The following is a 56800-nucleotide window of genomic DNA, read 5'->3' as shown; positions in this document are numbered from 1 at the left end:
AATGCGGTTGTCGGTGCTGGTGACCCAGTTGCAAAACTGCGACCACAGGTTGGCGCTTTCGCGCTGCTGTAAGGTTGCTGTCATGGTTTTATGATTGCTGTATTTGGTTTTCAATGTTCGTGACGGCTTTGTGTTCCGCCATGTAAATAAATATAAACCTTTTATTTCGGTTTGTAAAGGGGTGTAACAACAGCTTAACTGATGAGAGTCATCAGGAAAGCTGATGAAACGATAAAGAGGCGAAAAGATTGCGTCGCTTCGATCGCACTTAACCCTAACGGGGAACAGGAGCTACCCGAGGTGGAGCAACTGGAGAAGGTGGAGCAACTGGAGCGATCGCAGGTGCAGGTGCAGGGCTGCGAGGAGGTGGAGCACTGCTGAACTGTTGCAGTTGCTGGGGGGTGAGCGATCGCAAAATTCTCAGTCCCAAAGTATTTCGGGAGATGCCCAGGGCGTAGTTTGGCTCTAAATACGGGCGGAACTTTGATTTGTTGTTCAAATAGCTTTCCATGAACGCTAGGCTGAGTCCGTTGAGGTAGCGGCGGGCTAAGGCGGGTTCGGGCCCGATCGCCTGTGCTGGTGGCAAAAAGACGCTTTGAGGGGATTGGTCGATCGTGGAAAAGTGAGTCCCGTTGTTCATCAGCACCAGATATTTGTTCGGCGATGTCAGCCATGTGAAGGGTTGAATTTGTTCGAGCAAAGCGGGGGCGACGGTATCGGCGGTGCCTGCGATTACCATGACTGGGATTTGGATTTTGCTGAGGTTTGTTTCTCCTAAAATGCTGCTGACGATCGGGTTGATGGCGATCGCAGCTTTGACGCGCGGATCGCCGAAATTGTACTGGTTGCGATCGAGGCTGCGGGCGCGGCACTGCAACAGCAGCGAGAGGTTCCAAGTTTCATTTTCCAGCTTGCAGTCTTTGTCTAGCTGTGCAAAGTTAATCTCGGCTCCCGCTAGTGTTAAAGCCGTATAGCCTCCGAAAGATTGGCCGATGACGCCGACTCGCTGCAAGTCTAGCTGTCCTCGGTAGGCCGGATTGGTTGTCGAAAGTTGGGTTAAATAATCGAGCAGGTCTTTGATGTCTAGGGGGCGGTTGACAAATTCTGCTGGTTCTGCTACTTCGTTGGCTCTGCCTGTTACTAGGTCTTGGATTTGTTGGGCGTTGCTGCCGGGGTGTTCGGGGACGGCGACGGCAAAGCCGTAGGAGGCTAGGTGTTTGGCTAAATACTCGTAGGAAATGCGATCGGAACCTAAACCGTGAGAAATTACTACGACTGGAGCCGGTTGCGGACTTTTGAGCGGCAGGTAAATGTCGATATCAAAGGTACGATCGCGATTTGGACTCGTCAGAGTTACCGATGATTTTTTCCAATTATAGGGGCCCTTTTCCTGGATCTGTAGCATTTCGGCGGGCGGTATCCCAGACTCCTCGGCTGCTTGTGTTTCCGACAACTTGGCGACTCCGGCGATCGTCCGATTGGAACGGTTGATCAGCGATGTCAGCTCGTTGGCGATACCCAAGCCGCGCGCAATGTCAATCCTGATGCCGTAAGTGGGGAATTTCCGCAGCACGTTGAGAATTGTCATGCCTTCTGGATCTGAGGCTGCTAAAATTAGGGCGGCTCGGATGGCATAAAATCCAGGCTGCCGAGCTTTGGTTTGAATTACTCGCCCCAAACGTTCCAGGAGCACTTCTCCTTGCGGCGTGTAGAGGAATTGGGCGATCGTCACAGGGCTGATTTCTGCTTTCGCTTGCAGGCCGTTGCGAATCTCCGCTAGCTGTGATTTTTTGGCGTACTGAGCGAAGCCGTCCAAGTTTGAGTCTATTTTGCCTTCTTTGGCGAAGAGTGTCAGGGATTCGATCGGCACTGATACTTCTAGCGGCCCGTAAGTTACATAGATTCGTTCTGCTCCCAAGGCCGGTGCAGCGGTACAAACAGCCGTGAATGCAAACAATCCTAGGTATTTTGGGGCGATCGACCGCCGAGCGCGAATTGCCGCAGTAGAGATACTCGGAAACAGACAGTTCATAACTTTAACACCTAGAACTTCTAATAATTAGTCGGTGAAACGATGTAAATTGTTTCACTAATATTTAATACCAAAAAATCGATCTTTTACTGGGGAAATTAGGTTATCGTGGGAAGTATATCCAAAAGAGCAATTTTCTGACCTAACAAGACTAGCTGAACTTTAAAATTCAACGCCGAGGGGTGAGTGGATTTGAGAGTTGAGAGTTGAGATTTGAGATTTACTCGGCAGATGAATCTGGAAGCTGAAACTTGGGTCTAAAATTTGGGTAGCATCTAGGACTTAAGCCGACGCTTGTATCCGTCTTTGGGCGAGGGGTCAAACCTATTCTAATGCCCATTGATTATTGTTTCAGCTATCCCAGATATTTGCGATCGAGTTTGCAACTATAGCCTGAGTGAGAGAATTTATCATGTTCAATGCAACTGCCATCCTGATTGACGCTTTTGTGCAAGAGCTACAGGCCGGCTACCGCCGCACCTACGGCAAGTACAAGCCTGACTACCCTGAAATTATCGCCTGGGCGGGGACTATGGCTCTCGAAAACATCGCTAACTGCGATGCTCTTTACCACAATGTGGAACACACAATGCTCGTGGCCTTGGTGGGACAAGAGATTCTTCGCGGCAAGCATATTCGCGAAGGGGGTGTGTCGCCGGAAGATTGGCTGCACTACCTGATCTCACTGCTATGCCACGATATCGGCTACGTGAAAGGTGTTTGCCGCCAAGACCAAGAATCTGTGGGACTCTATGCTACTGGTATTGATGGAGGCATGGTTTCTGTGGCGATCGGCGCCACTTCTGCTAGTCTAACTCCTTATCATGTCGATCGAGGAAAACTCGTAATAGACGAACGCTTCGGCGGCCACACATTAATTGATGCCGAACAAATCAAGCGCAATATTGAGTTGACACGCTTCCCAGTTCCTGCTAGCGAAACCCATCAAGACAGAAACAACTATTCTGGGCTCGCCAGGGCCGCCGATTTAATCGGTCAGTTGAGTGACCCAAATTACCTCCGCAAAATCAGCGCCCTATTCTACGAATTTGAGGAAGTCGGCACTAATAAAATCTTGGGCTACAAATCCCCGGGAGATTTGCGCCAAAATTACGCCAAGTTTTATTGGAACGGAGTTTTCCCATACATTCCAGCAGCTTTGAACTACTTGGAATTGACCCAGGGTGGCAAACAGATTATTGCCAACCTATACGCTAACGTGTTTCAAGTAGAACACGCTGAACCGCTTGCTTTCACCAAGCCGAACTCTCAAGATTCGCTCAAGTCCTGCGCCAACGGCAACTCGAATGGCGAAAAAAATAGTGATAATCTTCAACCTTCCATGTCCGGTGGAGATAACAACAAGAAGTTTAGCGATTTTTCCGACCTGAATTTGTGAGAGTGTTTTCGCATAATTCATGATTTATCGACGCGAGTCATCATTAGAAACTTTTTGGATTTTCTACTTGCTGGCTCCTTTTTGTTTGAGCTACAATAAATACTGTTTACTAGATTCGTAATACAAATTAGGTACGTTGTTGGGCTTTAGCCCTCTTTATAATATTCGGAAAGAGGGCTGAAGCCCAACAACGTACCTCATCTGCTTCCTTGCTCTTGTAGGACAAGATTAAGTAAAATGTATTGAGCTATAATAAGAGTAAGAAATCGTTGTCCCTTAGGGAAATTCAGGTCATGGCAACCAACAACATTGAAGTCGTTTTTAGCTTTGATACAACTGGCAGTATGTACCCTTGCTTGACGCAAGTTCGTCGGAAAATCAAAGAGACGGTAACAAGATTGCTTGATGAAATTCCTGGCATTCGCATTGGCATTATTGCTCACGGCGACTATTGCGATGCTGGCAGCACCTACGTGACTAAACACCTCGATTTGTCTGGCGATGTCGGCAAGATTTGCAATTTTGTGGAAAATGTCGAACCTACTGGCGGCGGCGATGCTCCAGAATGTTATGAATTAGTCTTGCACGAAGCTCAATCACTTTCCTGGACTCCCACTAATTCCAAAACATTCGTACTAATTGGCGACGATATCCCCCACGCACCCGCTCAAACTCCCCAAAAACTTAACTGGCGTCAAGAAGTAGATAAGTTAGCACAGATGGGAATTGCCGTTTACGGCATCCAAGCTCTCAACCGTCCCCATGCTACTTTATTCTACAAAGAACTAGCGGAAAAATCTGGCGGTTTTCACCTCAATCTCGACCAATTTTCCTACATCACAGATTTCTTTTTAGCAGTTTGTTACCAACAATCATCTGACGAACAACTACAAGCTTACGAACAAGAAGTTGTCAGTCAAGGTCGCATGAGTCGCGGCTTAAACAAGATGTTTGATACCATGATGAAGCGGGAAGGGACTGCTGTTTATGAGTCAGTAGAATTGCGCGCTGTCAAACCGGGGAGATTTCAGATTCTCGAAGTAGACAACGAGATTTCTATTAAAGCTTTTGTTCTGGAAAATGGTTTGGCTTTTAAAACCGGGCGCGGGTTTTATGAATTTACCAAAACAGAAACTATCCAAGGTAAGAAAGAAATTGTGCTGATGGAGCGTTTGACAGGGGATTTATTTGAAGGAGAAGCGGCGCGAGAAATGTTGGGTTTGCCAATGGGTGAGACAGTTCGCATCAAGCCGAGCAATCTAGAAAAGTATGCGGTTTTTGTGCAAAGTACCTCGGCTAATCGCAAGCTGATGGGGGGAACTCGTTTCCTTTATGAAGTTGAAGATTGGGATCGTTAATCGATTTTAAATGTCCTAACTACAACCACAGAGTAGGGTGCATCTCACTTTTGAAGAGGGCGAAGCATGACCGCATATAAGTTATTAGTTATAATCCCATATTGACTACGGTCATGCTTCGCCCCTACAAACATATTTACCAAAAACAGATGCACCCCGCAGAGCAGCGCAGATAATGCTAAAATTTCTATGGTTTGTGTTTGTAGCCTTTCTCAAAAAGATGAGGTATGACTGACAGTTTAATATAACTACTAAACTAGGAGGGCTAAAGCCCAACTACGTACCCGATCTTTTTGAGAACCGCTATATTCTAGTATCTGCGGTTAGACAATATACACTTTTAAATTAATATGCAACCAGAAATTCAGCAGCGAGTTAAACAATTGAGGCAGCAGCTACAGGAAGCTAGCTATGCTTATTATGTTCTTGATGCGCCGATGATGGCTGATGAGGTGTACGATCGCCTTTACCGAGAGTTGCAAGAGTTAGAATCAGATTATCCTGAGTTGATTGCTGCGGAAAGTCCGACTCAGCGCGTGGGAGAAAAGCCGGCTACTCAATTTTTTAGCGTCAAGCACAATATTCCTCTCTACAGTTTGGAAAATGCTTTTAATTTTGAGGAATTGACCAAATGGCAGGAACGCTGGCAGCGAATTGCACCCCCCCTAACCCCCCCTTATCAAGGGGGGGGACAAGATATGATTTTACCTTCCGAGGATGGCATTTCACCGCCCCTAACCCACCCTTATCAAGGGGGAAATGCACCCCCCCTAACCCCCCCTTATCAAGGGGGGGGACAAGATGGAATTGCACATCTACCTAGCAATGACGAAAACAGGGAAATTACTCCCCCCCTTAGCAAGGGGGGGCTGGGGGGGGGTTCCTACCAGGAAATTACTCCCCCCCTTAGCAAGGGGGGGTTGGGGGGGGTTTCCTATGTTTGTGAGTTAAAAATTGATGGTTCTGCTTTAGCGTTAACCTATGAAAATGGGGTTTTAGTTCGGGGTGCAACGCGGGGAGATGGGATTGCGGGAGAGGATATTACTCAAAATGTTAAGACTATTCGCTCGATTCCTCTCAAACTTAATTTAGATAATCCGCCGCCTGTGGTGGAAGTGCGGGGAGAGGCTTTTTTGTCTTTGGCTGTGTTTGAGGATATTAATCGGGAACGGGAAAAAGCGGGGGAACAATTGTTTGCTAATCCTCGCAATGCTGCGGCGGGTACGCTGCGACAGTTGGATTCTAAGATTGTAGATAAGCGACGGTTGGATTTCTTTGCTTATACTCTACATTTAGATGAGGGTAATGAGGAAAAGACGCAAGGGGAATCTTTGGAATTGTTGCGAAGGATGGGGTTTAAGGTGAATCCCAATCGGAAAATTTGCTCTTCGTTGGATGAGGTGCGGGAGTATTACGAATATTGGGATACTGAACGGCGAAATTTACCCTATATGACTGATGGGGTTGTTGTTAAGATTAATTCGGTTTGGCTGCAACGACAATTGGGTTTTACTCAGAGGTTTCCGCGTTGGGCGATCGCACTTAAGTATCCGGCTGCCGAAGTCCCTACAATTGTAGAAGCAATAACTGTACAAGTCGGGAGAACCGGCGCGCTGACTCCTGTGGCGGAACTCAAACCGGTGCAGTTGGCTGGAACGACGGTTTCGCGGGCTTCTCTCCACAATAGCGATCGACTTTCCGATCTCAATCTTCACATCGGCGATACTGTAATTGTCAGAAAAGCTGGGGAGATTATACCAGAAGTTGTCCGAGTTTTGCCGGAACTTCGTCCCCCAAATGCTCAACTTTTTCAAATGCCTAGCTGCTGTCCCGAATGCACGCAGCCTGTGGTTCGCGAAAAGGGGGAGGCCGTGACTCGCTGCATCAACACGTCTTGTCCGGCGATTTTGAGGGGTTCCCTGATTCATTTTTGCAGCCGGGATGCTCTGGATATTAACGGTGTTGGGGAAAAGTTGGTGCAGCAGATGGTGGATAGCAATCTGGTGCAGTCGGCGGCGGATTTGTTTGATTTGACTGCTGACAGATTGATGGTTTTGGAACGCATGGGTAAAAAGTTAGCAGAAAAGTTGGTAAGTGCGATCGCCCGATCGAAAAATCAACCTTATGCGCGGGTACTTTACGGCCTGGGCATCCGCCACGTCGGCAGTGTCAACGCTCAATTGTTGACTGAAAGGTTTGCCAATGTGGAAGAGTTAGCAGCGGTATCGGCGGCAGGAATTGAGGGAGTTTACGGCATCGGCCCGGAAATTGCACAAGCTGTTTATCAGTGGTTTCGAGTTCCGGCAAATCAAAGTTTAATTGCACGGTTGCAAACTGCGGGATTGCAATTGCATTCAGAAATGAAAACTCAGAACTCGGCAGCTCAAAATTTACAATTTGCAGGTAAAACATTTGTACTTACCGGAACTTTGCCGACTCTGAAACGAGATGAAGCTAAGGATTTGATTGTCAAAGCTGGAGGAAAAGTCACAGGTTCTGTCAGTGCTAAAACCGATTATGTGGTTGTAGGTGAAGATGCTGGCTCTAAGTTGGAAAAGGCTCAATCTTTGGGAGTTAAGCTACTGTCGGAGGCTGAGTTATTGGAACTTTTGGCAACTTAAAAATTGATAATTGTTCGTAAGGTGTAGCCATCAGCAATGTTTGTAGTCAGGAATGAAGTCCTCTAAATTCATGAGGAATGAAGTCCTCACTACGAACCTGTTTTGTGTTTGATATTCGGACTTCATTCCTCTGATTTTGATAAGGACTGAAGTCCTCACTACGAACCTGTTTTGCGGCAGGCGCAAAATAGCCGATCGCAAATTACGCAATACCTCAAAAGGCATAGAAATTGCGCTCGCACTTCGTCAATATACATACTTCTCTCGCCTGGGCGCCCGAATCGGTTGTCGGCACAGGCTAGTTTTGCTAAAATTTGATATAGTTGGGATTTGCGATCGCGCGTAACTGCCAACCGAACAAAGTTCCAGCAATCAGAGGAGATACGTGATGTCGGAAACCCCAGAACAAACACAAACAAATTTGTCGGCTCCAGAAACAAGTTCCGAAAGCTCTATTTCTTGGACTGAAAACGTAAAAAGTAGCGTGGGAAACATCCTGAGCAGTTGGAAGGTGAAAGCAGGATTGGGAGTGGCTGTACTATTGGGAGTCTTAGTGTTGTCGTTTTTCTGGCAGCACATGATTGCAGTTGTAGGTATGAACAGTTGGGCGGCTCGATCGGGCGCTAGGGCGATCGAATGTATGGTAAGAGATACTAATAACGACGAGTATGTCAGTTGCAGCGCCCTCCTCGACCAGCAAATTGTCCCTCTCGAATGCAGTTCTAGTTTGTTAAACATCGGTTGTCGCGTCAATTACGGAACTGCGGCACCAAATCCGAGACAGCTTGGGCCCAGAGCTTCTGCTGATTTTAGATAATTTTTGACTAGCTTTGCCATCCTAAAAATATGATGCCGATGCCAAGCATAAATGAGGGAGGATCTCATTTTTTCAAAACGCATTTTTTATTGTAGTGCGAGCGTCCCCGCTCGCGAGTCTTGCATCGCTCGCGAGCGGGGACGCTCGCACTATTAAATGCAAAACTGAGATACTTCCAATAAATGGTGCGTCAGAATGAGATGAGGGGTGATAATTAAAAATTACCTTTCCTGACGCACCCTACCCTTGAATTGTTCTTTCTTCCTTCTTCCTTTGCTAGTTTGAGAGAATTTTTGATTAGCTTTGCCGAAAATATGATGCCGATGCCAAGCATAAATGGTGCGTCAGAATTAGATTAGGGGTGATGATTGAAAATTACCTTTCCTGACGCACCCTACCCTTGAATTCTTCCTTCTGCCAACTGTCAACTGTCAACTGTCAACTGTCAACTGCCAACTTTTCTTACCAAGGATTTCCGATGAGGGTGAAACTGCTCCAGTAGTAAGGATGAGAAAAATCTTGGGTTTGTTGTTGTATGTTATTCGGTAAATTTAAGTTGCCCGCTGTTGTCAATAATTGCCGATTTTCAATCCGAACTTGACGAGCAATCATCGCCTGTTGAGTAAGTTGCAGAGTTTCTGCCTTAGTTTTGCCTCCTCGAAGCTGGTGGTAAAATTCGCTCATTAGTCCCAAAGTGCCTCCGTCATCAACATACCACAAACTCCCTAAGGCAGATTTGGCGCCGGATTTGACCGCTAAACCTCCAAAACCTAACTCTGCTTCCCGATCGCCCAAAGCAGTTCTACAAGCACTCAACACTAACAAGTCTACCTGCGGATTGCGCCAATTTAAACTCTCCATGTCATTGAGCTGCAATTTGTAATTCCAGAGTTGAATGTAAGAATTGCTCGGTTGTCCCGAGGTGAAGTTAGCATGGGTTGCTAGGTGAACAATCCGAAATCCTTTGTTGGCGTGTTGCGAGTTGAGATTGTCTATAGTGAAACTCGAATTGAGGAAAGATTGCCCGCGCCACTGGGCAGAAATCGCTTCTAATTCGATCGGCACACTGGGCAAAGGCTTGTTATCGACAAATTCTGACCGTCCCATTGCTAGCACTGTGGCGTCTCTAACTGTCTTATATTCGCGATTAGTCAAGCTAAAACTCGGAATTAGGCTGAAACTGTATTTTTGAATCAAGAAGCCTTTACCGTCGTGCAAAGCGGCAAATGGCACACTCCGCAATCCGGGATCGACTGACAGCAACAAGGTGTCAATTCCTAAGTTTTGCAAGTCTTTTTCTAGAGGTGCGATCGCCCATTGATACAGTTGCTGGGCGGAGGGAAGATAACTGCTAGTACCGATTTTTGCGGGATTGGTGATGTGTTCGCGAAACTCCTTGACAACGGGTTCAAGAGCTTTTCTGTTAGCTTCCGGGACATTGTAGTGAATCGGCCGCCCTACGGGAGGAACTAAAATTAGTTCCAGTCGATCGACTCGCGAGATTATATAGATAATACCAGACCGCTTGTGAGTTTCCTGTTCGATATTTCTTAATGTTTGTTGGAATTGCGCCATCATCACTTTTTGGTTGGGAAGGTTGGCTTTGACGCCTAGGTATTCTCCAAATTCTTGATTCCTAATTTGTTCGATTCCCCAGACTGTTTTTTCTATGTCGTTACCTTCAAAAAGTCGATCGGGAGGCGGAACATATCCCAGCACTAAATTAGGAGTAGGGTTGACTGCTGGCGGTGTTTCGCGGCGGGGCACTACTGGCGATTGGCTGGGGGGTAACTTACTGGTGATACTTGAATCCAGTGTTAAAATTTGACCCGCAGCAGGGCCGGGAGTGTCTAACGGTGGAATTCGACGGCGACTTGGAACGTCTTCTGGATCGGAGGTTGAGGCGATAGGTGCGGGCGTGGCGGATGCTGCTGGTGTGGCGATAGGCGCGATCGGAGTTGGAATTGCTATGGGAGTTGGAATTGCTATGGGAGTTGGAATTGCTATGGGAGTTGGAATTGCTATGGGAGTTGGAATTGCTATGGGAGTTGGAATTGCGATCGGAGTCGGAACCACAATCGGAGTCGGAATTGCGATCGGAGTCGGAACCACAATCGGAGTCGGAACCACAATCGGAGTGGGAGTTGGACTGAGTGGGAGTTGGACTCGGAGTTTGAATTGCGATCGGAGTGGGAGTTGGACTCGGAGTTTGAATTGCGATCGGAGTGGGAGTTGGACTCGGAGTTTGAACCACAACCGGAGTGGGAGTTGGATTTGGAGTTGGAGTTGCGATCGGAGTGGGAGTTGGATTTGGAGTTGGAGTTGCGATCGGAGTGGGAGTTGGATTTGGAGTTGGAGTTGCGATCGGAGTGGGAGTTGGATTTGGAGTCGGAATCGGAGTTGGAGTTGGAGTTGGATCGATCCCATCATCAGTAGGAAATACAATACTAGGCACACCACTAGCTGTACGAGGAAACGACTGCGATGTAATGCTAGATGGCCCAGTTGTAATTGCAGCCGCCGTACCATTTATAGTTGCATTTCCCACGACAAACGGTTGAATCACTCCCCCTCCATCTCCTCCAGTGTGGGCAATTGAAATATTTCCTCCACCGGTGCCACCAGCAGTGGAAATACTAGCAAATCCTGTCGGCGAAAAAGTTGTTGGGAAAGAGCCTGTAGCTCGGAAAAAATTTCCCGCGACGGCTGTAACATTGCCGCCCTTGCCGTTAGTACCGCCTTGGGCATTGATGAAACCGACTTGAATATCGCCGATCGGATCTAAGAGCACATTGCCACCATTTCCGGCTGTACCGCTGGAGTTAATTTGTCCTGCTGTAATTGAAATTTTCGCATCAACAGTGATATTCCCGCCCGTACTTCCCGATGTATTCAAATTACCTGCTGTGAAAACGTTACCGCTTTTGAAGAAAATTTCTCCACCATTAGTAGTAACGTTTTTAACGCTGATATCGCCAGTGGCAGTAATATTAACGTTGATATTCTCGCTCGTACTTCCCGATGTATTCAAATTACCTGCTGTGAAAACGTTACCGCTTTTGAAGAAAATTTCTCCACCATTAGTAGTAATATTTTTAACCGTGATATCGCCGTTGGAAGTAATATTAACTTTGCCTGCGGTTACATCTCCCAATAAGTTGAATGTTTTCGTGTTTTGTGCTGTCACTTGTGCTGCATTAATTGTCGAATTGGCTGTGACATCGCCAGCATTTTTAATCAGAATATTTCCTAATTTGCTGCTGGCGCCCACCGATCCATTGAAAGTGATGCTGCCACTACCAGAGTCCAGAGTTAGGTTCCGGGCCGCATCTATACTGTCGATCGCACTTCCAAACGCAATATTCCCCCCAGCCGTGCTCAATACAGCATCATTCGTCAGCCCGATCGCACCATCAATATTGATATTGCCGTTATTCGTGGTAACATTGCCACCCAATTTAGTATTTAAGGCAGTCACATTCAAACCTGTCAGTGGCGTTGTTTTTCCGATATCTCCTTGCAGCAGCACATTACCTTTAGTAGCATTGATGTTCAAGCGCCGAGATCCATCGATCGCACCTGCGACACTAACATTACCTGTGTCACTACTGAGAATGGCATCACTGCCGAGTTGGACTTTGCCGTTAAGAGTAAGACTGCTGTTGTCTTTGCCGGTAATATTGGCGTTAAGTGCGATCGTACCAGTTCCCGTTTGAATCGTGACTGGATCGGAAAAAGTGCGATCGCTAGGAATAGTAATATTACCGGTGCCATCCGATCGCCCGATCGCGATCGAGCTAAATCCCTTTTGAATCAACTTAATTTCCGATGGAGTCAAATCTAAAGCGGGAGTAGTGTTATCAGTTCCTCCAACCACAATATTTTGTCCTGCTGTTGCCGGTTGCAGTGTGAGCGCACCAGTACCAGAAACTGGCCCAGCAAAATTAATTTCACCTGCTTTTAAAGTCAGCGGGTTACTTCCTGCCGACAAACTCGAATCGAAAGCAATAGTTGCATTTCCTAGTGTAAAAGTTACAGCAGCATTTAATGTCACTGCATCTCCGTAAGTTTGATTGCCGGTTGTCGTGACATTTCCCTTTACCTGAGTTTTCCCGCCTGCATCTGTAGTCAAACTCGCTGCATTGATCGTTTGATTAAATGCGGTTGTTCCTGTAGAGTTAGTTGTTAAATTGCCGAGATCCTTTGGACTTCCAACTGCACCGTTGAATGTAATATTACCACTACCCGCATTGACTTTCAAATCCCCGCTACCGTCAACTGTATTGTTGAAAGTAACGTCGCTACCTGCTTTGAGAATCGGATTGTTGGCGATTGTAACTGCATCTGTGTAGGTTTGAGAGCCGGTTGTCGTGACATCTCCCTTCAGTTGAGTTGTGCCGCCACCACCAGCAGTCAAACTTGCGGCATTGACTGTTTTATTAAATGCAGTTGTTCCTTTAGATAGAGTTGTTAAATTGCCGATCGCACTTTTATCCCCAACTGCATCCTTAAATGTAACATCACCAGTAGTCCCATCCACAGTCAAATCGCTGATGTTATTAGACTTAACAGTATTATTGAAAGTAATGCCTGTGCCTGAGAGAGTGAGATTCTTGGCAGTCGTGACAGCATCTCCATAGGTTTGAGGGCCGGTGGTAGTGACATCGCCATTGAGTGTAGTTGTGCCACCACCATCTGTAATCAAACTTGCGGCATTGACTGTTTTATTAAATGCAGTTATTCCTTGAGAGTTAACTTTAAGATTGCCGATCGCACTTAGATTTCCAACTGCACTACTGAACGTAACATCACCAGTACCCCCATCCACAGTAAAATCGCTGCCACTGTTACTAAGGTTAACAATATTCTTGAAAGTAATACCGTTACCTGCTGTGAGAGTTGGATTTATTTTGGTGATTGTAACTGTATTTTGATAGGTTTGACTGCCGGTGGTTGTCACATTACCATTGAGTATAGTTGTACCGCCAGTATCTGTAGTCAAACTTGCAGCATTGACTGTTTCATTGAATAGAATTGTTCCTTGAGAGTTAACTTTAAGATTGCCGATCGCACTTTTATCCCCAACTGCACCGGTGAATATAATATTTCCCGTACCTGCCGTTAAACTTAGGTCTTTGGTTCCTGTCAGTGCGCCCTTGACGGTGTTGTTGAACAGAATATTTGCACCTGCACCTGTGTTGACAGAAGCATTATCTTGGACGAGTACAGGACTTTGGAAAGTGATATCTTGCTTGATGGTGCTAACGCCTGCGTTGAGTGTTGTCTTGCCGTCAAAAACGATCGAGGCATTATCTTTTCCGGTGAGTGGTTGATTGATAACGATCGCACCGCCGGGAGATTTAACAGTCACCGGATCTTGGAAACTGTGAGGTCTGTCAAAGGTAATTGTACCAGTGCCGTCTGTTCTGCCGATCGCGATCGACTTAAATCCATCTTGCAGGGCATCTTGAAACTGCTGTCCCACATAAATAGTATTCGGATCGACAGGATTAGCTAATCCATTTATGAACTGAATATTACCGCTTGCATCAAACGGTTGCAGAGAAAAAGTACCCGTACCTTGAACAGAATTAGCAGCCCCACCAAAGTTAGCTTCTTTCCCAATTAACGAAATATTTCCCGTGCCGGAATTTATTTGAGCCACATTAACATTCTTAGAAGCTTTCAGAGTGATATCTCCCCCCGAAGCACTCGTGTTAACTGATCCTGATGTTGTAATATTGCCCTTATTGCTCGTAAGCGCGATCGCCCCTCCGGGATTCTTAGTAGTAATATTGGCCGTGGCAATATCGCCAGTTGTTTTGATACTTATAGCGCCAGTGCTGGTAATATTGGCTTCTGGATTTACCCCAAGTGCAGCCAAGGGATTAGTGTCACCGACAGGCCCGTTAAAATTGACAGTACCAGTTCCAGCAGTAATATTTAATTTATTGTTGCCGTCAACAGTGCCGCCAAAGGTAATATTCCCACCGCTGAGGTTTTTAGTGTTGAGAGTGACATCATTACCGAGGGAAACTTTGCCGACAAACGAGATACTCTTGTCTTGAGTAGTAATTGGGCCATTGACTGCGATCGCGCCTCCGCTTGGAGATTGCAAAGTTGTCGAGTAAGGGAAAGTAACACCAGCGGGGTTAATGGCGATCGTCCCCTTCCCGTCAGCCCGTCCGATTACCATTTCATTAAACCCCTTGAACCGTGCAAGTTCAGCATTCCTGAGCTGCAAAACATTAGGATCATCGAGATCGGTGCCGCCAACAGTAATACCTAAACTCGGCGTCAGAGGTTGCAACCGAATTGTACCAGCACCCTTGACTTCAGATGGGGCTAACAGTTGAATTCGATCGCCTGTCAAAGTAACATTTCCGCCGGTGCCTTTGGATTCCACCAACCCTAAAATTGCAATGCCGATGTTGTCCTTCCCGCTTCCCTTACCTGTTCCAGTAAACGTGATATCCCCACTTTTGGTCGATCCAACTTGAGCCGGAACATCAATATTTATCCCTTGATTATTATTCCCCTTCCCATCACCGCCAACACCGTTTAGAGTCACTTTCCCGGTGCCTGTGGATTCCACCAACCCTTGAATCAGAATGCCGGTGTTGTTATCCCCGCTTCCCTTGCCTGTTCCAGTAAACGTGATATCCCCAGTGTTCGTCGATCGAACTTGAGCAGGAAAAGAAATCAATATCCCTTCATTATTGTTATTCCCATTCCCATCACTGGCAACACCGTTTAGAGTCACTTTCCCAATGCCTGTGGATTCCACCAACCCTAAAATCGCAATGCCCGTGTTGTTATCCCCGCTCCCCGAACCTGTTCCAGTCAGGGTAATATCTCCATCCTTCGATAGAACCTTCGATCGAACTGGTAAGCCATTGTTAGCAATAAATATCCCTCCAGTGCTACCTATCCCATTACCACCCGTACCCGTCAGGTTGACTTTTCCCGTCCCCGTTGATTCCACCAAGTCGTTATTCACTAACCGGATGCCGTATTTAGCAGATCCGCTGCCAATACCAGTGAAAGTAATATCACCATCGACTGAAGTTATCGTAGAGCTACGCAAAACTATCCCGTCACTATTGAGACTACTACCGCTAGTCCCATTGAGGGTAATTTTTCCTGTTCCAGTTGTTGTTAACGTGCCAGTAAATATCTCAAGACCAGTGTTGTTTGCTGTGTTTCCTGCACTACCATTGAGGTCAATGTTTCCACCATTAGCATTGATTTTTCCACCAACATTAATTCCTGGTGTAGTGGCAACATTCGCGCGACCAATACCTGTAAAATTCCCACCATTTGTATTGATCGTCACATTGCCAATGGTGAGACTACCACCATTGAGATTGTCGGCATCAGCATTCAGAGTAACGTTACCTGCTTTAGTTGTAATATTAGCCTTGACATCAATGTTGTTATTAGCTAAAGCCGTCAATCCAACTCCCGGAGTAGCTATATTGACCGGAGCATTAAAAGTAATATCATTGGTAGCTTGCAAAATCACATTAGTCGCAGCACTATTAATTAGAGCAGCATCAATCGTATTTCCCCCAATGTCAGGATCGGCAAATTGATCTACCTGAGTTAGTGCAGTAAAAGTTCCCGCGCCATTTTGAATCGTAATATTTGTGGGATCGAGCAACAATAATCCAGGATTACCGTTAGCAGCCAGAGTATTAACATTGCCTCGGAAGTCTAAAAATTGTTTTCCCGACACCTCCACAAACCCGCCATTCCCCGACAACAAGCCACCTCGGGCAGTAATATTGCCATTAAACCGAGTAGTTTCATCAGCCCAAACGATCGCTCGCCCGCCATTCCCGTTGCTAATCGCATCCACATTAATCGTCGAATCTGCACTCACAAATGTCCGCAAAGCATTCGGTACAGTCCCCAAACCCTGAAAATCTCCCCCAATCAGTACATTCCCACCGCCGTTAATACCCGAAGCATCGATGTTAGCCGCGATCGCACCTACACGATCGCCCAATATGCTAACATTACCCCCAGTATTGCCCGAGACGTTGATACTGCCACTGGCGATCGCAGTTCCAGGCACAACAGGCACAGCCACATTCCCCGCCAGCACCACATCCCCATTGGCATTTACCGTCAAATTCGTTGCTTGTTCCTGGCTTTTTCCAGTCAGCAACTGCGGCAAAGATAGCACTGGCTGCGCGAAATTATTCGGCAAGGAACTTTGGCTAGCTGTCGGCTGAATTTCCAGACTCAGCAAATTTCCGGTTTGAGCGATCCGTACCAAATTTTGACCGGGTACGGCCATCACGGTAATATTGCCAGACGGCGCAGTTAACTGACCGGTATTGACTACCGTACCACCGATTAAACTTAAACTTTGACCGGGCGCCACCGTCAAATTCCCTGCATTTACAATGCTTCCTGCTTGCGGACTGGTAAATGCGAAACTGTTCGGATTCCCGATTAAGCTTGCCCAGTTGTTATTGCCGATCGCACTAAACCACTGATTGTTCCCAAAACCGATACCTGTGGCCGCCGTGGCGTTAAAAGAACCAGGTACGTTGAGCAGGGCATTCTGCCCAAAAATTATCCCCGACGGATTCATCAAAAACAGGTTAGAATTGCCACCTGTCACTTGAATTAAGCCGTTGATTAGAGAAGGATTTCCCCCGTTAATTCTTCCTAAAATATTTTGAATGTTGGGATTGGTTAAAAAGTTTGCCGTTTGACCGGAACTGAGACCAAACTGAGTAAAACTGTGAAACAGGTTAGCTTTATCTCCGCCCAATGACCCCCCGGAAATGTCGTAGCGATCGCCATTGGGTGTCACGACGGTGTTCGTGCCGTCTGCTGCGGGGGTAATGGGTTGCGCGGAAGCGGAACCAGCCGCTGCATTGAGCCAGCCAACTATGAATAACCATCCGAGCAAATGTAGTTTGTTGGCTGCCATTGTGTTTAAAGATTTGTGCTAAAAGTGCGATGTATTTATCTATCCTTAGTCTTACTCCTCAAAGTTCCTCATTTGAAATACTCACCGTGCTGAAGCAACGGTGATTCTTGACGCTTCATCGGGGAAAAGCTACCGAAGTAGTCTGACAGTCCCTCTGCGCCCGTTTAGAGTCGTGGCGATTCCCCATCCCGACTTTCTCAATATTCTTAGCGGCGTTTTCATCTCTATCTTGCTCAGTACCGCAATTCAAACAAAGCACTGAGCGAATAGACAAATCGATTTGCCCCCACTTAAAACCGCAGTCTGAACAAACCTGACTGGTAGGTTCCCATCGACTGATGACCTTGAACTCTCTGCCAAACTTCTCTGATTTAGCCTCGCACAAAGTTCGGAATTCATACCATCCTTGTTGGCTAATTGCTCTTGAGAGTTTGCGATTCTTTACCATGCCAGACACATTTAAATCTTCCAAAACAATCACTTGGTTTTCGTTGATTACTTTGGTTGAAAACTTGTGTAAGAAATCTTTGCGAGTATCGGCAATTTTATTGTGCAGCTTGGCGATTCTAATGCGAGTTACATTCCTTCTCTTGGAATCTTTGGGCTGACGGGCTAACTTGCGTTGCAATTTGCGAACTTTGCGGTCTAGTTTTTTATAGCTAGGGCTTTCGGCTTTCTCGCCGTTGCTCATCACCGCAAAGGTTTTGATTCCTAAATCGATTCCGATGCTGGGGTTTTTAGCCTCAGATGAAATGGGTTGAATTTCTATTACAAAGCTCAGCAAATAACGATTTGCACAATCCTTGATTACCGTGACGGAACTAGGTTCAGATGGTAACGCCCTCGACCAAATCGGATTGACAATTCCAATCTTGGCTAGATAAACTCCATCACCTTTGATTGAAAATCCTCCAACTCTAAAACGCGCCGATTGACTGCTGGTTCTTTTTTTGAACTTAGGATATCCGACTTTACGACCTTTTCTCTTTCCCTTGCAGGAGTTGAAAAAGTTCTTAAAAGCAATATCCAGGTCGGCAACTGATTGTTGCAGCGGGACGCACGACACGTCTCCCAGCCAAGCCCTTTCTTCAGTATTTTTAGCCCCAGTTATGACGATTTTTTGCAAATCTGCCGAACTTGGTTTTTTGTCTGACTGTTTGCAAAGTGCGAGCGCATCGTTCCAGACTACCCGGACGCAGCCAAACAACCGAGCTAGGCTCTGCTGTTGTTGGTCGGTTGGGTAAAATCTGTAACGAAATTTTGCTTTCACGGGTTGTGTTAAAATTGGTCTATTATTTGATTATATATTGGTCTACAGGCAATGACAACTATTTACTTACCGCCGAGAACGGCATTCTGTTACAGAACTTAAAATGCACTTGGTCTGCGTGACAAAGTACCGTCGGCCTGTATTTACGGGCGAAAGTCTTGATTTGATTGAAAAAACGTTTCGAGAGGTTGCTGAAAAAATGAATTTTCAGGTTCTGGAGTTTAATGGTGAAGGTAATCACATTCATGCGCTGATTGAGTATCCGCCTAAACTTTCTATCTCTCAAATAGTGAATGCTTTGAAAGGAGTTTCTAGCCGTCGCTACGGACAGGCTGGATACAAAAAACCTCACAAAGAAGCTTTATGGAGTCCTAGCTATTTTGCGGTTTCTGTAGGGGGCGCGCCTCTAGAAGTCTTAAAGGAATATATTAGAAATCAAGAAAAGCCGTCCTAGAAGGACGGGGCTTGTATCCCAATTTTTTGGTCAGTTAGGTAAGTTCGGAATCTTGCATATGGTAGCTTACCAAGGACTGCCGATCAGGGTGAAACTACTCCAGTAGTAAGGATGAGAAAAATCTTGGTTTCTTTGTTTGATATTAGCTGGTAAATTCAACTTCCCTCCTGTTGTCACTAACTGTTGGTTTTTAATTCCAACTTGACGAGCAATCATTGCTTGTTGAGCAAGTTGCAGGGTTTCTGCCTTAGTTGTGCCTCCTCGAAGTTGGTAGTAAAATTCGCTCATCAGTCCCAAAGTGCCTCCATCGTCAACATACCACAAACTCCCTAGGGCAGATGCAGCGCCGGATTTGACCGCTAAACCTCCAAAACCTAACTCTGATTCGCGATCGCCCAAAGCAGTTGTACAAGCACTCAATACTAACAAGTCTACCTGCGGATTGCGCCAATTTAAACTTCCCATATCATTGAGTCGCAATTTAGAATTCCAGAGTTGAATGTAGGAATTACTCGCTTTTCCTGGTTGGAATTCCGCATGGGTTGCTAGGTGAACAATCCGAAATTCTCCCTTGGCGTGTTCGGAGTTGAGTGTATCTAAGGTGAAAGCTGAATTGAGGAAAAATGGCCCCTGCAACTTACCAGAAATCATCTGCAATTCTAGGGGGACGCTGGGTAATGGCTTTTTGTCCACAAATTCCGATCGTCCCATTGCTAGCACTCTGGTGCTATTAACCGATTTGTAATTAGTGTTAGTGGCACTAAAACTCGGAATTAGGCTGAAATTGTATTTTTGAATCAAGAAGCCTTTACCGTCGTGCAAAGCGGCAAAAGGTACACTCCGCAATCCCGGATCTACTGACAGCAATAAAGTCTTAATTCCTAACCTTTCTAAGTCTTTTTCTAGAGGTGCGATCGCCCATTTATACAGTTGCTGGGCGGAGGGTAGATAACTGGTAGTATTGCGTTTGGCGGGAGTGGTGATTTCATCCCGCAACTCTTTGACAACCGGGAAAAGAGCTGCTCTGTTGGCTTCCGGAACGCTGTAGTGAATCGATCGCCCTACGGGAGGAATTAAAATTAGTTCCAGTCGATCGACTCGCGAGACCATGTAGATAATACCAGACCGCTTGCCGGTTTGCTGTTCGATATTTCTTAATGTTTCTTGGAATGTCGGAACCAAGAGTTGTTCGTCTGGGAGGTTGCTTTTTATCCCCAGGTATGATGCAAATTCTTGATTCCTCAGTCCTTCGACTCCCCAGACTATTTTCTGGATGTCGTTAGTTTCAAAAAGTCGATCGGGAGACGAGACATATCCCAGCGCTAAACGAGAATTAGAGTTGGCTGCTGGCGCTGATTCGTTGCTGCTTTGTGTTGGCTGTGATTCGCCCGAGGGCAAGTTACTGATGATACTAGAATCAAGTCTTAAAATGCGATCGTTAACAACACCGGAACTGTTTAGGCGTGGAATACTCCGGGGCTGCAAGTCTTCTGTTTCGGGGGTTGAGGGTGTAGCTGCCGGTGTGGGTGTAGCTGCGGGTGCGGACGATGCTGATGCTGCTGTTCCTACTGTGCTGCCACGTGCGATCGACAATGGGTTAGAATCGATCGCAGGTACTGCTGCTTCTGTTGTTGTCGGCGAAACTGTCGATCGATTTGTCGGCGCAATTCCTTCGGTTGTCGGCGAAACACTCGATCGATTTGTCGGCGCAATTCCTTCGGTTGTCGGCGAAACTGTCGATCGATTTGTCGGCGCAATTCCTTCGGTTGTCGGCGAAACTGTCGAGCGATTTGTCGGCGCAATTCCTTCGGTTGTCGGCGAAACTGTCGATCGATTTGTCGGCGCAATTCCTTCGGTTGTCGGCGAAACTGTCGATCGATTTGTCGGCGGAATGATGTCAGTTATGGGCGACGAAATTGTTGACCGATTTGTCGGCGGAATAAGACCCTCGATCTGCCCATTTGTCGGCGGAATATTTTCCGAGATTAGCCCATTTGTCGGCGGAATGATACCAGTGTTCGGCCCATTTGTCGGCGGAATGATACCAGTGTTTGGCCCATTTGTCGGCGGAATGATACCAGTGTTTGGCCCATTTGTTGGCGGAATGATACCAGTGTTCGGCCCATTTGTCGGCGGAATGATACCAGTGTTCGGCCCATTTGTCGGCGGAATGATACCAGTGTTCGGCCCATTTGTCGGCGGAATGATACCAGTGTTTGGCCCATTTGTCGGCGGAATGATACCAGTGTTCGGCCCATTTGTCGGCGGAATGATACCAGTGTTTGGCCCATTTATCGGCGGAATGATACCAGTGTTCGGCCCATTTGTCGGCGGAATGATGCCAGTGTTCGGCCCATTTGTCGGCGGAATGATACCAGTGTTTGGCCCATTTATCGGCGGAATGATACCAGTGTTTGGCCCATTTGTTGGCGGAATTACTTCAGGTGTCGGCCCATTTGTCGGCGGAATGATGCCCGTGTTTGGCCCATTTGTTGGCGGAATTACTTCAGGTGTCGGCCCATTTGTCGGCGGAATTACTTCAGGTGTCGGCCCATTTGTCGGCGGAATTACTTCAGGTGTCGGCGGGATTGGCTGCCGATTTGTTGGCGCTGGATCTTTGCCGTCGTCAGTCAACAACACAATATTACCCACAATACTAGAACGCGGAAACGACTGCGATGTAATTCTAGATTGTCCAGTTGTAATTGCACCCGCCGTACCGTTAATAGTAGTATCTCCCACGACAAACGGTTGAATCGGTGGGCCTTGATCTCCACCAGCGTGCACAATTGTAATTTTGCCACCACCGGCGCCACCCGCAGTAGAAATACTAGCAAATCCTGTCGGCGAAAGTGCGGTGGAAAAACCACCTGTAGCGCGGAAAAAATTCCCCGTCGAAATAAACACATCGCCACCAGTGCCACGCGTACCGCCTTGGGCATTAATTGACTCTACTTGAAGATCGCCGATCGGATCTAAGAACACATTGCCACCATTTCCGGCTGTACCGAAGGAGGTAATTTTTCCCGCCGTAATTGAATTTAAAGCTTTAACGGTAATGTTCCCGCCAGTATTTCCCGCTGTATTCAAATCTCTAGCATTCACTTTTCCGGTAGGGCTCGAAAGCTCGATTGTCCCTCCATTTTGCCCGTTTGAAGCAGTGACATTTCCCAACAAATTGATATTTCCGGTGCTATTTACTTGCAAGCTTTGCGCGTTAATATTCGAGTTTGCTGTAACATCCGCAGCATTGGCTGTCAGATTTCCTAGGGCTGTGGTTGCGCCCACCGATCCATTGAAAGTGATGCTGCCGCTACCTGCTGCGAGATTTAGATTCCGGGCGCCATCTATACTGTCGATCGCACCCCCAAAGCCAATATTCCCGCCAGCAGTCTTGAATACAGCATCTTTCGTCAACCCGAGAGAACCGTTAATATTGATATTGCTGTTATTAGTGGTAACATTGCCACCCAACTTAGTATTTAAGGCAGTAACATTCAAACCTGTCAGTGGTGTTGTGTTTCCGATATTTCCTTGCAGCAGCACATTGCCTTTAGTAGCATTGATGTTCAAGCGCCGATCGCCATCGATCGCACCTGCGATACTAACATTACCGACGGCACTGCTGAGAGCGACATCATTGCCGAGTTTGACATTATTGCTGTTAAGAGCAATACTGCTGTTGTCATTTCCGGTAATATTGGCGTTAAGTGCGATCGTACCAGTTCCCGTTTGAATCGTGACTGGGGCGGTAAAAGTGAGATCGTTAGGAATGGTAATATTGCCACTACCATTCAATTTCCCGATCGCGATCGAGCTAAATCCCTTTTGAATCAAATTAATTTCTGATGCCGTCAAATCTAAAGCGGGAGTAGTGTTGTCGGTGCCACCAACCACAATATTTTGTCCTGCCTTTGTCGGTTGCAACGCTAGCGAGGCCGTACCAGAAACCTTATCGGAAAAATTAATTTCACTTGCTGTTAAATTCAGCGAGTTACTTCCTGCTGCTAAAGTCGAACCGAAAGCAATAGTTGCATCTCCCGGTGTAAAACTTACAGGAGCTTTTAGTGTCACCGGGCCTTGAAAACTGATGTTATCATTAGTTGTGGCGATATTGCCGCTAACCGCAACAGTTCCCGCCCCTTTTTGACTGAATGCACCGTCTAAATTCAGGTTTTTCTCAATATTGAGATTAACCTTATTGGTAATTGTGAGCGCCCCGTCATTGGTGGTTGTGACAATTCCTTTGAGATTAACATTGTCAGCAGCAATACCGAGATTGCCAGCTACGTCAACAGTCTTGTTGAAAGTAATATCGGTGCCTGCGAGAATCGGATTGTTGGCAATTGTCACTGCATCTGCATAAGTTTGACCGCCAGTTGTCGTAACACTGCCACCTAAAGATGTTTTGCTGTTGGCAGTTAAACTTGTCAGAGGAGTTGTTTTGCCGATCGCACTTGTGAAGGTAACATTACCGCTAGCCGCCTTCACCGTCAAATCGCTGCCACCATCAACAGTATTGTTAAAAGTTAATTCGCTACCTGACAGAATCGGATTATTGGCAATCGTGACTGCATCGTTATAGGTTTGAGGGTTAGTTGTAGTGACATTTCCCTTCACTTGAGTTGTGCCACCCGCATCTGTAGTCAAACTCGCGGCCTTGACTGTTTGATTAAATGCAGTTATTCCTTGAGAGTTAGCTTTCAGATTGCCGATCGCACTTGCAGCCCCAACTGCACCGCTGAATGTAATATTGCCACTACCCGAATTCACAGTCAAATCGCCAGTGCCGTCAACATTATTATTGAAAGTCACAGCGCTGCCTGAGAGAATCGGATTGTTGGCAATTGTGACAGCATCTCCATAGGTTTGAGGGCCAGTTGTAATGACATTGCCCTTGAGTATAGTTGTACCAACCGCATTGGTAGTGACGCTGGCAGAACTGACAGTATTAAATGTGGTTGTACCTGTAGAGTTAGCTGTCAGATTGCCGATCGCACTTATAGTCCCAACTGCACCGCTAAATGTAATATTACCGCTACCCCCATTCACCGTCAAATTGCTGCTACCGTTCACAGTATCGTTGAAAGTAACGCCCGTGCCTGCGAGAATTGGATTGTTGGCAATCGTGACAGCATCTCCATAGGTTTGAGCGCCGGTGGTAGTCACATTGCCATTTAATTCAGTTTTGCCGCCAGCATTGGTAGTGAAACTGCTAGCAGTGACAGCATTAAATGTAGCCGTACCACCACTGTTGACAATAATATTTCCTAAGGGTACGGTATTACCTATAGCACCTTTCACCGCAATATTTACCGTACCTGTTTCTAAAGTGAGATTGCCACTGCCATCAATATTATCATTCAACAGAATCTTGCCACTTGCTGAATTTCCATTGCCGATCAAGACGCTATCTCCGACTAAGACATTACCCTTAATGGTGATATCTTGAGCGGCGGTGGTAATATTTCCCTTCAGGTTATTAGTAGTAGCGTTGAGAGTAACTGAAGCATCATCAGTTCCCGAAATTGCTTGAGCTTTATTTACAAAAATTGTGCCTTGAGTATTGAAAGTCACAGGATCTTTGAAAACAGCAGGCAAATTGTCTACCGTGATATTGCCTGTTGTATTATTCGTTCCGATCGCAATTCCACTAAATCCATTAGCCAAGGAGGAGAAAAATTGTTTTCCTAAATCGATCGCCTTCGGATCGTCAGCAAGTGCATCCTGGAAGCGAATTCCGACATTAGGCGAAGACGGCGCAATTGACAAAGTACCCTTACCCTGTACGGAATCTGGGCCTCCCGAAAAGCTCATGTCATTACCGCTAATGCTAATATTTCCCGTACCGGACAATCCCCTAGCATCAATGATATTGATCCGAACTAGATTGGGTGTGGCGATCGCGATATCGCCACCCGCACCGTTCGTAGAACTAGAGTTCCAAACTACTCCGGGATCTGCTAAAATGTTGCCTGTTTTACCCGTGAGGGTAATTTTTCCACCATCGCCCGCCGTGGAACTTGAGTTAAGATTACCAGGAGTAATATTGTTCCCACTCAGTGCAATCGGGCCGCCACTTCCAGTAGTAGAACTGGTATCGATCGCCCCTGTGGAACTCCTCGTAATGTTACCATTGTTGCTCGTAAGCGCGATCGCCCGTCCGGGATTCGTAATATTGCCTGTAGTAATATCGCCAGTAGTGGTAATCGCGATCGGACTGGTACTGGTAACATTCTGAGAATTGACTATTGTCAGGGAACCCAAAGGCACAGTCCCCCCAACAGCCCCGTTAAGATTAATAATACCTGTTCCCGAAGTCAAAGTTAGCTTCCCATCGCCGTCAACAGTTCCCTTAAAATTAATATCGCCTGCCTTCGTTAACCCAGTATCGAGAGTGACATTAGAACCCTGAACGAGAGACACTTTACCACCAAAGGTAATATTCTGTTCGTTGGTGACAATATTTGCATTTAAGTTAGTAGTGGGAGCATCAAAACTAATTGAAGCATTATTTACACCTTTAATGTTGCCATTGACTGCAATTGTGCCGCTAGTTGTGGCGCTAGTTTGGGGAGATCGAAATGTAACCGGAAAATCAAAAGTAACAGCACTGGGGTCAGCAATTGCGATCGTCCCACTGCCATCCGCCCGCCCGACAATCATTTGGGAAAATCCCTTGAAAGCTGCGAGTTCAGTAGTGCTGAGATTCAAATCAGCAGAATTACCGGCAGTGCCAACAGTAATACCTAAACTCGGAGTCAGAGGTTGCAACAGAATAGTACCGTTGCCTTTGACTTGAGACGTGGGTGAAACCGTAATTGCATCACTGGTCAAAGTAACATCATTACCGGTTCCCGCCGTCAGGTTGATGTTGCTATTATTCAGGTTAATTTCATTAGTACCGCTTGGCCCATTACCAGTCAGAGCAACATTTCCCACCGTCGATTTGAGCGCTCCATTATTCAGATAAATTGCCGCCGAACCGATTGCTGCCTTACCATTCAGATCGATACTTGCCTTCGTCGATTCTACTGCTGAATTACCCTCAACAATAATGCCATAATTTGTTTTATTGATACCAGTCCCCGCACCTGTGCCAGTCATGGCGATATTTCCACTCGCCGATCGCACGTTAGAATTAGCAACAGATATCCCGCTGTTATTGTCTGTGCCCGCACCAGCCGTACCGTTGAAAGAAATACTTCCGCTTCCAGTTGATTCAACTAACGATCCATTTAGAAGTGGTACCTCTGACGACGGCAGGTTTTCCATGCGAATACCGTGGTTACCAATTCCAGTGCCACCACCTGTCCCTGCGAAACTGATGTTTCCATTGTTTGATAGCACTTTGGCGGCGTTAATCAATATCCCGGAGTTATTGTTTTTGCCCGCACCGCCGGTACCGCTGAAACTAATACTTCCAATGCCTGTTGATTGCACTAAGGCCGCGTTGTCGATCGCAATACCGTAATTACTGCTTCCACTGCTGCCACCTTTTCCAATAAGACTGATATCTCCATCGAATGATTTAACGCTGCTATTTGTCTCAATAGATATCCCTCTATTGCTGCCATTAATCCCATTGCCGCCCGTACCAGTCAGGCCAACTTTTCCCGTCCCCGTTGATTCCACCACGGCATTACTCAAAATCAGAATGCCGTTACCAGATCCGCTGCCGTTACCAATCAGTGTAATCTCACCATTGGCTGAACTTATAGTAGGCCCGCGCAAAATTATCCCGTCACTATTGAGGCTGGTACCGCTAGTGCCAGTAAGGGTAATCTTTCCCGTTCCAGTAGTTACTAAAGTAGGTGTAATGGTTCCGCCAGATACCTGAAGGCCGACGTTGATTGCCGTGTTTCCTGCACTACTACCAGTGAGGTCAATATTCCCACCACCAGCATTAATCGTACCACCATTAATATTAATCCCATTTCCATTGACAGTATTCCCGCGGCCAATACCGGTAAAATTGCCACCATTTGTATTAATCGTCGCATTGGTAATGGTGACATTACCACCGGCGAGATTGTCGGTATCAGCATTCAGGGTGATATTGCCTCCCTGAGTTGTGATATTGTTGTTAACAAATATGCTATTACTGGCATTCAAAGTCAGGGAATTTTTATTAGCCCAAGCAATCGGAGCGCTAACTGTAATATCCCCTGCACTCGCACCAAGAGATGTAGTAGAAATAGTGACATTACCTAAACCCAATTGCGTTTGCAGCGTCCCGTTATTAATTGTAGCCGTAGGCGCAGCGATACCGGGAGTAAACACTCCTCCCCCGAATGCACCGGCTGCATCCGGAGCTGTGCTAATAGTAATATTAGTAGGATCTAACAATAAGGTTCCGGCACTGCCGACAGTCGATCGCAAATCCACCAACCCAGCGAAATCCAGCGATTGTTTTCCCGATACCTCCACAAACCCGCCATTCCCAGAAAACAAGCCACCTCGGGCAGTAATATTCCCATTAAAACGAGTAGTTTCATCAGCCCAAACGATCGCTCGCCCGCCATTACCGTTGCTAATCGCATCCACATTAATTGTCGAATCTGCACTCACAAACGTCCGCACAGCATTCGGCACAGTCCCCAAACCCTGAAAATCTCCGCCAATCAGTACATTCCCGCCGCCGTTAATACCCGAAGCATCGATGTTAGCCGCGATCGCGCCTACGCGATCGCCTAAAATGTTAACATTACCCCCAGTATTGCCAGAGACGTTGATACTGCCACTGGCGATCGCAGTTCCCGCCACAACAGGCACAGCCAAATTCCCCAGCACCACATCCCCATTCGGATTTACCGTCAAATTCGTTGCTTGTTCCTGCCCTTTACCCGTCAGCAACTCCGGCAAAGATAACACTGGCTGCGTCCAATTATTCGGCAGCGATCCCCCAGTTGCTGTTGGTTGAACATCCAAACTCAATAAATTACCAGCTTGAGAAATCCGCACCAAATTTTGACCGGGTACAGCCGTAATCAGAACACCGCCTCCTGGCGCGTTTAGCTGGCCGGTATTCACAACCGTCCCCCCCGTCAAACTTAAACTTTGACCGGGTGCCACCGTCAAATTCCCGGCATTTACAATGCTTCCTGCTTGCGGACTGGTAAAGGCAAAACTGTTTGGCTTCCCGATTAAGCTGGCCCAGTTGTTATTGCCGATCGCACTAAACCACTGATTGTTCCCAAAACCGATACCTGTCGCCGCCGTGGCGTTAAAAGAACCCGGTACGTTGAGGCTGGCATTTTGTCCGAAAATTATCCCCGACGGATTCATCAAAAATAGGTTGGAATTTCCACCTGTAACTTGAATTAAGCCGTTGATTACAGAAGGATTTCCCCCGTTAATTCTTCCTAAGATATTTTGAATGTTGGGATTGGTTAAAAAGTTTGCCGTTTGACCGGAACTGAGACCAAACTGAGTAAAACTGTGAAACAGGTTAGCCTTGTCACCGCCCAATGACCCCCCGGAAATGTCGTAGCGATTGCCGTTGGGTGTCACGACTGTATTCGTGCCGTCTGGTGCGGGGGTGATGGGTTGCGCGGAAGCCGAGCCGGCCGCTGCATTGAGGCAGCCAAGTATGAATAACCATCCGAGCAAATTTAGTTTGTTGGCTGCCATTGTGGTTAAAGATCTGTGCTAAAAGTGCGATCGTATTTATCTTTCCCTATTCTGACTCATGAAGGTTCCTCCTGTCAATAGGATTTACGGTATTTTGCCTCGAAAAAATATAGCAAATCCGCAGGAAATCTATCTATTTAATTACCATAAATAATTGGTTTAAAGCCGGAACCCTTTTAAGGATAAATTAAAAGCAGACTATTCATTACTCCAATCCTCTTCTTTCCTTTGTCAAGTGCTATCAACTGTCAACTATCAACTGTCAACTATCAACTATCAACTGTCAACTGTCAACTGTCAACTGTCAACTGTCAACTGTCAACCTTGACGATTAGCAGTCAAAAATGCGTAAGTACCGATCGCCAGTGAAAGCAACTTGCTGCTAGTGCCAAACAACTCGCTCCAATTCCTACTCTGGACAGCGCCACAGCCGATTCCAGGGCGAGCAGCTTGCAGTCCGCTTCCAGGAGCAACTCACCCAACAGCCAAATTTTTCTGAGAAACTTTATAAGTTTGGGATGAGCTTTACCAAAATTTTACAAAAATTGACTAAAAAAATTTATATATTTTTGATGAAAGCTAATATTTGCAAGTCTTCCAGTCAATTTGAGACAGTTAGCGATACCAATAGATGTAGTAGCTTGTAAATCTATACTGAGTGAAAATCTGGCTGTGACAGATGAAAGTAGTCTGCCACTAGAGTGTCAGTGAAAACTCTTAAAACAAGCACTCATTGACTCAAAAAAACACCTAAGTGATATCAGTCCGTAGAGTCACTGCCGTAGAGTCTGTTTTGTCGGTTTGACGATCGCCCTTAATATCCGAGGGTCGCGATCGTCTATTCCTGTCTTGACAAGATAGCATTGACCAGCTTACTAACTAACAATATTGGAGGAATCAGGGTTATGACTACCTTAACGCTAGTCAAAAAAACATCTTTTACAGTCGCCAGCTTGGCAACCACAATCTTGCTCAGCATCTGCACGCCCGCCCGAGCTTTCATGTTTGGCAGCACTGGCATCCAGTTCGATCGAGATACCAATATCAACTTTACATTCGACCAATCTCACGGCGCTTACCAGTCTAGCTTGTGGGTAGCCCAAGCTCAGACAGGAGCCAATGGCTACAGCAACATCACCCGACTGTTTTACGAGTTCAAACCCTCAGATAACGGGAACGCCGATGAATGGAAAGGAACCTTCGGCAACTCCGTGGGATCGAACAACGGCTCCCCAACTCAAACCTTCACCTTTTTGCAGGATCAAGTTTATGCCCTGCTGCTCTGGAGTGACAGCGGCAGTGGCAAACAATTCGAGCAGTACGCCTCCAGCAGCACCTTCATGAACAGCCCCGAATGGTTTGCCGCCAACACCCAGTTTCGCAGAGATGACTGTGTGGTGGCCGGATGTCAGCAAGCCGTATTTGGCGAATTTGGGCTCAACCCCCGCTCCCCCGACTCATTTACAAGTATCAACGGCGGTAAAGGCCCAGAACAATATTCATCGCTCACAATGGCCCAACTGGCTCAGGGAAGCAAAATCTCCTTCGACGATGCCGGAGGAGGAAACGATCGCGACTTCCAAGACTTCACCGTCTCCGCCGAGCTAGCACCCGAGCCTGTGACAGTGTTCGGCACCATGCTGGGGATCGGGGCTTTGGCGGCGGCTCGCGGCAAAAAAAAGCGACAGCAGCAACCAAAAAAATGACTCTTAAGCATCCCCATACAAATCTAAATAGTGAGTCTGTTCAGTGGTACTCTGAGAAATAGCATTTCTAAATGTTAAGACTTTTTCCACAACGGGAAAAATAGAATCCTAACAAAGGCACTATTCATGGTATCCACCGCAACAAAAACGAACGTAGGCTACATCACCCAAATCATCGGGCCAGTTGTAGACGTAAAATTCCCAGGCGGCAAACTGCCCCAAATCTATAACGCTATTACGATCGCCGGCAAAAACGAAGCAGGTCAAGACATTTCTGTTACCTGCGAAGTTCAGCAACTCCTCGGAGACAGCCAAGTGCGTGCAGTTTCCATGAGTACCACCGACGGCTTAATGCGCGGTATGGAAGTATTAGATACCGGGGAAGCGATCCAAGTTCCCGTCGGAATCCCGACTCTCGGCCGTATTTTTAACGTCATCGGCGAACCCGTAGACAACCTCGGCCCGGTCAATACTTCCGAAAGTATGCCCATCCACCGCCAGCCGCCGGCTTTCACCGAACTAGAAACCAAGCCTTCGGTGTTTGAAACAGGGATCAAGGTCATCGACCTCCTGGCTCCCTACCGTCGCGGTGGCAAAATCGGTTTGTTCGGCGGCGCAGGCGTCGGCAAAACCGTGATCATGATGGAACTCGTGAACAACATCGCCAAGGCTCACGGCGGCGTGTCCGTGTTTGGCGGTGTGGGCGAGCGCACCCGTGAAGGTAATGACCTTTACAAAGAAATGATCGAGTCTGGGGTTATTGACGAAAAAGACCGCAGCAAATCGAAAATTGCCCTAGTATACGGTCAAATGAACGAGCCACCAGGTGCTCGGATGCGCGTGGGCCTGTCGGCTCTAGCGATGGCCGAATACTTCCGCGATGTCAGCAAGCAAGACGTACTCTTGTTCATTGACAACATCTTCCGGTTCGTACAAGCGGGATCTGAGGTATCGGCTTTGTTGGGTCGGATGCCTTCGGCTGTGGGATATCAGCCGACTCTCGGTACAGACATGGGCGACTTGCAAGAACGGATTACTTCGACTACCGAAGGTTCGATTACTTCGGTTCAAGCTGTGTACGTACCTGCGGATGACTTCACTGATCCAGCGCCGGCTACGACTTTTGCTCACTTAGACGCTACAACTTTGTTGTCTCGCGGTTTGGCTGCGAAGGGTATTTATCCGGCTGTTGATCCCCTGGAATCTACCTCCACAATGTTGCAAATTAGCATTGTAGGCGAAGAACACTATGGTGTTGCGCGTCAGGTGCAGTCTATTTTGCAACGCTACAAGGAATTGCAAGATATTATTGCGATTTTGGGTTTGGACGAGCTGTCGGAAGATGACCGCTTGACTGTTTCTCGCGCTCGCAAAATTGAACGCTTCTTGTCTCAACCGTTCTTTGTAGCAGAAGTGTTCACCGGTTCCCCCGGTAAGTACGTCAAGTTGGCTGATACCATTAAGGGCTTCCAAATGATTTTGGGTGGCGAACTTGATGAGTTACCTGAACAAGCTTTCTATTTGGTTGGCGATATCAACGAAGCGATCGCCAAAGCTGAAAAAATGAAGGCTGACGCTAAGTAGAAAGTAGGGAATGGGTAATGGGTAATGGGTAATTGGTAATTGGTAATTGGTTATTGGTTATTGAAACTAACAAATAACCAATTACCTGTTTGGCCAATGCCCAATGCCCAATGCCCAATGCCCAATTCCCAATGCCCAATTCCCAATTCCCAATTCACTATTTATGACATTAACTGTGCGCGTAGTGGCCCCAGACAAAACTGTTTGGGATTCTAATGCTGAAGAAGTAATTCTGCCAAGCACGACAGGCCAATTGGGTATCTTGACCGGTCACGCTCCGATGTTGACTGCTTTGGATACCGGAGTGATGCGCGTCCGTCCTGGTAAGGAATGGGTGTCTATTGCTCTGATGGGCGGCTTTGCAGAAATCCAAGAAAACCAAGTAACTATCCTTGTCAACGGCGCTGAGAAAGGCGAAACGATTGATAAAGAAGCTGCTCGTACTGCTTACACCGAAGCAGAAGCTCGTTTGGAAAGCTCTGCTAGTGGCACTTTGCAAGAGCAAATTCAAGCTAAGCAAGCAATCAAACGCGCGAGAGCTCGTTTTCAAGCGGCCGGCGGCACGATTTAGATAAGACGTACGGTTGAAACCGCGCCTACAAAAACAAAGTCCGCCTCCGCGGACTGAAGAAAATAACGTAATGTTAACCGCCAGTTCTTCAACCCGCACTAGAAGGGTTTTGTTTGTATAGACGCGGTTTCAACCGCCCGGTGTTCTTGTATAGACGGCGGTTGAAACCGCCCGGTCTTCTAAACTCCGGCTTCGGACAAGAGAAATTGCATTGTTTCCCAAGATAGCCCTTGCTCGATATAGCGGGGGTTATTTGGATTGTAGGGACTCTGGAGCCGATCGACACTAACAATCTTTGCTGTCTCCGGCAAAACTGGCACTTCTGGATCGCTCGCGGTCGATCGCACCAGGGAGCTAGAAAACCCTTTAAAAATAGCAATTTCGTCGAATTCGCCGTCTATTTCGGCCTTCACGATTAACACTTCGTGCGATCGGGCGATCGTGTATTGTTCCAAACGGCGAGCAATAGAGTCAGCCATAGCAAATCTCACATTCCTGAAATCTGCTATAATATAGCTTAATTTGGTCGCTAATTTCAGAGACAGCCAGCCAAAATTTTATATTTAATTCTACCTTTTTTAACACCCGGAAATCAGCGGACATAATATAAGTCAATACGCTTGGGTTAGCGAAGTATGTCATTGCGAGCTCTTAGCGAAGCAATCGCAAAGACTATGGTGCTTCTCAATGAATTTATCTGCGCGCAAAGCAATTAGATTGTTAACTGAACCGTATTGTAATATAAGTATTGTCAAAAACATCTGGAAAATATTACTCCTGCACAACCTACTTCGACGATATTTTATGAGCCACAAAAAGCCGAGGTTTCAATTATCGTTTTTGATTCAAAATATTAAACAGCATTTGGCTTGGAAATATTCGCTGCTATTTATACTATTTTTTTGCTTGAGTTTAACTGTAGCAAGTTGCAACTCCGATCTGATAAATAGCTTTACAGCAAAAAAAACAAACTCATTCTCAAACTTAACAAAAATAGTAAGAATCGGCCATCAGCCTTTCGGATCCCTGTTTTATCTCAAAGCTAAAGGATCTTTGGAAACCCGTTTAGCAAAAATGGGATGGTCTGTAGAATGGACGGAATTTGTCACAGGGCCACCAATTTTAAAAGCAATAGGACAAGGAAAAATCGATCTGGGTTATGCAGGAGTTACGCCGCCAATTTTTGCCCAATCAGAGGGCATACCTTTCGTTTATATTGCTAATGATTCAGCTTTACCTGGCAGCATTGGCATCATAGTTCCTGAAAATTCTCCTATTCGGACTCTCGCAGATCTTAAAGGCAAGAAAATAGCAGCCACTCGGAAAACATCAGCTCACTATTTGTTAATTCGGGCGTTAACTCAAGGCGGATTGAAGTTAAAAAATGCCGAATTAGTCGATTTGTCTCCGCCAAAAGCTCAGGAAGCATTTCTGAGAGGCGAAGTTGATGCTTGGGCGGTTTGGCAGCCGTTTTTAGCTAAGTTACAGGAAACCATGCCTGCTCATTTCCTGACTGATAGCGAGCAACTGATCAATGACAGAAACTTCTATTTGGCAAGTCGCTCTTTTGCTAGCGACTTTCCCGATATTGTTAAAACAGTCATGGGAGAAACGCGACAGATGGCTAATTGGATAACTAAAAATCCCGAGCGAGCAGTAGACTTTATTACCGCTCGAACCGGAATGAAAAAAACCACAGCTAGAAGTTTAACTAAAAGCCGTACCTACGATTTGTTACCAATTCAAGATAGGGCAGTTGAAGAACAACAACGCATTGCTGAAATTTTCTTTAGGTTGGGACTCCTGCCGGATCGAATTTGGATTGAAGATCGGATCTGGAAACAAAAATTAGATTTATAAAACCACAAGTTAGCCAAAGGTAACGATAAATTAAAGGTGGCGATTGTAGCAGCGCTACGAAAAATGAAATTAGGTGTATCCTAGAGAAAGAGAGTTAAAACTGTTAAGTAGCAGAATCAAATGTCCTCAATTGCCAATCAACTGCGTTATGGTTTTGTCTCGATTGTTGTGGCAAGCGTATTGATGGCAGGGAGTACGTTAGCTTACCTCAGCTTTCGGGGACAAATAGAACAGACAAAACAGCTTCAGTACGAGCGATCGCAAGCTGCGGCCGCCCAAATTAGCGCTTATCTGGATAACTTGCAGCGCCAACTCAATTATTTGTCAGAATTGCGTGGCCTAACAGAATTTAATACTGAAACTCAGCGCAGCATTCTTGAAGGATTAATCAATAGCAACAGCGCCTACGAAGTGGTGGGAATTTTAAACAGTAAAGGTCAAGTCGTACAAGTAATGTCGCCTTACGAATCATACTCTACATCTAGCTTAAGTTTAGCAGGTATTTCGGGAGATGCGCCTCTATTTTGGGAGACGTTTCGACAGGCTCAAAATTATGTTAGCTCGGTAGATGTCGATATGAAGACAACGGTTAATGTTGTTAATTTAGCCGTACCTATTCGTGACAGTAAAAATAAAATTGCTGGAGTATTATTTGCCAGAGTAAGTCTAAACTTTTTAATTCAAATTGCAGCCCGATCGCAAGTTGGAAAAACTGGATACAGCTATGTGATCGACAACCGCTCGGTGCTGATTTCGGAAACAGGAAACAAGGTTAATCCGTATTTACTCGGAGATTTGAAAGGGCGATCGTTTGTGGGAGAGTTATCGAAATTAGCTTTAGCTTCGGGAATGCAATCTCCGCTGGTTTATCGAGGCTGGCACGGGGAAGAAGTCATGGGAACGGGTGCGATCGTCCGTCGGGTACAGTGGATGGTGGTTGTAGAGCTACCTACAGCCGAAGCTTACGCTCCTGTGCGATCGCTCATCTACGTCATGGGTGCAGTTACCACCGTCAGCGCCCTCGCCGCCGTGGGCTTGGGAGTCGCTTTTGCGCGATCGCTCACAAATCCTTTAAAATCTCTAACATCCGCAGCTACTCAAATGACTAGCGGCATATTGGAAACTCGGGTAAATATTGCCTCATCTAACGAACTAGGAAAATTAGCTAATGCCTTCAACAGCATGGCCGGTCAATTGGAAGTATCTTTCACAAAATTAGAGCATCAAAATGCTCAATTGCAGCGACTTGACAAACTCAAAGACGAATTTTTAGCCAATACTTCTCACGAACTCCGCACCCCACTAAACGGCATTATCGGTTTAACAGAATCTTTGATCGATGGTGCTACAGGACAATTACCAGCACTGACTATTTCCAATCTAGAAATTATTGCATCTAGTGGCAGAAGACTGTCAAATCTCATCAACGACATTCTCGATTTCTCCAAGCTGAGACACAAAAATATTGAACTGCAAATCAAGCCCGTCGGCATTCGAGAAATTGTCGATATCGTAGTAACTCTTTCTCAACCTCTAATTGGCACAAAAAACTTGCAGTTGATTAATTCAGTCACTCCCGACATTCCCCTGGTGGATGCCGACGAAAATCGGGTGCAACAAATTCTTTACAACTTGATCGGCAATGCGATTAAATTTACCGACAATGGTACTGTAGAAATTTCGGCGAATGCGATCGGCTTGGAATCGCCGCAGTTGGCAAAAAAAGAAAGTTCAGTAACGAGCCAGCTTCTATCTTTAATTGTCAGGTCAAAACTGCAAATTACCGTATCCGATACGGGAATTGGCATTGCTGAAGATAAGTTAGAACGAATTTTTGAATCCTTTGAACAAGCAGACGGCTCCACTGCTAGAGAACACGGAGGAACTGGTTTAGGTTTGGCAGTTACAAAGCAGTTAGTCGAGCTGCACGGTGGCGAAATTCAAGTATCTTCAGAACTCGGTGTTGGTTCCCAGTTTACCTTTAGTTTGCCAATTTCTAAAAATCAATATCTCGATGACAAGCAGTTGCCAGCAACTGCTCGACATTCTTTAGTTTCGAGAACAGAAGAGCGCAAGTTGATAATTAATGAAGCTGCTCCACCAAATTTTAACAATAACAGTTCGAGTGCGATTAAATGTTCTTTGAAAAACAACAAAGTAAAAATTTTGATTGTAGATGACGAACCTGTAAATATTCAGGTATTAACTAACAATCTACTTCTTGAAAATTATACAATCGCCGAAGCTAGCAGCGGTAGAGAAGCTTTAGCTCTTATCGAGAGAGGCTACAAACCCGATCTAATATTGCTAGATATCATGATGCCACGGATGACTGGTTACGAAGTTTGCGATAAAGTCAGGGAGAAATTCACGGCTAGCGAATTGCCAATCGTCATGCTAACCGCGAAAAATCAAGTATCTGACTTAGTGCAAGGTTTCAATGCAGGAGCCAATGATTTTTTAACTAAACCTTTTCTCAAAAATGAATTGCTAGCTCGAATCAAAACTCACATCCGTCTCACAAAAATAAATGCAGCTTATGGTAGATTTGTGCCCCACGACTTTCTGCGATTTTTGGGACACGAAAGTATTGTTGATGTTCAACTAGGCGATCAAATCCAGAAAGAAATGACAGTTTTATTTTCTGATATTCGCTCCTTTACAACTATCTCCGAAGCTATGACTCCCCAAGAAAATTTTAATTTTCTCAACAGCTACCTCAGTCGAGTCAGTCCGGTAATTCGCGATCACAAAGGTTTCATTGATAAATATATTGGCGATGCGATTATGGCACTATTTCCTGAGTCGGCAGATGATGCTGTTCGCGCGGCAGTGGAAATGCAAAAACAAGTTATTCTTTTCAACGATCGCCGACAAACAAGGGATTACGCACCAATTACGATCGGTATTGGTTTGCACGCGGGCACTTTAATGCTGGGTACGATTGGCGAAGAAGAACGGATGGAGAGTACCGTGATTGCTGATGCGGTGAATCTCGCGTCTCGTTTGGAAGGATTGACTAAGGTTTACGGCTCTGGAATTCTCGTTACTGAATCAATTTTAGAGCGTTTGGGCGATCGATCGCAATATCTGTGCCGATTTGTCGATCGAGTCACCGTAAAAGGGAAAACATCTGCCGTGTCGGTGTTTGAAATTTATGATGCAGAAACAGAACAAAGCATTCAGCTAAAACAGGAAACTGCTGCTGTATTTCAACAAGGTATACAGCTTTATGTCGAGCAAAATTTTCCTAAAGCGCAAAAAATCTTTAAGAATATTTGCGAAACAAATCCTCAAGATAAGTTGGCAGCAATCTACTACCAGCGCTCTCTGAAACATCAAATGTATGGAGTTCCAGAAGGATGGTCGGGGATAGAATGTTTGGATGAAAAGTAGTAAAAGTAGCATCAATCTGAAGTCAGAAATTTTCAGGTCTTCATCGATTTTTCTGGAGCTAGTCTCAGTCATAATATATTCATACCGAAGCCTGAAGACCCAAAATGGGGAATTTCCCCGAAAATCCGCTGTAGAGTTCGCTAGGTTTGACTTCATAATCGAATATAATGCGTAAAGCTATGCGAAAAAAAACCTGGTTTCTATAAAAAATCTCAGGTTTGACAGCGATTCAGGAAACAACCTAGAATCAGGCTGTTATTGTGTAACTTTTGTTCAACTACAACAAGGTTTACAATACTTAACAGTGGTGTAGCTTCCCTCCGAGTATAAACCGTGTCTTTTAATCTAAATTAATGTTATGTCAACTTTTTCTCTCAATCGCTTAGCTGCCAAACTTTCAGGAAAAACGACGCTGCAAACTGTACTCATAGTTCCGTTTGTCTTGCAAGTATTTGCGGCAGTGGGAATTGTGGGATATTTATCATTTAAGAACTCTCAAAAAGCCGTGAACGATCTTGCAGATCAGTTAATGGGGGAAGTGAGCAATCGCATTGAGCAAAATTTGATAACTTATTTGCAAACTCCGCACCAGATCAATCAAAGCAAGCTGGATGCACTGAAGTTGGGTTTTGTGAACATCAAAGACTTGCCAGCTTGGGAAAAGTATCTGTGGCGGCAAGTGCAATTATATCCTTATATCAATTTTACCTCATTCGCCAATCGCAATGGAGAATACCGCACTGGCGAAAAGATGTCGAATGGGACTTTATTGATTAACGCCTCCGGCCCGTCTACCAAATTTAATTTTTATTCCTACAATACTAATGATACGGGCGATCGCACAAAAATAGCAGCCACCATCAAAAACTTCGACATCCGACAGAACCCTTTATACAAAGATGCCTCTGTAGCAGGCAAAACCACTTGGAGTTCAGTGGATGTCTCCTCGCTAGAACCCACACTGCTCCTCAGCGCGCTGCAACCAGTTTACAACAACCAGAAACAGCTAGACGGAGTATTAATTACTGCTTTACGTCTGGACAGTATCAGTGAATTTTTAAACAGCCTCAAAATAGGCAAATCCGGTCAAACTTTTATTATCGAAAGAAAGGGAACGCTGCTGGCAACTTCCACCCCAGAAAAACCTTTCCGCAACAAAAACGGTAAAAAACAACAGTTTCAAGTCAAAGAAAGCAGCGATATCGTAACCCAGAGTACAGCTAAATACTTAGAAAGTCACTTTCAAGACTTGCAGCAAATTACCGAATCGAAACTAATCCATTTTGAAATCAACGGGAAGCAGCAATTTTTAAAAGTTATGCCATTCCAAGATGGCAAAGGTTTAGATTGGCTCATTGTCGTCGTCGTTCCAGAAGCCGATTTTATGGAACAAATAAATGCCGGCAATAGAACTACAATCTTGCTATGTCTGGCAGCTTTGGCTGTAGCTACTGCGATCGGAATTTGCACTTCTCGCTGGATTACCAAACCAATTTTAAAATTAAAAGATGCAGCAATAGATTTGTCTCAAGGACAATTTGACAGAACTGTCAAGCTCGATCGTTCCGACGAGTTGGGCGTGCTTGCTACTGCTTTTAACAGCATGGCAGCACAACTGCAAACATCTTTTAGTGCCTTAGAAACTAAAAATACCCAATTGCAGCAACTGGACAAACTGAAAGACGAATTCTTAGCCAATACTTCCCACGAACTCCGCACTCCCCTCAACGGCATTATTGGGATTGCAGAATCTTTGATAGACGGTGCTACCGGAAAACTGCCAGAAACGACCAATTTCAACTTAGCTTTGATTGCATCGTCAGGAAAAAGATTGGCTTCTTTAATAAACGATATCCTCGACTTTTCTCAGCTCAAACACAAAAGTCTTGAACTGCAAACTAAGTCAGTCAACCTCCGAGAAATCGTCTTTGTGATTCTCAAATTATGTCAGCCATTGGTAGGCACAAAAAAATTGCAATTGATTAACTCAGTTGCTCCGGAATTGCCACCAATAGCAGCCGACGAGAATCGTTTGGAGCAAATACTTTATAACTTAATCGGCAACGCGATTAAATTCACTGAAAGCGGCACAGTTGAGATTTCAGCAGCATTGATAACGAGCCCTGAAGAATCATCACCTAATCCCCAATTGGCGATTACTGTATCCGACACAGGCATTGGCATCCCCGAAAATAAATTAGAGCAAATTTTTGAATCATTTGAACAAGCTGACGGTTCCACTGCTAGAGAATATGGTGGGACGGGTTTAGGGTTAACTGTTGCCAAGAAATTAGTGGAATTACACGGCGGTAAAATCTCGGTATCTTCAAGTGTAGGCGTAGGTTCCCAATTTATTTTTACTTTACCAGTCTCAGAGAGTCAGCCGGAAATTAACAGCAAACAGCCTGGTTTAACCGAGGGCGAGGAGATTTTGCTTGCTCCTGAATTAGACTCCGAATCATCTCTAGTAAATTCTACTATCTTAACCAAAAGGGACTTGATAGAAGAAGGTGAAAAAGTAAAAGTTTTAGTGGTCGATGATGAACCAATTAACATTCAGGTCATTATCAATAATCTCGCTCTGGAAAACTATGCGATCGCTCAAGCGATCAACGGCAGAGAAGCTTTAAATCTGATTGAATCAGGATTTAAGCCAGACTTGATTTTACTCGACGTAATGATGCCGCAGATGACTGGTTATGAAGTCTGTCGAGCAGTTCGCCAACAATACTCACCTTTAGAAATACCAATTCTGATGGTGACGGCCAAAAATCAAACGAGTGACTTGGTAGAAGCTTTTAACTCAGAAGCGAATGATTATATAACTAAACCTTTTATCAAAAAGGAATTGTTAGCCAGAATCAAGACGCAAATTAGTATGGCAAAACTGAATGCAGCTTACGGCAAGTTTGTGCCGCATGATTTTTTAGATTTGCTTGAAAGACCGAGTATTATTGAAGTCAAATTAGGCGACAATCAGGAAAAGAATATGACTGTACTTTTTGCTGATATTCGCTCTTTTACGGTACTTTCAGAACAGATGACACCAGCCGAAAACTTTGCATTTATTAATAGTTACTTGGGAAGGGTGAGTCCTGCAATCAGGGAAAACAACGGGTTTATCAACAAATATATTGGCGATGCAGTCATGGCTTTGTTTCCGACATCTCCATCAGATGGTGTGCGAGCAGCAATTGATATGCAAAAAGAATTGAGTATCTACAACGAGCAGCGAGAACAAAACGGCTTGTTGCCGATCGCGATCGGCATTGGTTTGCACGCGGGCAATTTGATGTTGGGTACAATTGGCGAGCGAGAACGGATGGAAAGTACCGTGATTTCTGATGCGGTGAATCTCGCGTCTCGTTTGGAAGGATTGACTAAGGTTTACGGCTCTGGAATTCTCGTTAGCGGTGAAATTATCGATCGCCTGGACGATTCAGAAACATACAACTACAGATTTGTCGATCGAGTAACGGTGAAAGGAAAGACAACTGCTGTGTCGGTATTTGAAATTTATGATGCAGAAACAGAACAAAGCATTCTCCTCAAACAGCAAACTGCGGAGATTTTTCAAGAAGCTCTCAATTTTTACTACCAGAAAAAATTTGTTGCTGCTCAAAAAGTATTTGAGAATATTTTAGAAATCAATCCTGAGGATCTGGTAGCAACGCTATATTTCAAGCGCTCTCGCAAGTATCGAATGTATGGAGTACCCGAGGGGTGGTCTGGGGTGGAAGACGGGGCGGAAAAGTAGGCAGCTTTTCTAAGGAAGGAGAATTAAATAACTTACAATTTTTATTGTTCTTGTGGGATGGGCGTCCCGCCCGTCTTTTCTGGACGGGCGGGACGCCCATCCCACAAATATGTGTAAATTATTTAATTCGCGCTCCTAAGGAAGAGGGTTCGCTTCGGCTTTGCTCTTCTGGTAAAAACAGGGATTCGGGAAGAAGACTTTAGTTGGGAGCATCTCAGTTTTGCAAGAAGCATTTTTTAAAGAGCGGACTGAAGTCCGTACTACGATCCTTTTTTGAGCGGGGACAGCACTATAATAAAAAATGCTTTTTTCAAAAATGAGATGCTCCCGAATCGATCGCATTGGTGTCAGCAATTAAAAACGTCCTCAGCATCGGGCGCGGTTGCTATAAAAGATAGGGCGCGCACGGCACGCCCTACTCTGTTTAAAATATGGTAGTACAAACTTTAAAATATAGTTGTACAAACGCCCAATTTATTCCAAGTTTTTGGGCCGACAATGCCATCAGCAGCGATTTTTTGTTGCTGTTGAAAACTGATGACTGCTTGTTGGGTTTTCGCGCCGAACGATCCATCAGTATCTAGGGAAGCTCCACTGACATTTAAAACTCGTTGGAGGTAGCGGACATCCTCATTTTGGGTGACAGCATCGTTGCGTTGGAGTAGGGGAAAATAACGGCAGGAAGGTAATTCAAGGCGAGTTGCGTTTGTGGTTTGCATGGTTGGATTCTCCATTTATTGTTTGCAAGTTGCGATCGACAAAGAAGTGCGGGCAAATGTTGGCAGTGATTTAACAAGGAGGTTCGCTAACGCAAGCGCCTAATTTCGTCCAAGTTTGCTGGCCAACAATGCCATCAACAGTAATCTTATTTTTCTTTTGAAAATTGATGACTGCTTGTTCGGTTTTGGCGCCGAAGAATCCATCAGTTGCTACGGGATATCCTTTTTTAACTAAGGATTGTTGGAGATAGCGCACGTCTTTATTGGCGGCAGGGCTGCTATCATTTCGTCGCAGTGTGGGCAAGGAAGAGCACATCGGTAATTGAGCGTGAATTTCGTTTGTGGTTTGCATGGTTTTATTGGGGATTAGTGGTTTGCAAGTTGTTTGAACCTGCTATTCCCTAGTTGTAGCTGTGGTGGAAAGTGCTTTAACAGTCGCTTTTTTCAGTGACGCTTGTTTGAGGTAGCTCAGATGAGTGACAGAAGAAACGAGGTTCGTTCAGTTGACAGTTGACAGTTGACAGTTGACAGTTGACAGTTGACCTGGGATAGCGACCTCTACCTAGAAGTCCGAGGATTGGAGTAATGAATCGTCTGATTTTAATTTCTACGCCAAAGAGAGAGGCTTTCAACCAATTCTTTAGCGTATTGAGATAGTGCTTGGTTATTTCATATAAAAAAATATTTTATATTGACGAAGATAATATCGGGATTTTTTGGTTCAAATTAGCTTAAGTATCGCTACTCGCAACTATTTTTTAATGACATATTCAAATACGAAAATCCCCAACTATTAAGATCTGGGGATTTTCTCGATATGGCGCACTTGAGCCAAGGTATGTAGTTGCGCTTCATCGCGCTCTTTCCTAATCTTATAAAGCAATACGGTTTACTTAACGCTTTTGATGAATTTCATCTGACGATTTTTGGATTATAAAGAGGTGAAGTAGATATTAAGAATATTTTACCACAGAGAACACAGAGAACACAGAGAGGGGAGGGATAAAAGGTTTTTTTACGACATCCAAAACCCTCGCAATACTCTGCGCCCTCTGCGCCCTCTGCGCCCTCTGTGGTTCAAAACTCTTCTCTTGATGGAGTGGATTGTATTTCAATACGGTTTACTTAATGCTTTTGATGAATTTAATCTGACGATTTTCTGGCAATATAGCCATTTTGGGCAAGTCAGATTTTTCTTAAGTCAACTGTATTGTCTTATAAAGAGCGCGCTGAAGCGCAACTACTTACCTAGTCAGTAAGGTTGAATAGACTTGCTGCACAAACAACCTATTTTTTTTCTGCTTCTTTTTCTGAAGGTGAAGGAGCTAGCAGACCGGAGATGGCGCCGATCGCATTACTGCCAATCACAACAAAAAGCGGAGGGATTTCCTTGCCCATGACAGAGAGTGTCATGCCAAAAGTAAGTGAAATCATAATCGATCCTGCTAAACTGCCAACAATTAGGCGGTAACAAAAGTTATCAGATTTATACATGATTAATTCAATTGCGAACGATAGTTGACTGCCAAAATTAATATTTATGTTGCAAAACAAATATAATTTGGCGATTTGATGCGATAAAGTTTAGATGCGCTGCTATCAATAGTCGAGTGTTCCCTCGCTCATCTGCCGTTGTCACAAACTTCTAGTATTGGTGCGGGAAATAAGCCCGCTGAATGCTCTATCAGTAATTGCCCAACAAGCTCCGCTGGCATTCAACCATCGCTGAAGTTAGCGGATATTTTCATTTTGGATAACGGCATAGTTTCAGGTAGTAAGTAACAATAACAGCCCCAACGTCATTTAATGTGAATTGCGTTTGTGCTTTGGATGGTTTTTTGATTTGACCTTGGTTGTTTGCGAGTTGCTAGACTTGCTATTCCCCAGTTGTAGCTGTGGGGAAAAGCGGTTTAACAGTCGCTTTTTCTAGTGACGCTTGTTTGAGGTAGCTTAGATGAGTGACACAAGAAAGGAAGTTGGCTAATATATTTTAATGGATGTAACAGATGGATGTTGAGAGTTGAGGGTTGAGGGTTGACTTAATTAGACATTCTATGAGGCCGCACTTAATTATGTAAAGTAGCAGGGAATAATTGTGTAGCGGAGATTTATATCATGAGGTACAATGCGTTAAATTGGGGAATTTGCGTATGTTTGACTCGGTGCTTTTTATTACATCACGCAGCCAGTATTGCTAATTTGCGCGGAATTCGCGATCGCCAATTAGCTGAAACTAATTACTAATTATGCTCAAATGCAACAATCTGCGGATTTGGGCTGGATCTCTGAGAAGTTAGACTATTTATTATGTTAGTGAAAATAATTAGTAGATCGATCGCAAAAATATCTGGTACTATGCCCCTCGGTTTAGCGTTGACATTGCCATTCGTCGTGCAAACTTTCGCCGTAGTCAGTATAGTTGGATATTTGTCGTTCAAAAATGGACAACAAGCAATTCAAAAACTTGCAGACAACTTGCAGGGCGAAATCAGTGGGCGCATTCAAGAACACCTCGCGCATTACTTAGAAAAACCTTATAATATTGTCCAACTCAACGCAGGTGCAGCTCAACTTGGGAAACTGAGACCTGAAGATTTTCTAGAAACTGAACGCTCCTTTTGGCAGCAGGTAAAAATATTTTCATCGGTGCGTCAAATCTATTTAGGGACGAAAGAAGGTCAGTTTATTGGAGTTAGTCGAGAGGAATCTGGTCAATTAGTTACCAGAATTACAGAAAACTTTCCCCGACGTTCTTTTTATGAGCTAGATGCTTTCGGCGATCGAACGAAGCTGTTGCGTTTTGAACCAACTTATGACTTGCGAACTCGCCCTTGGTACATTGGTGCAACCGCAGCCGAATCACCGATATGGACTGCGATTTATACATTTTTTCAAGGCGATTTGGGAATCACTGTGGCTCAGCCATTTTATGATAAGAAGGGCGACTTTCGTGGCATCATGGCAGTCGATATTCTTTTGGGTCAAATTAGCGATTTTCTTAGAAAAATCAAAATTAGTCGATCGGGTCAGGTATTTATTATGGAGCGATCGGGCGCAATAGTTGGCAGTTCGACGGAGGAAAAACCGTACATTACTGACGCCAGTGGCAAATTGCAACGCTTGCCAGCAATTGATAGCACAAATCCCTTAACTGCATCGGCAGCAAAACACATAATTAGTAGTTTCAACTTGAGCTTAGTTGAACCACCACAAAAGCTACAATTTAAACTTAACAATCAATCTAATTTTGTACATATTCTGTCCTATAAAGACCAGGTAGGACTGGATTGGTTGGTGGTGGTAGTAATTCCAGCAAACGATTTCATGGATGAAATCAATAGCAACACCCGCAGCACTATTTTACTTTGTATCGCTGCCCTATTTCTATCAATAATTATTGGAACTTTGACAGCGCGATCGCTCACAAAGCCAATTCTCCGATTAAACGCAGCAGCCAAAAACCTTGCGGGAGGAGAATGGGAGCACAAAGTTGAGCTGGATCTCGATCGCACCGACGAAGTAGGGCAGCTAGCCAAATCCTTTACCAGCATGGCATCTCAACTGCAAATATCCTTCAATACCCTAGAAACTCAGAATCAAGAATTGCAGCAACTCGACAAACTCAAAGACGAATTCTTAGCCAACACTTCCCACGAATTCCGAACTCCCCTTAACGGAATGATCGGCATTGCCGAATCAATGATTGACGGCGCCACCGGAACGTTATCAGAAATTCAACAACAAAACCTCTCAATGATTGCCAGCAGTGGCAGGCGACTCAACGAACTTGTTGACAACATTCTTGACTTTGCCCAACTCAAAAATCAGAAACTAGAATTGCAGCTTCAGAGTGTAGGATTGAGGTCAATTGTCGAAGTGATTCTCACCGTTTGTCAACATTTAACGGCTGGCAAAGATTTAGAATTAATTAATGCCATCGATTCAGATTTGCCATTAGTTTTAGCCGACGAAAACCGCCTGCAACAAATCTTCTACAATTTAATTGGAAATGCGATTAAATTTACGGAATCCGGCACGGTAAAAATATCAGCAGCAATTGTAGATACCGACGGCAAAACATCTCTGGGAGTGTCCCCGTCAAATCTCCCAGCATCAAACCCAGATTTTCAAATAGCTGTCACGGTTTCCGACACAGGAATCGGAATTTCTGTCGCTAATCTCGATCGCATTTTTGAACCATTTGAACAAGGCGACGGTTCCACAGTCAGGCAATACGGAGGCACAGGCTTAGGTTTGACACTCTCCAAACAATTTGTCGAACTCCACGGCGGCAAAATATACGCAGAATCCCAAATCGGCATCGGTTCGCGTTTCACATTTACCCTACCTCTTTCTCCCGAAACCATTCATCCTAGCGAAGCAGGAATAAATCGGCAGCTAGCATCGCCAATTCAGGATTCAGAATCAGAAAACAACAGAAATAAAACTTATCTATCCTCCAATTGGAATGTGCCTAAACCCGCTCCGAATCCAGTAAAGCAAGCCACTGCGCTATTAGAAGTCGAAAAATTTAAACTTTTGATAGTTGATGACGATCCGATTAACCTGCAAGTTTTAAACAATCACCTTTCTCTACAAAATTACAGTGTCATTCAGGCACTAAACGGCGAACAAGCCTTATCACTCTTGGAAAGCGGGGTGCATTTTGACTTAATCATTCTCGACATCATGATGCCCAGAATGTCTGGTTATGAAGTCTGCGCTAAACTCAGAGAGAAATACCCATCTCACGAGTTGCCCGTAGTGATGCTAACTGCCAAAAATCAAGTATCAGACTTAATAGCAGGATTTCAATTCGGAGCAAATGACTATCTAACTAAACCCTTCTCGAAAGACGAACTGTTAACCAGAATTAAGTCTCACATCAATTTATCGCAAACTAATAGCGCCTACGGGCGATTTTTCCCCGATGCTTTCTTAGACTTTTTGAAAAAAGAAAGCATTGTGGATATCCAATTAGGGAATCATGTCAGCAAACAAATGGCAGTCATGTTTAGCGATATTCGCTCGTTTACTGCCCTTTCCGAAACGATGACTCCGCAGCAAAACTTTGACTTTGTTAATGATTACCTGCGAGAAGTAAGTCCAAAAATTAGAGAACATCACGGCTTTATTGTCAAGTATTTAGGAGATGGGATGATGGCTGTTTTTCCCAACGGTGCTGACGATGCTGTCAAAGGTGGAATCGCTAAACTGCAACAAGTGTACGAATATAATGCCGATCGCATACACAGCGGATATCCACCGATTCAAGTCGGCGTAGGAGTGCATTTTGGTCACATGATGGTGGGTATAGTTGGGGAAGCGGAGAGAATGCAGGGAGATGCTTTTTCGGATAATGTCAATTTAGCCTCTCGTCTGGAAAGTCTCACTAAGTTATATGGAGTATCTTTGATAATTTCCGAGAAAGTTTTGGATAATTTGACGGATCGCGAACAGTATCAAATCCGTTTTTTAGATAGAGTAATTGTCAAGGGAAAACAGCAGCCAATTTCTATCTATGAAGTCCTCGATGCAGAAACAGAGTTGCTCAGGGAAATGAAGTTACAAACTCAGACTGATTTTGAACGGGGTTTAGAACATTATCGCTCTCACGAATTTAAGGCTGCTAAAATCTGTTTTTATCAAGTTTTAGCCGTTAATCCTGACGATAAAACGGCTGCACTGTATTTGGAGCGAGTCAATCATTTGATTGAGAGAGGCGTACCGGAAAATTGGTCTGGGGTTTGGACTTTAACTCAGAAGTGATATCGTAGTATCGGTAGATAGTAGATTTGCGGGTTTCAAACAACTTAAGAATTGAGTCAACGACAATTTCTGTAACGATGGGGTTAAAGTCGGTAATAAAGTCATCGGCTTCCAGATTGGCCCTAAAAAATTGCTTAGCCCGATCGCACTGATAGCGCATTTCGTCAAATCCCACAATTTTGACCATAAACGTTGCTAGGGGGGAGTTTTCCAAATCGGTATTAGAACTGCTTTTCGCCCGCCCATTTTCTAATAAATTGAATACTTCTGTTTCTAAAGGAGTTTGAGGTTGGTGAGGTTTCTCTATTTCAGGAAAAAAGCTTTCCAGACGGATGCCTTTATCGGCTCTATCTGGCAGTTCTCCCATCATCATGGCCAGAGAAACATCGAGTCCCAAACCGGAAGAAAGAGCTTCCAGTAGGGCGATAGCAGCCAGTTTGCACCCCAGATAAAGCTGGGAAATTTCGAGATTGTACCTAGCAGTAGTTTCCCAGCGCTGATATGTGCGATCGTCTGGGGTTCCCTCAAACTGCCGAAAAATCACCTCGGGCTTGAGATAAGTCAGAAAACCCTCCATCTTCAGCAAAGCAACTCGGTAGTCGCGAACCGTATAAAAACCGTAGCTGGTAATATTGTGATTAGTTTCCGGTAGTAAATTCCAGGTATTTGCCAAAAAATGGGCTGAACTTTCGTGAGCAAAACTAATTACATCCCGGTTGGCAATTCGCACAGCTTTTTTCACGGTTTCCCGTATTTGCTCATCAGTTAAACTGAGGTGAAACAGGCTAGTTATTGCTTGCAAGCGGTCATAAAGGCGCCGAGTTGGGGTTACTCCCCACTCGGCGGAGCGAAACGGAATTGTTTCTTCTATGCAGGCGACAATTTGAAGCAATTGCTCGCGCTTGAGAAATGGTTCGAGAGATTTTGCTGCAACTAAAGCGCTGAGAAATTCGTTTTGTCCGACGAAGGGATTGAGCACTTCTCCGGGTACAAAACCGAATATGAGCATTACCATTTCTAAGGTAGCATCAGCAGGGAGTTCAGATTGCTCCCGAATCCGTAGCTGTTTGTTAACCTCTTTGGTAACAGGAGTGATGTAGTAGCTGACGTTAAAGTTAATGCTGTGATCGACTTGTACGTAGACGATATCGTGAAATAAAGCTGCCAAAACCTCGATCGCATCTTGATTTCCCCCGACCTCAAAAATATGTTCGGGAGTATGGAAAAACCGCCAGGGCCCGGTCATCGGCTGAACTATAAGTTCGGCAATCCGAGCTAGTTCGGTTGGTTCGACTTCTGCGTTGAGGCGAGCGATCGCCCAAATCAGCTTTTCTAAGCATTGTAAGTATGCTTCTTTGCTATCAATCACAGTCTTTTCCACTAACATTACACCCACTTCTACCATCCTCTTATTGTTTTTATTTTTCCGTAAATTTGCCCCGTTTTTTATTTCTGAGTTTTTTTGAAGAGATTAACAGGAATTTAGGAAGCAAATACTTCCTTGAAATCAACTTAATTCCCTGTAGCAGATCTGCCTTGTTTTCCCAATCTAATTAGGACAAAGTATGATAAGTAAACCACATAAATTGCTAAACCTGTCAAACCCAAAAATCCCAAAAATTGAGGGCTTGCTTTAGCATGAAACATCTGTTTGTACAGCCAAGGCGGGTCAAACCAAACGCTGCAAAAAGGTTCGTCAATTACTTGTATTTGAGATTTAAAGGCACAGGTTAAGAAGGGAATTTGAGCTAGAGCGCCCAAACCGCTGTAAACAGTAATCGCCCACCGCCAAGCTGTAAAAGCCAGCTTTAAAGACGACTGCGGTCGATCGGCAATTTCGTCGTTTAAATCTTCCCAAAACCACAGACAAGCAGGAATCAATGCCCTCCCCATCACCGACGACACAAAGCTTACAGGCAGTGCAGCCATCATCAGGTAAAGTGTAATTGCCAACAAACTCGCCACCCGCCAATAAATCATCAACAAACGGGCGATCGCGTCAGATGAAGCAAAAACAGCCCAAATCAGCACTACCAGCGGGATCGAAATGGTTAATAACACCGACAACCGGTAATCCATCCACACAAGTGGTTGAAACCAAGGCCCGGTGGCTGCCAATAAAAGACTAAACATCTTTGGGAAAATATACTTACTTATTTCTGACAGATTTTACTACAAAAGCGCTCAAAAAGCAGGGATGAGATAAGACGGCGGTCTTTTTAGGTCTTCTTAGGATCGTGAATTAAATAATTTACACATATTTGTGGGATGGGCGTCCCGCCCGTCCAGAAAGGACGGGCGGGACGCCCATCCCACAAGAACAATAAAAAAAATTGTAAGTTATTTAATTCTCATTCCTTAGTTGCTTCATAAACCGATCAAAAAATCCCGCGCCAAAAGTTAATTTCGGCGCGGGATCGAAGGGAGAAAACTAAGTTGCTCGTTTATTCGTCGTAGATGCGGCACTCAGCAGCGTCAGGATTGTCATCGCAATACTTTTCAAAAGAATTCTTAGGTTTGACTTGCTTTTGGTGGGAAGCTTCAGCTTGCAGTTCTTCAACTGCGTCCCACGCTGCTGCACATTCCCCGGAAGTGGCGCCCTTCAAGTCACAGACGGTACGAGCGCTTTCTAGTTCTTCTTCAATTTTTTCTTCGATGTTGCCTGCGGGTGTTGTTGTCATAAACTTGTTGGTATGAAAGGTTTTCTTTTTGGATGTTAGCTTGTGTTTGACTTGCCGTTTCTGTCTGGCGATCTCAACTAATACTAGCTTGAGATGTGCTGCTGTGGCAGCCCAGATAGAAACCATCCCTAACTGCGATCGCAGCCGCCGTCTTTACTTCCTGCTTTGCCCAGATCCCGTCGGCGGGTTCTAGTCCACAGGCATGAATGCAGGTTGAGCTGACCTGACTTTTTATGAAAACATTACACGAAGTTGGTGTGTCAAACTGTATTGAGCTTTATCTTTTAAGATTTTGCTGAACACGGCTTTTAACACTAAACAGATTGAGTCGAGACTCATGTTAACTTATGTTAACACGATCGCGGACTGCGAGGGGAATCGATCGCCCCATAAAACCGTCCCGTCAGTGGCCTGTTCCGGTTAGCCTAAGTATTGTAAAACTTTATTAAAACTATAAGCAACAGTAAGCAATAGTAGTACCATATAGTCAGGAGGGCAAAATGAAACTACCCGATTACGCAAAAGCAATAGGCATCAGTTATACAACAGCTTGGCGGTGGTGGAAGACTGGCAAGCTACCACATCCGGCACGGCAAACAGAAAGCGGTTTAATTATAGTTGACTATTCGCCACAAAAACCACGTTCGGAGTTGAAACAAAATCGAGTTGCAATTTACAGCCGAGTCTCGTCTTCTGAAAACAAGGAAAATCTCAACCGCCAATCACTTCGATTAACCGAATATGCGATAGCCAACGGTTATCAAATCGTCAGAAATGTCAAAGAAATTGGCAGCGGATTAAATGACAACAGAAAACAACTAGAAGCTTTACTCCAACAAGATGACTACAATATTCTTTTAATTGAACATAAAGACCGTCTAGCTAGATTTGGCACACATTATCTAGACATACTTCTACTAAGATCAGGAGTTAAGCTAGAAATTGTCAATTTAGCCGACAATGGGCGAGATGAATTAATGCAAGACTTAGTGGCTGTTGTCACAAGTTTTGCTGCTCGACTTTACGGACAACGCCTGGGAGCACGAAAAACGGAGAGAATCATTGCCGAGTTAAAAAATGGAGAGTCTGAATGCAATTAGCAGAGAGACATATCATTAAATCCACAGAACATCGTTTCGCCACTATCGATCGGTTAGCCTTTAAATCAAAAAATCTCTACAATGCTGCCAACTACGTTATCCGCCAAAACTTTGTATACGGATGGGGGTATCTCAACTACAACAAAATGGCTCAGTTGATGAAATCTCATCCAGCATACAAAGCATTGCCAGCGAAAGTAAGCCAACAAATCTTGATGATATTGGACAAGAATTGGCAAAGTTTTTTTGCAACCGTTAAAGCTTATAAAATGCAGCCCACAAAATTCACGGGATGCCCAAAACTACCTAAGTATAAAGATAAAGTCAAAGGGCGAAACCTTGTTGTATACACAATTCAGGCGATTAGTAGTAAGCAATTACCGAAAGGAATTATCAAAATTTCAGGGACTGATATCTCAATTAAAACTCAGGTAAAACCAGAGAAAATATGTCAAGTTAGGTTAGTTCCCAAGTGTGATTCTTATGCGATTGAGGTAATTTACGATGAGCAGGAGTCCACCAGTGATGCAAATCAGAAAGAATCAGTAGCTAGTATAGATTTAGGATTGAATAATTTAGGAGCGCTAACTTCAAATCAGCCGGGGTTTGTCCCTTTACTGATTAACGGGCGACCACTGAAATCAATTAATCAATTCTACAACAAACGTAAGGCACATATACAGTCTCGATTGAAAGGTCTGCGCCAAACATCGCGTAGAATTCAGCGCTTGACTCGTTGTCGAAACCAGAAAATCGATAATTACTTGCACCATGCCAGTCGTGACATTATCAATCTTTTAAGAGAACTCAAGATTGGGACTCTGGTAATTGGCAAAAATGTACAATGGAAAAACGAGATAAATTTGGGGAAAAAAACTAATCAGAACTTCGTCACAATTCCTCATGATCGATTGATTGAGATGTTGGAATATAAGGCTGCATTAGTTGGGATAAGAGTGATGTTACAGGAAGAATCATATACTTCTGTCTCCAGTTTTATTTCTTTAGACCCGATTTCTGTTTACGGTCAGAATAGCGCCCAGGATGTCAAGTTTAGTGGCAAACGAATTAAGAGAGGATTGTACAAAACATCGAGCGGTCAATTAATTAATGCCGATGTTAATGGGTCTTACAATATCATGAGAAAAGCAATCCCAAATGCTTTTAGCAATGGGATAGGGATCTGCGTAGCTCAGCCGAGGCGGGTCAATCCGCTCGAAGTAAGAAAGAAGGGGGAGGGACTTCATGCCTCCTGTGTCATGTAATAAATGACTATACTTTTACAAGCTATAGAAATAGTTTTTATAGAGAAGTTTGCCTTATGTACGAAAACCAAATGCAATGGGTCAGTGCTTTATCAACCCGTCCGTCTTTAGAATCAGCCCTGAAAGAAGTTGTAGAACAAGCCGATCGCGAATTAGAAGGCCCGGCAGATTTAGCCCTGATCTTTATCTCATCTGCCTTTGCTAGCGAGTATTCTCGGCTGATGCCTTTACTGCGAGAATTGCTGCCCGTGCCCGCGATTTTGGGCTGCGGCGGGGGAGGAGTCATCGGCACGAACCGGGGCGGGCTCACCGAAGAAGTAGAGGGTTCTCCCGCAGTCAGCCTGAGTTTAGCCCGCTTACCTGGAGTAAACGTCAGAACTTTTCACGTCGGTGCAGAAGAACTGCCGGACTTGGACAGCCCCCCGGATACTTGGGTGAATGTCTTGGGTGTGCCTGCCCAGGAAGAACCGCAGTTTATCATCTTGGCAGACCCATTTTCCTCACAAATTAACGATTTGCTCCAAGGACTCGATTATGCCTATCCGGGCGCGCCGAAGGTAGGAGGACTGGCCGGCGGGGACGGTGCGGGCAGAGGTGCGGCGCTGTTTTGCGACTATCAGTTGTACCGAGAAGGGACGGTGGGAGTGGCTTTGAGCGGGAATATAGTTCTGGAAACGATCGTCGCGCAAGGCTGTAGACCGATCGGGCATCCTTATCGGGTGACGGAAGGAGAGCGCAATATTTTGCTGAAACTCGAAGAACAAACCGACGATATGGGCAGCAGGGGCATCGAGCGATCGCCCTTAGACGCCCTGCGAGAGTTAGTTCAAACTTTGAGCGAAGCAGACAGAGAATTAGCGCAGCACTCGTTATTTGTCGGCTTAGTCAGCGATGAATTCAAGATGACATTAGAGCCTGGGGATTTTTTAATCCGCAATTTGTTGGGTGTAGATCCGAAAGTGGGGGCAATTGCGATCGGCGATCGAGTCCGTCCCGGACAGCGCATCCAATTTCACCTGCGGGACGCCCGCACCTCCGCAGAAGATCTAGAAATGCTGCTCGATCGGCATCAGCGATCGGCCGAGGACAGGGGTACATCCAGTGCCGGCGCCTTGATGTTCTCCTGTCTGGGGCGCGGGGAAGGGCTTTACGGTCAATCGAACTTTGACTCGCGACTGTTCGGCAGATACCTCAAAAACATCCCCTTGAGCGGCTTTTTCTGCAACGGCGAAATCGGCCCTGTCGGGGGCAGCACATTTCTGCACGGTTACACCTCGGTATTCGGGATTTGCCGCCAAAATTCCTAATTTTGTTGACTGTTGATGGTTGATATCATCTCAAATCCGGTGGCATCGGAATTATTAGCCAAAATTAGGAGACGGCAGTGCCGTTTCCCTACAATATTATTTTCGGTAGGGAAACGGCACTGCCGTCTCCTCGCTTGTCATTCCGATGGCATCGAAATTGATATCAAATCCGGTGGCATCGGAATTATTAGTAGCCAAAATTAGGAGACGGCAGTGCCGTTTCCCTACAATATTATTTTCGGTAGGGAAACGGCACTGCCGTCTCCTCCGTTGCTTTTGACCAAAAAATAAAAGCGGCAGTCACCTGCCGCTTTTAGCTTTAACTAGATATCCGGAAACCTTAGAAACTAAAGGTTGTCCGCAGGACTCCTACCCAGATATCTTCGTTGTTTTTGTTGTGTTCCGGATTCAGAATCACGTAAACGCCGGGTGTCACCGAAATAAAGTCATTAACTTGGAAGCGATAGAAACCCTCTAAGTGATAAGAGGTGTCGCGATCTCTTCTGACATCGCTCTCAGTAACTTTTGGCGGTACACCGGCAATAAAACCGAGGAGGTTTCCAGGCTTGCCAAAATCTGGCAGGGCCAAGAAAAGAGCACCATTCTGAATAGTAGCGTCTCGATCTGCGCCACGTTCTTGGTGAGCCTTGGTGTAACCGTACCAACCACCCAACTGGAAGCGCGGGCTGGGTTTGAGGTTAAGTTGTACCCCAAAGTTATCTGATGCAGTCGATATTTGACCGAAGGGACGGTTAGCCAAGGCACTGCCTGTGCCGCCCATGATCGCAACATCGCCACCCCGATTGTATTTCCGGTTGTAAGTTGCACCAATGTCAATAAATTTGCTTAGGGAGAAGTTGAGCTGACCCAAAGCGCTGAAAGAACCGTCGAAAACGCCCCGGCCATTAGCTGGGTTGGGAGCATCGCCGTCGGAGGCAAGATAGGCGACTGTGGCTCTCACGGCGCCAAAGTTGTATTTGATAGCAGCACCTGCTCCTTCGGGGCCGCGGAACACTGCTGGGTTGTAACGTCCAAACGCGGAGATAGCGCCGCTACTAGGACTTTCTAAGGGAGTAGTCAGTTCGGCAACGTCATCGAGCCTCAGTCCTTTCGGCCCGAACCAGACTGTAGCGTTGCCTGCTGGGAAGCGATACCACAATTGATCGAGGGAGAATTGGCTGCCGTCTTCGCCGGTGAGGGCGACGCGAGCCATGTTTGTACCAGTGGCAGTGGCTGCACCGTAGTTGGCGACGTTTCTAGCTTGCAAGCGGGTTCTGAGCAAGTCTTTGCCGGTGAAGCTGGTGTTGAAGTTCAACCGCACCCGGTAGCCGAGGGTGGTGGAAGTTTTGTCGTCGCGCAGGCCGATACCATCTCCGAAGCTGTCGCTGGCGAGAAAAATGGCTTCTCCTGCCAGTTTGGTTGTGGTGGAGAACTGGTTGGCTTCGAGTTCTGCGGTGCGAGCTTCCAGACCGTCTACTCGTCCGCGCAGGGTAGCGAGTTCGGCTGCAAATTCTTCTTGCAGGCGTTGCAGGATGGCTAAGTCGTCTTTGGTGACGAAGGTCGATGTTGCCGAGCTAATTTGCTTGGTTACTTGGTCTAAGCAAGCGTTGACGCCGGCTGCAAATTCGTAGCGAGTCAGGGCGCGGTTGCCGCGGTAGGTGCCGTCGGGATAGCCTACGATACAACCGTAGCGTTCGACTAGCGATTGCAGGGCTTGGAATGCCCAATCTGTCGGCCGCACGTCGGAGAGCTGAGAGACCGATGTCACTTGGGACATGGCTCCAGATGGTTCGGCGGGGAGGGCTTGGGGTGCTGCTGGGACGATCGGGCCACCCATGCCTGCGGGTGCTGTTTGAGCAATTTCTACCTTGGCGGCTGGGGTGCTAGCAATTGCTGGCACTTCAGTTTTGGCGGTTGCTGTCGGGGTGCTTTCCACTGCCAAGTCTGAGGCTTGGGGCAATGGTTGGGCTGTGGTGACAGCAGGTAGGGGAGCGATCGCTGCCGCTGTGGTGGCGGGGGCGATGGGCGCTGCTGTATTGATGTCGATCGCTGCTGTTTGCAGTTCTGTGGCGCTGGTTTCTGGTGCGATTGCTGCCAGTTTTTCGGCGTCTGCGGAGTTGGCGATCGGGGTTTCGGCCGCCGGAGCGATGCTGTTTAAAGCCAGCTTTTCTGGGGCAGCAGGGGTTGCTGCAACTGGTTCTACAATTTTTGACTCAGATGGCTGTGCTGTTGCTACCTGGTTGGCTTCAGCGGTTGCGGTCGCTTCAGTAGCGATCGCAGCGGTACTGACGACTGATGATAGCCCCAGAATTGCCGGGGATACTAGAAGTAAATTCCAAAAAGTTCTGTTCATTTTCCTCACACCTTCACACTCTATTCAACTCGATTCAACTCGATTCAACTCGATCGGCAATGCCCAACTGATACTTTTTGTGGTTCATTGCCTGTTGACATTGACACTCCTCGACTATCAAGGTACGAGGATTCTTGGGCTGAATCGTGCCTCTACCAACAATGTCAGTTTTGGTCTTACAGTTTCATGTCTAGTCCG

30 protein-coding genes and 1 pseudogene are annotated in these 56800 nt (G+C 45.5%); 18 read left to right on the top strand and 13 right to left on the bottom strand.

Annotation, left to right across the window (positions count from 1 at the left end; all coding sequences use genetic code 11):
* Window positions 1-274 precede the first annotated feature (274 nt).
* Window positions 275-2032 (bottom strand): alpha/beta hydrolase, encoded by a 1758-nt coding sequence (locus JGK16_RS12185; RefSeq protein WP_293183055.1) that lies wholly within the window; start codon window positions 2030-2032, stop codon window positions 275-277.
* Between the two features lie 412 nt (window positions 2033-2444).
* Between JGK16_RS12185 and JGK16_RS12180 the strand changes: the two genes are divergently transcribed.
* From JGK16_RS12180 to JGK16_RS12165, 4 genes are all read left to right on the top strand, one after another.
* Window positions 2445-3431, top strand: a complete 987-nt coding sequence (locus tag JGK16_RS12180; RefSeq protein ID WP_293183053.1) for an Npun_R2479 family HD domain-containing metalloprotein — start codon at window positions 2445-2447, stop codon at window positions 3429-3431.
* 293 nt (window positions 3432-3724) lie between these two features.
* Window positions 3725-4789 (top strand): vWA domain-containing protein, encoded by a 1065-nt coding sequence (locus JGK16_RS12175; protein WP_293190629.1) that lies wholly within the window; start codon window positions 3725-3727, stop codon window positions 4787-4789.
* 350 nt (window positions 4790-5139) lie between these two features.
* Window positions 5140-7410 (top strand): NAD-dependent DNA ligase LigA, encoded by a 2271-nt coding sequence (gene ligA, locus JGK16_RS12170; protein WP_293190628.1) that lies wholly within the window; start codon window positions 5140-5142, stop codon window positions 7408-7410.
* 388 nt (window positions 7411-7798) lie between these two features.
* Window positions 7799-8227 carry a hypothetical protein gene (locus JGK16_RS12165; RefSeq protein WP_293190627.1) on the top strand — a complete coding sequence of 143 codons (429 nt, stop codon included), beginning with the start codon at window positions 7799-7801 and terminating at the stop codon, window positions 8225-8227.
* Window positions 8228-8689: 462 nt separating this feature from the next.
* Here the strand turns inward: JGK16_RS12165 and JGK16_RS12160 are convergent, their stop codons facing one another.
* The 3 genes from JGK16_RS12160 to JGK16_RS12150 all read right to left on the bottom strand — a co-directional run bounded on the left by JGK16_RS12160 (window position 8690) and on the right by JGK16_RS12150 (window position 18447).
* On the bottom strand, window positions 8690-9994 hold the full coding sequence (locus JGK16_RS12160; protein ID WP_293190626.1) for a CHAT domain-containing protein: 1305 nt from the start codon (window positions 9992-9994) through the stop codon (window positions 8690-8692).
* Window positions 9995-10019: 25 nt separating this feature from the next.
* The gene (locus JGK16_RS12155) at window positions 10020-17177 is read right to left on the bottom strand and encodes a filamentous hemagglutinin N-terminal domain-containing protein (protein ID WP_293190624.1); all 7158 of its coding nucleotides are present in this window, start codon (window positions 17175-17177) and stop codon (window positions 10020-10022) included.
* Between the two features lie 115 nt (window positions 17178-17292).
* Window positions 17293-18447 (bottom strand): transposase, encoded by a 1155-nt coding sequence (locus tag JGK16_RS12150; protein ID WP_293190622.1) that lies wholly within the window; start codon window positions 18445-18447, stop codon window positions 17293-17295.
* Between the two features lie 70 nt (window positions 18448-18517).
* Between JGK16_RS12150 and tnpA the strand changes: the two are divergent.
* A pseudogene (gene tnpA, locus JGK16_RS12145) lies at window positions 18518-18901 on the top strand (IS200/IS605 family transposase); the annotation flags it as partial.
* 66 nt (window positions 18902-18967) lie between these two features.
* Here the strand turns inward: tnpA and JGK16_RS12140 are convergent.
* Window positions 18968-28534: a CHAT domain-containing protein gene (locus JGK16_RS12140; RefSeq protein ID WP_293190620.1), complete on the bottom strand. Its 9567-nt coding sequence runs from the start codon at window positions 28532-28534 to the stop codon at window positions 18968-18970.
* A gap of 228 nt (window positions 28535-28762) precedes the next feature.
* Here JGK16_RS12140 and JGK16_RS12135 point away from each other — a divergent pair, with 228 nt between their 5' ends.
* From JGK16_RS12135 to atpC, 4 genes are all read left to right on the top strand, one after another.
* Entirely contained in the window at window positions 28763-28903 is a 141-nt protein-coding gene (locus JGK16_RS12135) for a hypothetical protein (RefSeq protein WP_293203110.1), read from the top strand.
* 536 nt (window positions 28904-29439) lie between these two features.
* Window positions 29440-30240, top strand: coding sequence for a PEP-CTERM sorting domain-containing protein (locus JGK16_RS12130; protein WP_293190619.1), 801 nt, complete (start codon window positions 29440-29442; stop codon window positions 30238-30240).
* 126 nt (window positions 30241-30366) lie between these two features.
* Window positions 30367-31824, top strand: coding sequence for a F0F1 ATP synthase subunit beta (gene atpD, locus JGK16_RS12125; protein WP_293183033.1), 1458 nt, complete (start codon window positions 30367-30369; stop codon window positions 31822-31824).
* 163 nt (window positions 31825-31987) lie between these two features.
* Window positions 31988-32395 carry an ATP synthase F1 subunit epsilon gene (gene atpC, locus JGK16_RS12120; RefSeq protein WP_293151311.1) on the top strand — a complete coding sequence of 136 codons (408 nt, stop codon included), beginning with the start codon at window positions 31988-31990 and terminating at the stop codon, window positions 32393-32395.
* Window positions 32396-32574: 179 nt separating this feature from the next.
* Here atpC and JGK16_RS12115 read toward each other — a convergent pair whose 3' ends face one another.
* Window positions 32575-32874, bottom strand: a complete 300-nt coding sequence (locus tag JGK16_RS12115) for a hypothetical protein (RefSeq protein ID WP_293190617.1) — start codon at window positions 32872-32874, stop codon at window positions 32575-32577.
* 460 nt (window positions 32875-33334) lie between these two features.
* On the opposite strand from JGK16_RS12115, the gene JGK16_RS12110 reads away from it, so the two are divergent.
* The 3 genes from JGK16_RS12110 to JGK16_RS12100 all read left to right on the top strand — a co-directional run bounded on the left by JGK16_RS12110 (window position 33335) and on the right by JGK16_RS12100 (window position 41408).
* A complete protein-coding gene (locus JGK16_RS12110; RefSeq protein WP_363319660.1) occupies window positions 33335-34255 on the top strand; it encodes an aliphatic sulfonate ABC transporter substrate-binding protein in 921 nt (306 codons plus the stop codon).
* Between the two features lie 120 nt (window positions 34256-34375).
* Window positions 34376-37651 carry a response regulator gene (locus JGK16_RS12105; protein WP_293190615.1) on the top strand — a complete coding sequence of 1092 codons (3276 nt, stop codon included), beginning with the start codon at window positions 34376-34378 and terminating at the stop codon, window positions 37649-37651.
* Window positions 37652-38009: 358 nt separating this feature from the next.
* The gene (locus tag JGK16_RS12100; protein WP_293190614.1) at window positions 38010-41408 is read left to right on the top strand and encodes an ATP-binding protein; all 3399 of its coding nucleotides are present in this window, start codon (window positions 38010-38012) and stop codon (window positions 41406-41408) included.
* Between the two features lie 446 nt (window positions 41409-41854).
* Here the strand turns inward: JGK16_RS12100 and JGK16_RS12095 are convergent, their stop codons facing one another.
* The 3 genes from JGK16_RS12095 to JGK16_RS12085 all read right to left on the bottom strand — a co-directional run bounded on the left by JGK16_RS12095 (window position 41855) and on the right by JGK16_RS12085 (window position 43561).
* A complete protein-coding gene (locus tag JGK16_RS12095) occupies window positions 41855-42127 on the bottom strand; it encodes a peptidoglycan-binding domain-containing protein (protein ID WP_293183023.1) in 273 nt (90 codons plus the stop codon).
* A gap of 70 nt (window positions 42128-42197) precedes the next feature.
* Window positions 42198-42479: a peptidoglycan-binding domain-containing protein gene (locus tag JGK16_RS12090; RefSeq protein WP_293183021.1), complete on the bottom strand. Its 282-nt coding sequence runs from the start codon at window positions 42477-42479 to the stop codon at window positions 42198-42200.
* Between the two features lie 935 nt (window positions 42480-43414).
* Complete coding sequence (locus JGK16_RS12085; RefSeq protein ID WP_293183019.1) at window positions 43415-43561, bottom strand: hypothetical protein; 147 nt, start codon at window positions 43559-43561, stop codon at window positions 43415-43417.
* 681 nt (window positions 43562-44242) lie between these two features.
* Here JGK16_RS12085 and JGK16_RS12080 point away from each other — a divergent pair.
* Window positions 44243-44371, top strand: a complete 129-nt coding sequence (locus JGK16_RS12080; RefSeq protein WP_293183017.1) for a hypothetical protein — start codon at window positions 44243-44245, stop codon at window positions 44369-44371.
* 63 nt (window positions 44372-44434) lie between these two features.
* Window positions 44435-47896, top strand: a complete 3462-nt coding sequence (locus tag JGK16_RS12075) for a response regulator (RefSeq protein ID WP_293190613.1) — start codon at window positions 44435-44437, stop codon at window positions 47894-47896.
* Here the strand turns inward: JGK16_RS12075 and JGK16_RS12070 are convergent.
* The 3 genes from JGK16_RS12070 to JGK16_RS12060 all read right to left on the bottom strand — a co-directional run bounded on the left by JGK16_RS12070 (window position 47829) and on the right by JGK16_RS12060 (window position 50577).
* On the bottom strand, window positions 47829-49283 hold the full coding sequence (locus JGK16_RS12070) for a hypothetical protein (RefSeq protein ID WP_293183013.1): 1455 nt from the start codon (window positions 49281-49283) through the stop codon (window positions 47829-47831). The two genes, JGK16_RS12075 and JGK16_RS12070, sit on opposite strands and share 68 nt — an antisense overlap.
* A 125-nt stretch (window positions 49284-49408) precedes the next feature.
* Window positions 49409-50029 (bottom strand): DUF3177 family protein, encoded by a 621-nt coding sequence (locus JGK16_RS12065; protein WP_293183011.1) that lies wholly within the window; start codon window positions 50027-50029, stop codon window positions 49409-49411.
* Window positions 50030-50340: 311 nt separating this feature from the next.
* On the bottom strand, window positions 50341-50577 hold the full coding sequence (locus tag JGK16_RS12060) for a Calvin cycle protein CP12 (protein WP_293151347.1): 237 nt from the start codon (window positions 50575-50577) through the stop codon (window positions 50341-50343).
* A gap of 500 nt (window positions 50578-51077) precedes the next feature.
* Between JGK16_RS12060 and JGK16_RS12055 the strand changes: the two genes are divergently transcribed.
* The 4 genes from JGK16_RS12055 to JGK16_RS12040 are packed head-to-tail and all read left to right on the top strand — an operon-like array spanning window position 51078 to window position 54453.
* Window positions 51078-51677: an IS607 family transposase gene (locus JGK16_RS12055; RefSeq protein ID WP_293183009.1), complete on the top strand. Its 600-nt coding sequence runs from the start codon at window positions 51078-51080 to the stop codon at window positions 51675-51677.
* On the top strand, window positions 51668-52942 hold the full coding sequence (locus JGK16_RS12050; RefSeq protein WP_293190612.1) for a transposase: 1275 nt from the start codon (window positions 51668-51670) through the stop codon (window positions 52940-52942). The genes JGK16_RS12055 and JGK16_RS12050 overlap by 10 nt, the downstream gene beginning before the upstream one ends.
* Before the next feature lie 56 nt (window positions 52943-52998).
* Window positions 52999-54249 (top strand): FIST N-terminal domain-containing protein, encoded by a 1251-nt coding sequence (locus JGK16_RS12045; RefSeq protein ID WP_293183005.1) that lies wholly within the window; start codon window positions 52999-53001, stop codon window positions 54247-54249.
* Window positions 54250-54264: 15 nt separating this feature from the next.
* A complete protein-coding gene (locus tag JGK16_RS12040; RefSeq protein ID WP_293190611.1) occupies window positions 54265-54453 on the top strand; it encodes a hypothetical protein in 189 nt (62 codons plus the stop codon).
* Window positions 54454-54589: 136 nt separating this feature from the next.
* Here the strand turns inward: JGK16_RS12040 and JGK16_RS12035 are convergent, their stop codons facing one another.
* Complete coding sequence (locus JGK16_RS12035) at window positions 54590-56602, bottom strand: iron uptake porin (RefSeq protein WP_293190610.1); 2013 nt, start codon at window positions 56600-56602, stop codon at window positions 54590-54592.
* Window positions 56603-56800 lie beyond the last annotated feature (198 nt).

It is taken from the genome of Microcoleus sp. PH2017_09_SFU_O_A, assembly GCF_020738625.1.
Lineage (GTDB): Bacteria > Cyanobacteriota > Cyanobacteriia > Cyanobacteriales > Microcoleaceae > Microcoleus.
This window is presented reverse-complemented; position numbering and strand designations above follow the sequence as displayed.

Excerpts from the sequence above, each read along its gene's own strand:
- JGK16_RS12185 (WP_293183055.1), bottom strand. The coding sequence starts at position 2,032 with ATGAACTGTCTGTTTCCGAGTATCTCTACTGCGGCAATTCGCGCTCGG.
- JGK16_RS12180 (WP_293183053.1), top strand. The coding sequence starts at position 2,445 with ATGTTCAATGCAACTGCCATCCTGATTGACGCTTTTGTGCAAGAGCTA.
- JGK16_RS12175 (WP_293190629.1), top strand. The coding sequence starts at position 3,725 with ATGGCAACCAACAACATTGAAGTCGTTTTTAGCTTTGATACAACTGGC.
- ligA (WP_293190628.1), top strand. The coding sequence starts at position 5,140 with ATGCAACCAGAAATTCAGCAGCGAGTTAAACAATTGAGGCAGCAGCTA.
- JGK16_RS12165 (WP_293190627.1), top strand. The coding sequence starts at position 7,799 with ATGTCGGAAACCCCAGAACAAACACAAACAAATTTGTCGGCTCCAGAA.
- JGK16_RS12155 (WP_293190624.1), bottom strand. The coding sequence starts at position 17,177 with ATGGCAGCCAACAAACTACATTTGCTCGGATGGTTATTCATAGTTGGC.
- JGK16_RS12140 (WP_293190620.1), bottom strand. The coding sequence starts at position 28,534 with ATGGCAGCCAACAAACTAAATTTGCTCGGATGGTTATTCATACTTGGC.
- JGK16_RS12130 (WP_293190619.1), top strand. The coding sequence starts at position 29,440 with ATGACTACCTTAACGCTAGTCAAAAAAACATCTTTTACAGTCGCCAGC.
- atpD (WP_293183033.1), top strand. The coding sequence starts at position 30,367 with ATGGTATCCACCGCAACAAAAACGAACGTAGGCTACATCACCCAAATC.
- atpC (WP_293151311.1), top strand. The coding sequence starts at position 31,988 with ATGACATTAACTGTGCGCGTAGTGGCCCCAGACAAAACTGTTTGGGAT.
- JGK16_RS12115 (WP_293190617.1), bottom strand. The coding sequence starts at position 32,874 with ATGGCTGACTCTATTGCTCGCCGTTTGGAACAATACACGATCGCCCGA.
- JGK16_RS12105 (WP_293190615.1), top strand. The coding sequence starts at position 34,376 with ATGTCCTCAATTGCCAATCAACTGCGTTATGGTTTTGTCTCGATTGTT.
- JGK16_RS12100 (WP_293190614.1), top strand. The coding sequence starts at position 38,010 with ATGTCAACTTTTTCTCTCAATCGCTTAGCTGCCAAACTTTCAGGAAAA.
- JGK16_RS12095 (WP_293183023.1), bottom strand. The coding sequence starts at position 42,127 with ATGCAAACCACAAACGCAACTCGCCTTGAATTACCTTCCTGCCGTTAT.
- JGK16_RS12090 (WP_293183021.1), bottom strand. The coding sequence starts at position 42,479 with ATGCAAACCACAAACGAAATTCACGCTCAATTACCGATGTGCTCTTCC.
- JGK16_RS12085 (WP_293183019.1), bottom strand. The coding sequence starts at position 43,561 with ATGATTTCACTTACTTTTGGCATGACACTCTCTGTCATGGGCAAGGAA.
- JGK16_RS12080 (WP_293183017.1), top strand. The coding sequence starts at position 44,243 with ATGAGGTACAATGCGTTAAATTGGGGAATTTGCGTATGTTTGACTCGG.
- JGK16_RS12075 (WP_293190613.1), top strand. The coding sequence starts at position 44,435 with ATGTTAGTGAAAATAATTAGTAGATCGATCGCAAAAATATCTGGTACT.
- JGK16_RS12070 (WP_293183013.1), bottom strand. The coding sequence starts at position 49,283 with ATGTTAGTGGAAAAGACTGTGATTGATAGCAAAGAAGCATACTTACAA.
- JGK16_RS12065 (WP_293183011.1), bottom strand. The coding sequence starts at position 50,029 with ATGTTTAGTCTTTTATTGGCAGCCACCGGGCCTTGGTTTCAACCACTT.
- JGK16_RS12060 (WP_293151347.1), bottom strand. The coding sequence starts at position 50,577 with ATGACAACAACACCCGCAGGCAACATCGAAGAAAAAATTGAAGAAGAA.
- JGK16_RS12055 (WP_293183009.1), top strand. The coding sequence starts at position 51,078 with ATGAAACTACCCGATTACGCAAAAGCAATAGGCATCAGTTATACAACA.
- JGK16_RS12050 (WP_293190612.1), top strand. The coding sequence starts at position 51,668 with ATGCAATTAGCAGAGAGACATATCATTAAATCCACAGAACATCGTTTC.
- JGK16_RS12045 (WP_293183005.1), top strand. The coding sequence starts at position 52,999 with ATGTACGAAAACCAAATGCAATGGGTCAGTGCTTTATCAACCCGTCCG.
- JGK16_RS12040 (WP_293190611.1), top strand. The coding sequence starts at position 54,265 with ATGGTTGATATCATCTCAAATCCGGTGGCATCGGAATTATTAGCCAAA.
- JGK16_RS12035 (WP_293190610.1), bottom strand. The coding sequence starts at position 56,602 with ATGAACAGAACTTTTTGGAATTTACTTCTAGTATCCCCGGCAATTCTG.